The organism is Nocardia sp. CWNU-33, assembly GCF_046764895.1.
GTDB lineage: Bacteria > Actinomycetota > Actinomycetes > Mycobacteriales > Mycobacteriaceae > Nocardia.
Genome location: NZ_JBKOQN010000003.1, coordinates 345,262 through 402,932 on the forward strand (window position 1 = coordinate 345,262; position 57,671 = coordinate 402,932).

General features: G+C 65.5%; 47 protein-coding genes (1 of these 47 running past the window's edge). 19 read left to right on the forward strand and 28 right to left on the reverse strand.

The genetic code is table 11. The features are described 5' to 3' along the window. From ACLMAL_RS05630 to ACLMAL_RS05690, 13 genes are all read right to left on the reverse strand, one after another. Positions 1-6,306, reverse strand: partial view of a hypothetical protein gene (locus ACLMAL_RS05630; protein WP_411998089.1) — the 5' portion only. The gene continues 7,359 nt to the left of window position 1, outside the view; the window shows 6,306 of its 13,665 coding nt (coding positions 1-6,306); the start codon lies at positions 6,304-6,306; its stop codon lies beyond the left edge, outside the window. A 368-nt stretch (positions 6,307-6,674) separates the two neighbouring features. Next, positions 6,675-7,913 carry a cytochrome P450 family protein gene (locus ACLMAL_RS05635; protein WP_411998090.1) on the reverse strand — a complete coding sequence of 413 codons (1,239 nt, stop codon included), beginning with the start codon at positions 7,911-7,913 and terminating at the stop codon, positions 6,675-6,677. Next, positions 7,910-9,184: a cytochrome P450 gene (locus ACLMAL_RS05640; RefSeq protein ID WP_411998091.1), complete on the reverse strand. Its 1,275-nt coding sequence runs from the start codon at positions 9,182-9,184 to the stop codon at positions 7,910-7,912. Before ACLMAL_RS05640 ends, ACLMAL_RS05635 begins: the two co-directional genes overlap by 4 nt. Next, a complete protein-coding gene (locus tag ACLMAL_RS05645; protein ID WP_411998092.1) occupies positions 9,181-9,825 on the reverse strand; it encodes a GTP-binding protein in 645 nt (214 codons plus the stop codon). Before ACLMAL_RS05645 ends, ACLMAL_RS05640 begins: the two co-directional genes overlap by 4 nt. Further along, on the reverse strand, positions 9,806-10,177 hold the full coding sequence (locus tag ACLMAL_RS05650; protein ID WP_328407956.1) for a DUF742 domain-containing protein: 372 nt from the start codon (positions 10,175-10,177) through the stop codon (positions 9,806-9,808). Before ACLMAL_RS05650 ends, ACLMAL_RS05645 begins: the two co-directional genes overlap by 20 nt. Continuing rightward, a complete protein-coding gene (locus ACLMAL_RS05655) occupies positions 10,174-10,590 on the reverse strand; it encodes a roadblock/LC7 domain-containing protein (protein ID WP_411998093.1) in 417 nt (138 codons plus the stop codon). The genes ACLMAL_RS05650 and ACLMAL_RS05655 overlap by 4 nt, the downstream gene beginning before the upstream one ends. Further along, positions 10,587-11,906, reverse strand: coding sequence for an ATP-binding protein (locus ACLMAL_RS05660; RefSeq protein ID WP_411998094.1), 1,320 nt, complete (start codon positions 11,904-11,906; stop codon positions 10,587-10,589). The genes ACLMAL_RS05655 and ACLMAL_RS05660 overlap by 4 nt, the downstream gene beginning before the upstream one ends. A gap of 968 nt (positions 11,907-12,874) precedes the next feature. After that, positions 12,875-15,202 carry a heavy metal translocating P-type ATPase gene (locus tag ACLMAL_RS05665; RefSeq protein ID WP_411998095.1) on the reverse strand — a complete coding sequence of 776 codons (2,328 nt, stop codon included), beginning with the start codon at positions 15,200-15,202 and terminating at the stop codon, positions 12,875-12,877. 115 nt (positions 15,203-15,317) lie between these two features. Beyond that, positions 15,318-15,461, reverse strand: coding sequence for a hypothetical protein (locus ACLMAL_RS05670; protein ID WP_411998096.1), 144 nt, complete (start codon positions 15,459-15,461; stop codon positions 15,318-15,320). 25 nt (positions 15,462-15,486) lie between these two features. Next, positions 15,487-16,422: a hypothetical protein gene (locus tag ACLMAL_RS05675; RefSeq protein ID WP_411998097.1), complete on the reverse strand. Its 936-nt coding sequence runs from the start codon at positions 16,420-16,422 to the stop codon at positions 15,487-15,489. A gap of 29 nt (positions 16,423-16,451) precedes the next feature. After that, on the reverse strand, positions 16,452-16,670 hold the full coding sequence (locus ACLMAL_RS05680; protein WP_411998098.1) for a heavy-metal-associated domain-containing protein: 219 nt from the start codon (positions 16,668-16,670) through the stop codon (positions 16,452-16,454). A gap of 74 nt (positions 16,671-16,744) precedes the next feature. After that, positions 16,745-18,163, reverse strand: coding sequence for an MFS transporter (locus ACLMAL_RS05685; protein ID WP_411998099.1), 1,419 nt, complete (start codon positions 18,161-18,163; stop codon positions 16,745-16,747). 526 nt (positions 18,164-18,689) lie between these two features. After that, complete coding sequence (locus ACLMAL_RS05690) at positions 18,690-19,451, reverse strand: carboxymuconolactone decarboxylase family protein (protein WP_411998100.1); 762 nt, start codon at positions 19,449-19,451, stop codon at positions 18,690-18,692. 119 nt (positions 19,452-19,570) lie between these two features. Between ACLMAL_RS05690 and ACLMAL_RS05695 the strand changes: the two genes are divergently transcribed. Continuing rightward, positions 19,571-20,128: a TetR/AcrR family transcriptional regulator gene (locus ACLMAL_RS05695; RefSeq protein WP_411998101.1), complete on the forward strand. Its 558-nt coding sequence runs from the start codon at positions 19,571-19,573 to the stop codon at positions 20,126-20,128. A gap of 289 nt (positions 20,129-20,417) precedes the next feature. On the opposite strand, the gene ACLMAL_RS05700 is transcribed toward ACLMAL_RS05695, so the two are convergent. Beyond that, positions 20,418-21,125: a sterol desaturase family protein gene (locus tag ACLMAL_RS05700; protein ID WP_411998102.1), complete on the reverse strand. Its 708-nt coding sequence runs from the start codon at positions 21,123-21,125 to the stop codon at positions 20,418-20,420. A 24-nt stretch (positions 21,126-21,149) separates the two neighbouring features. Continuing rightward, positions 21,150-21,872 (reverse strand): FadR/GntR family transcriptional regulator, encoded by a 723-nt coding sequence (locus tag ACLMAL_RS05705; RefSeq protein WP_411998103.1) that lies wholly within the window; start codon positions 21,870-21,872, stop codon positions 21,150-21,152. Positions 21,873-22,060: 188 nt separating this feature from the next. Here ACLMAL_RS05705 and ACLMAL_RS05710 point away from each other — a divergent pair, with 188 nt between their 5' ends. Together ACLMAL_RS05710 and cutA are read left to right on the forward strand one after the other, a co-directional pair. Continuing rightward, entirely contained in the window at positions 22,061-22,405 is a 345-nt protein-coding gene (locus ACLMAL_RS05710; protein WP_411998104.1) for a YrdB family protein, read from the forward strand. Between the two features lie 347 nt (positions 22,406-22,752). Continuing rightward, complete coding sequence (gene cutA, locus ACLMAL_RS05715) at positions 22,753-23,085, forward strand: divalent-cation tolerance protein CutA (RefSeq protein ID WP_411998105.1); 333 nt, start codon at positions 22,753-22,755, stop codon at positions 23,083-23,085. A 60-nt stretch (positions 23,086-23,145) separates the two neighbouring features. Here cutA and ACLMAL_RS05720 read toward each other — a convergent pair whose 3' ends face one another. Together ACLMAL_RS05720 and ACLMAL_RS05725 are read right to left on the reverse strand one after the other, a co-directional pair. Then, on the reverse strand, positions 23,146-23,490 hold the full coding sequence (locus ACLMAL_RS05720; RefSeq protein WP_411998106.1) for a PCC domain-containing protein: 345 nt from the start codon (positions 23,488-23,490) through the stop codon (positions 23,146-23,148). Between the two features lie 224 nt (positions 23,491-23,714). Further along, entirely contained in the window at positions 23,715-24,146 is a 432-nt protein-coding gene (locus ACLMAL_RS05725; RefSeq protein ID WP_411998107.1) for a hypothetical protein, read from the reverse strand. An 85-nt stretch (positions 24,147-24,231) separates the two neighbouring features. Between ACLMAL_RS05725 and ACLMAL_RS05730 the strand changes: the two genes are divergently transcribed. Together ACLMAL_RS05730 and ACLMAL_RS05735 are read left to right on the forward strand one after the other, a co-directional pair. Next, positions 24,232-25,458: a helix-turn-helix domain-containing protein gene (locus ACLMAL_RS05730; protein WP_411998108.1), complete on the forward strand. Its 1,227-nt coding sequence runs from the start codon at positions 24,232-24,234 to the stop codon at positions 25,456-25,458. A 236-nt stretch (positions 25,459-25,694) separates the two neighbouring features. Beyond that, on the forward strand, positions 25,695-25,958 hold the full coding sequence (locus ACLMAL_RS05735; protein ID WP_411998109.1) for a helix-turn-helix domain-containing protein: 264 nt from the start codon (positions 25,695-25,697) through the stop codon (positions 25,956-25,958). Between the two features lie 159 nt (positions 25,959-26,117). Here ACLMAL_RS05735 and ACLMAL_RS05740 read toward each other — a convergent pair whose 3' ends face one another. From ACLMAL_RS05740 to ACLMAL_RS05770, 7 genes are read right to left on the reverse strand one after another with little or no spacing between them, the layout of a single operon-like run. Then, on the reverse strand, positions 26,118-26,780 hold the full coding sequence (locus tag ACLMAL_RS05740; RefSeq protein ID WP_411998110.1) for a hypothetical protein: 663 nt from the start codon (positions 26,778-26,780) through the stop codon (positions 26,118-26,120). After that, entirely contained in the window at positions 26,777-28,444 is a 1,668-nt protein-coding gene (locus tag ACLMAL_RS05745; protein WP_411998111.1) for an ABC transporter family substrate-binding protein, read from the reverse strand. Before ACLMAL_RS05745 ends, ACLMAL_RS05740 begins: the two co-directional genes overlap by 4 nt. Before the next feature lie 11 nt (positions 28,445-28,455). Continuing rightward, entirely contained in the window at positions 28,456-30,135 is a 1,680-nt protein-coding gene (locus ACLMAL_RS05750; RefSeq protein ID WP_411998112.1) for an ABC transporter family substrate-binding protein, read from the reverse strand. Positions 30,136-30,167: 32 nt separating this feature from the next. Then, a complete protein-coding gene (locus ACLMAL_RS05755) occupies positions 30,168-31,877 on the reverse strand; it encodes an ABC transporter family substrate-binding protein (protein ID WP_411998113.1) in 1,710 nt (569 codons plus the stop codon). A gap of 24 nt (positions 31,878-31,901) precedes the next feature. Continuing rightward, positions 31,902-33,752: an ABC transporter ATP-binding protein gene (locus ACLMAL_RS05760; RefSeq protein ID WP_411998114.1), complete on the reverse strand. Its 1,851-nt coding sequence runs from the start codon at positions 33,750-33,752 to the stop codon at positions 31,902-31,904. After that, a complete protein-coding gene (locus ACLMAL_RS05765; protein ID WP_411998115.1) occupies positions 33,749-34,669 on the reverse strand; it encodes an ABC transporter permease in 921 nt (306 codons plus the stop codon). Before ACLMAL_RS05765 ends, ACLMAL_RS05760 begins: the two co-directional genes overlap by 4 nt. After that, the gene (locus ACLMAL_RS05770; RefSeq protein ID WP_411998116.1) at positions 34,666-35,643 is read right to left on the reverse strand and encodes an ABC transporter permease; all 978 of its coding nucleotides are present in this window, start codon (positions 35,641-35,643) and stop codon (positions 34,666-34,668) included. The genes ACLMAL_RS05765 and ACLMAL_RS05770 overlap by 4 nt, the downstream gene beginning before the upstream one ends. 257 nt (positions 35,644-35,900) lie before the next feature. On the opposite strand from ACLMAL_RS05770, the gene ACLMAL_RS05775 reads away from it, so the two are divergent. Next, on the forward strand, positions 35,901-36,701 hold the full coding sequence (locus ACLMAL_RS05775) for an HAD family hydrolase (protein ID WP_411998148.1): 801 nt from the start codon (positions 35,901-35,903) through the stop codon (positions 36,699-36,701). A gap of 87 nt (positions 36,702-36,788) precedes the next feature. On the opposite strand, the gene ACLMAL_RS05780 is transcribed toward ACLMAL_RS05775, so the two are convergent. After that, entirely contained in the window at positions 36,789-39,131 is a 2,343-nt protein-coding gene (locus ACLMAL_RS05780) for an N-acetylmuramoyl-L-alanine amidase (RefSeq protein WP_411998149.1), read from the reverse strand. 317 nt (positions 39,132-39,448) lie between these two features. Between ACLMAL_RS05780 and ACLMAL_RS05785 the strand changes: the two genes are divergently transcribed. Beyond that, complete coding sequence (locus ACLMAL_RS05785; protein ID WP_411998117.1) at positions 39,449-40,837, forward strand: SpoIID/LytB domain-containing protein; 1,389 nt, start codon at positions 39,449-39,451, stop codon at positions 40,835-40,837. 103 nt (positions 40,838-40,940) lie between these two features. Here the strand turns inward: ACLMAL_RS05785 and ACLMAL_RS05790 are convergent, their stop codons facing one another. Then, complete coding sequence (locus ACLMAL_RS05790; RefSeq protein WP_411998118.1) at positions 40,941-41,441, reverse strand: MarR family winged helix-turn-helix transcriptional regulator; 501 nt, start codon at positions 41,439-41,441, stop codon at positions 40,941-40,943. A gap of 107 nt (positions 41,442-41,548) precedes the next feature. Here ACLMAL_RS05790 and ACLMAL_RS05795 point away from each other — a divergent pair, with 107 nt between their 5' ends. The 4 genes from ACLMAL_RS05795 (at position 41,549) to ACLMAL_RS05810 (ending at position 44,845) form a co-directional block, all read left to right on the forward strand. After that, positions 41,549-42,487, forward strand: a complete 939-nt coding sequence (locus tag ACLMAL_RS05795; protein WP_411998119.1) for an EamA family transporter — start codon at positions 41,549-41,551, stop codon at positions 42,485-42,487. 83 nt (positions 42,488-42,570) lie between these two features. After that, positions 42,571-43,344 carry a MerR family transcriptional regulator gene (locus ACLMAL_RS05800; RefSeq protein WP_411998120.1) on the forward strand — a complete coding sequence of 258 codons (774 nt, stop codon included), beginning with the start codon at positions 42,571-42,573 and terminating at the stop codon, positions 43,342-43,344. 222 nt (positions 43,345-43,566) lie between these two features. Beyond that, complete coding sequence (locus ACLMAL_RS05805) at positions 43,567-44,142, forward strand: hypothetical protein (RefSeq protein ID WP_411998121.1); 576 nt, start codon at positions 43,567-43,569, stop codon at positions 44,140-44,142. Between the two features lie 151 nt (positions 44,143-44,293). Next, entirely contained in the window at positions 44,294-44,845 is a 552-nt protein-coding gene (locus tag ACLMAL_RS05810; RefSeq protein WP_411998122.1) for a hypothetical protein, read from the forward strand. 203 nt (positions 44,846-45,048) lie between these two features. On the opposite strand, the gene ACLMAL_RS05815 is transcribed toward ACLMAL_RS05810, so the two are convergent. After that, on the reverse strand, positions 45,049-45,675 hold the full coding sequence (locus ACLMAL_RS05815; RefSeq protein WP_406235217.1) for a TetR/AcrR family transcriptional regulator: 627 nt from the start codon (positions 45,673-45,675) through the stop codon (positions 45,049-45,051). Between the two features lie 107 nt (positions 45,676-45,782). Here ACLMAL_RS05815 and ACLMAL_RS05820 point away from each other — a divergent pair, with 107 nt between their 5' ends. Further along, positions 45,783-46,505 (forward strand): SDR family oxidoreductase, encoded by a 723-nt coding sequence (locus ACLMAL_RS05820; RefSeq protein WP_328408011.1) that lies wholly within the window; start codon positions 45,783-45,785, stop codon positions 46,503-46,505. Positions 46,506-46,527: 22 nt separating this feature from the next. On the opposite strand, the gene ACLMAL_RS05825 is transcribed toward ACLMAL_RS05820, so the two are convergent. Further along, the gene (locus ACLMAL_RS05825; protein WP_411998123.1) at positions 46,528-47,751 is read right to left on the reverse strand and encodes a hypothetical protein; all 1,224 of its coding nucleotides are present in this window, start codon (positions 47,749-47,751) and stop codon (positions 46,528-46,530) included. A gap of 246 nt (positions 47,752-47,997) precedes the next feature. On the opposite strand from ACLMAL_RS05825, the gene glf reads away from it, so the two are divergent. The 7 genes from glf to ACLMAL_RS05860 all read left to right on the forward strand — a co-directional run bounded on the left by glf (position 47,998) and on the right by ACLMAL_RS05860 (position 57,469). Continuing rightward, the gene (gene glf, locus ACLMAL_RS05830; protein WP_411998124.1) at positions 47,998-49,224 is read left to right on the forward strand and encodes a UDP-galactopyranose mutase; all 1,227 of its coding nucleotides are present in this window, start codon (positions 47,998-48,000) and stop codon (positions 49,222-49,224) included. A gap of 77 nt (positions 49,225-49,301) precedes the next feature. Continuing rightward, positions 49,302-51,239, forward strand: coding sequence for a glycosyltransferase (locus ACLMAL_RS05835; RefSeq protein ID WP_411998125.1), 1,938 nt, complete (start codon positions 49,302-49,304; stop codon positions 51,237-51,239). 89 nt (positions 51,240-51,328) lie between these two features. Continuing rightward, positions 51,329-51,868: a phosphatase PAP2 family protein gene (locus ACLMAL_RS05840; protein ID WP_411998150.1), complete on the forward strand. Its 540-nt coding sequence runs from the start codon at positions 51,329-51,331 to the stop codon at positions 51,866-51,868. A 1-nt stretch (position 51,869) separates the two neighbouring features. After that, a complete protein-coding gene (locus tag ACLMAL_RS05845) occupies positions 51,870-52,796 on the forward strand; it encodes a decaprenyl-phosphate phosphoribosyltransferase (protein ID WP_328408017.1) in 927 nt (308 codons plus the stop codon). Positions 52,797-52,800: 4 nt separating this feature from the next. After that, on the forward strand, positions 52,801-54,756 hold the full coding sequence (gene zomB, locus ACLMAL_RS05850) for a flagellar motor control protein ZomB (RefSeq protein ID WP_411998151.1): 1,956 nt from the start codon (positions 52,801-52,803) through the stop codon (positions 54,754-54,756). A gap of 235 nt (positions 54,757-54,991) precedes the next feature. Further along, complete coding sequence (locus ACLMAL_RS05855) at positions 54,992-56,083, forward strand: alpha/beta hydrolase (RefSeq protein ID WP_411998126.1); 1,092 nt, start codon at positions 54,992-54,994, stop codon at positions 56,081-56,083. Positions 56,084-56,407: 324 nt separating this feature from the next. Beyond that, positions 56,408-57,469 (forward strand): alpha/beta hydrolase, encoded by a 1,062-nt coding sequence (locus ACLMAL_RS05860; RefSeq protein ID WP_411998127.1) that lies wholly within the window; start codon positions 56,408-56,410, stop codon positions 57,467-57,469. Positions 57,470-57,671 lie beyond the last annotated feature (202 nt).

The window sequence follows — 57,671 nt, forward strand, 5'->3', positions numbered from 1 at the left end:
CTCGTTGGCAAGGAGCTGGTGATCAGGAACGTCGCGGACCTGCCAAAATTTCTCTTTGGTGAGGTTTTCCTCGTCCATCACCCTGGTGAGGTTTCTTCTGTAGATCGATGCTGCCTCCCACTCCAGGGCCGCGTCGAAGTGATCTACCAGCAATCCGAGCTGCTCGGATGTGACCCCCGGCTGTTGTCCATCCATCAACTCCGACAGCCTGTTGAGAAATCCGAGCATGCCGCTCAGGCGTTCGTAGCCCGGTGTTCCTCTTGGCATAGAACGGCGTTCCGTTGCGACACTAGCGAGTACGGACTCCACTTGCGCCGCTTCGATATTCGCAAGTAGCCGTAGGTCTTCGGAGCTCGCCGGATTGCCCGTTTGCGCCGAGGCCAATCTCGCTAGGATGTCAGCAACCTGGCGCTCGGCTACTAGATGGCGGTAAACTGCGTCGGCCTGCATCCGTTTCTGATAAGAGACGTACTTCGCTCGGCGGTGTAAATAATCTAACTGAGGAGTCTCTTCGGGCCCGGCCATTTTGCTCGGATTACGCAGCGGAGTTTCGTTGGATGCGTCGATATGTTCGGTGAGATTGTTCGCATTTATCAAAGCCGCCAACCACTGCGTTACCGCATCGAAGTGAGCTGTCAGCAACTCGCGTCGTTCTGTTGTGATCGCTGTCGGCGGTTCTTCTCTGAGGGCTAACAAATCGCCCAACCCGCCGAGCATGCTATTCAGTCTTTGCGCCCGCTCCTTGTCTGGTGCCGCGTGATCCGAATGTTCTTTCGTGGAACCGGGTTCCGCCTCTACAGTGGAATCACGTTCCTCCCTGACCATCTCGTGCACCAACCACAGTCTCTCGAAATCGATCTCCTGCGATCCCGCCACGCCGGGAGCCTCGGGTTTCGGAGGTTGGCCGTAGTCCTGGCCGTCGCCGTTGGGGTCCCAGCGGTACACAGTGAAGGGGTCTCTCTTTGAGAGTCCCGCTACTGGGCCGCCGATGCGTCGGCGGGCGGGGCGGCCGAAAACGTCCTGGAACTGATTGAGGTCGTGGTAGGAGACCACGCCGGGGTCACCGGTTCCGGGGTTGCCTCCGCTGCGCCGACGGAATGGCCGCAACCGCCCTTCTTTCGCGGGAAGAGATAGTTCCGTGCTATTCCAGGCGATCATCTGGTTGATGTTGCGAGCCTGGTCCAGCAGTTCACGGACCTGATCAAGCGATTCGTTCTGTCCTCTGATCAGTTGATCGAGTCGAACTTCTGTGTCGTTCAGCGCTTGTTTCAGCACCACAGCACGGTCTTTGGCGATCTCGGCACGTTCGGCAGGGGTCACCTGGGTCAGCACCGGATCCTGATCCGGTCGGAATTGCACCAGTGGCACACCGTTTGCCCCGTGCTGGCTCATCAGTCCGATGTACATGTCCCAGTCGGCTTGTGATGTCGGGTTCCAGTACGCCAGTGGTGGATGCTGGACACCCATATCCGCGAGGTGTGCTTGATCGAAGTGCTGGAAGTTCTCCAACGGCGACAGTCGGCTCCCGCCGGCATGGCGGATGTCGAAAAGGTCGTGATCGCCGGTGAGCGGTAGGAATTCGTCGGCATCATTGCGTCCGTGCACGATGCCCTCGCGGACAACGAATCGGCCTTTGTGAATGTGTTTGTCCATACTCGCCCTGAGCGCCGCGTACTCTGCCCGGCGCTCATCCAGCCGTTTGACGAGCTGATTCCAGTGTTCCTCCGAGACGCCGTCGCGCGGTGGCAGACGAAGCTCGCCGGGCTCGGATGCGGATTCGGGGAACACGAAGTACCCGACCAAACCTTGGCTGCCCGGCTTCGCACCGAGTTCGACGTCCAAGTCGTTGATCGACTTGGATTTCACGAGCTCCGGCTTGCCGGGGAGGCCGGCATTGATCCGGGCCACGGCATCCGGATTGGTGGGGCGGACGGTGATGATCAGATTGTGCTTGTTGGCGTATTCCTGGATGGCCTGCTGGCGGTGTACAGGGATCCCGTGCAGCCGTTCGATTTTTGCTTCCATTGGCTCGGAGACGGCAGGTACCAACGCTGGTGCGTGAGGGTTTACCGGATCCTGTGGCGGCGGGGCCGATTCATTGGCGGGGCGGCGTTTCTTACGGCGATCCGGCTCGTCGCCCATTGTCGCCGTGGCCCATGGGGTAGGTCGGCGTTGCTCTACCGGCTTGCCCGGTTTCGCGAGTTGTCGGGGTGGCAGACCGCCGATCTGCGGGATTCCGCTGATATCGCGGTTGTAGCCGAGGTCGTCGGGGTGGAAACCGGGTCGGGTTTTCGGGTCCTGGGGGCCGCCTGGGATCAGGGTATTCGGGCGGGGGGAGTAGTGGGGTGGGGAGGATTCGTGGGTTCGGGTTGCGGGGTCGGCGGATAGATGGTCCGAGATCCGATCAGTGAAGGGCGTTGAATGGGTGATCTCGGGAGGCGGTTCCGGGTCGCTCGAGGGTGAGACTCCGCTGTCTCGGTCATCGGACTCCTCGGGGTCTATGAATGGAGACGTGTTGCGCCGAGATGTGATGGCGGGCAGATGTCCTGGCGGATCGGCGACCGGTTTCGGTATCAGGGGCTCGATATCCCGAGGTTGTTCCTGCTCCGGCGCGCCCGAGACGCCGGGGAGCGTTATGTAGCCGGGCTCTGGGCGCTCATGGTCTATGGGCAGTTCCTCCGGAACGTCCCCCACGTTGCGTTTATGCGGATCTTGGAAGTGGTCGGGGCGAGGATCCGGGATATAGGAGGGCTTTATTCGGGGGGATTCCTCGGGATCGCCCGGGCGTTCGTCGACATCTGGTCGGCCGGTCATCGTGCCGAGGGGGTGCGTCGGACCCGTCGACGTGCGAGTGGCACCCGGGTGCGCAAGTCGATCTGATGCCGGAAGTCCGTCGTGGGGAACCGCATTCGGCGAGATCAGCAGTGGCGCAGCGCTATCGGTGGTTCGGGCGTGCTGGAATGTGGATGGTACGGGATCGGAAGGTGGCTTCGGTTGGTTCGCCTGTACGGCGGGGTTGTTTACCTCGGCGAGAGGGTGCTGTGGCGACGTGGGCAGAGCTGATTTCGGCGAAACTGCGGGGGCGATGGGGCTGTTCGGATCCGAGATAGCGCCGATCGGTGTGAGGTCCGGAGCTGTTCTCGGCGAGACTGCCGCGGCCGCAGCGCTGTTCGCTTCGAGGACCGGGGCCGCGGGCGCAGTGTGATCCGTCTTCGATGCGGCCGCTTGCACAGCAATGCTGTTCGAGTCGTGTGGCGGGGTGGCTGGGGCGGCGTTCGAAACCTTAGGTGTGGCTGCCTGTGGTGCAGCGTTGAGCGCGTCGGGGGTGGCGTGTGGCGGGGTGGCTGGGGCGGCGTTCGAAACCTTAGGTGTGGCTGCCTGTGGTGCAGCGTTGATCGCGTCGGGGGTGGCGTGTGGCGGGGTGGCTGGGGCGGCGTTCGAAACCTTCGGTGTCGCCGCCGGTGGGGCAACACCGATCGCATCGGTGGTGACGCGTGGCGATCTGGCAGACGCGGCTTCGGGAACCGGCGGCGCGGCTGTCCGTGTGCTGTGGTTTTTTGCTTCTGTGGCGGGACGTGGCGACGCTACTTCCGGAACGGGTCGCGGTGTGTCGGCTTGTGGCGCAGGGTTGTTCGTGTCTGCGGCAAGGCTGGGCGGCGTGGCATCCGGAATTGTTTTCGGTGTTGCCGGAGGGGTGAGATTGCTCGGGTCGGGGGTGGGGTGCGGCGGAGCGGATGGTGTGGCCTCGGGTGGTCCCTCGCCCCGGATCTCCGCCAGCGCCACCTCGAAAGCGTCCTTGGATCGACGGAACTCGAGCTCTACGAGAACGTGCTCGCTGTGGTCCAGCTTGGACGCCGGCCGCTCGAGAACGTCGGCACCACCGCCCGTTTGGTACCCCTTCATCGGGTCCCGTGGACCGTGCCCTCTCGGCGCTTCCCCGGGTTTGAGCGGCAACGCTGCGGTGCCGTCGGCGTTGAAGCCGATGCCGTGCGTGCTCTCGACGTGTGGCGCAAGATCTTGAAGCCATTGCTCGACAGCGTTTTCCACGCGTTTCGTGGTTTTCTCGCCGACCTGTCGACCTTGTGTGTCAACCCTCCAGTGTTCGACCGTGTCGCCGGATATTTTGCGGACCATGTTGCCGACCTGCTCGTGCACCTCGATGTGCCCCTGCGCGTTCTTGATGACCGCGAACGCGTGTGCTCCGGCATTCTTGAACTGCACACCACCGAAAATCGACCCGTCGGTGCGTTGAGCGTGCTCGATCAATGCCTGCGGCGAGCGGTAGGTCAGCCAATCCCCGCGAAGTGCTCTTGCGACGCGGTCACCGCTCACACCCTGCGATCCGGCCGTTCGATCACCGATCTCGGACAGATCGAAGGCGTCTTTCCCGGTTTGTTCCTTGATGTGCTCATTGATGCGCGAGGACGCCTCCGGAACACAGTTGCGCAGGCCTGGGGCTACTTCCTGCGCGGGCACGAACTCGCCGCTGCCATCGCCGGCGGGTGGCGAGTCCCCGTGCGCGCGATCAGCTGTGTTCCCCGGAGCATCCTGCCCGGTCTGGGAGACCGAATTGTCGTGCGTGCTGGTTGATTCGGCTGGCAGGGCCAGTTCGATATCCGCGGCAGCGACCTCCTCTGTGGTGGATACGTGACCGCTTTCCTCGGGCTTCCCGGCAATCTTGCCTTCGTTCTCGACCCGGGCCCCGGACTCCTGCGGCGTCGCTTCCGCGACTGGGCGTTGATGCGTCGGGGCATCCGCGACGGCACCGGGGCCCGGTCCGTCCTGGCTAGTGCGTACCGCGCCCTCGGGTGCGATGACCTGCCCGGTCGAGGCGGTCGGCCTGCCCAAACTGCCTTCGGCTGGTGCGAATACCGTGCCTGTCGCGTTCCGTGCTCCCGGCGAAAGCTGGCCACCGCCTGGCGGTGGCGAAGGATGGGGGCTGACTATTTGCGGAGGGTGGACGTTGCCGTGGCCGAGCGTGGCGGGCGGGGTGCCTGGGCTTGGTGGCCTGCCCGGGGCGTCGAGGGGCAGCCTTATTTCGCCGAGGTTGCGTTTGTCGAGCTCGGCCCGGGCTCCGGCTTGGGCCATTTGCTCGAATTGGTCGAGTTTGGCCTCGTTTATCGGCTCGAACCGACGTGCCCCACCGGGCGGCTCGGTGCGATTCTTCACGAGCTCGTTGGCAGCGCGGGCTTCTCGTGGTTTCATGTTCGCGATGTTCTCGGGGGTGAGGTCGCGGACAACAACTGCTTCGGCCTCTTTACCTGCGGCCATCATTTCCGGGGTTATCCCGTCGGGGCGAGCTGCTTGTCCCTCACCGGCCCCGGTGACGGGTTCGCTTGCGCTCGAAGGGGTGTGCTCGATACCTCCGAGGTCCGACGCCGCTCGGTTGCGACTATCTCCAGTTACCGACACACCCGAGTAACCCGCAGTCCTCACACTCCGGTATCCGGCACCGAGACCACCGACCAGCCCGCCACCGATCCCCATCAACACCATGTCGGCCAGATTCCCGTAATTGCCCGTCAGATACCCCGCGGTCAAACCACCCGTCAACCCACCCACCGCACCACCGGAGACCCCCGCCGCCACCACCGCAGCCACCCGCCAACCATTTTGTGCAGTCTTCGACACCGCGTTCGCCCCCAAGCGAGTCACCGCGGGCGCGACGACGCTACCGACCGCCCCACCGAACCCCCCACCGACCGCGCCGGCGGTGGCCGCGATCCTCACCGCTTTCCAATCCACCGCCTCGCGGTCCCCATGCGCGACCTGAATACCCTCGGCGATCCCACGAACCCCACCCATCATCAACCCGCCGATCACCGCACCCCGCACGGCCATCGCCACCATCAGACGGCGCCACGCCAAGCTCATTGCCGCACCCGCAGCGGCCCGATGCGCGGCGGCCGGCGCAACCCCGGCGAACCCCATCGCCAAGTCCCACGACAATTGCGCCGCCAACACCGACGCGATCCCGATCACCATGTACTTCTCGAGCTCGAACTCGGTAGCAGCCTCATACAACTGCTCGGCCATGCTGTCGCTGTATTTCATCAGCCGACGCGTGCCCTCGGCGAGCTCCCCATATTGCTTGCGTATCGCCTCAGCGGTGAAACCGTTCGCTGCCGCCGCCACCGCACGCGCCTGCGAAGCCTCGATGCCGTGCAGGACCCCGGCAAGCCTGTTTGCCGAGTCCGACCACGCGTCCGCCGCGCGCCGCATTCCTTCGATCTTCGCGTCGGGCATGTACCCGAACATCATGTTCTGCACGCCCGGAGGGACTCCGGGCAGCAGTTGCTCAGCCACCAGGTGACCTAGCGTCTTCGCGTATTCCCTACGATCAGCCGCTCTAGGTTCTTCGCTGGTTCAGATCTCCCCATCGCGGCGACGTATCCGCTGATGATGAGGGCGCAGTGCTGTGCCATGAATGCCTCCACCGCATCGAGTGACTGCACCCACAACACCAGTAATAGCCGGTGTGAGCATGTACCAAATGGGTCATGATCGAGGGTCACAACGCGCCGGAGTGCCGGGATGCCGGTTCGGCTTCGCACTGTCGGTTGGGCGCGGTCAGCTCTCGATGACGAGCGGAGGGAATCGCACGTCGGGCCGGCGGATCCGACCGCCTCGGGACCGCGTGGACCTCTGTCAGAGGTCTGATCAGCCCGGAAAGCTCAAAGAACCTTCAGGAGCACCGGGAAGGCCGCCAGATCGTTTTGGGTGAGTACCGGAAGGTTACGAATGTCCTCGTCCGGCACCGCGAGCCGCAGATCGGGGAACCGCTCGAACAATGCGGGTAGCGCGATGCCCGCCTCCAGCCTGGCGAGCGCGGCACCGGGGCAGATATGCGGGCCGTAGCCGAAGGCCATGTGCCGGTTGGCTGTCGGGCGCGAGAGGTCGAACTCGTCGGCGTCCTGGCCGTGCAGCGTGGTGTCCCTGCCGATCGCCCGATAGGACATGACCACACCGTCGCCCTTCGCGATCACCGTCTCGCCGACAGTGATGTCCTCGGTGGCGAACCGCATCAGCAGATGGGTGACCGGAGTGTCCCAGCGCAGTGTTTCCTCGACGGCGTTCTTCCACTCGAACTCGCCGCGGCGAATGCTGCTCAACTGGTCCGGCCGACGCAATAGTGCGCGCACGGCGTTCAGGATGAGGCCGACCGTCGTTTCGTGCCCGGCCGCCACCAGCGCCTGCAGATTGCCGACGACCTCTTCCTCGGTCAACGGCCGTCCGTCATCGTCGGCGCGGATGAGGGCGGTGGTCAGGTCGTCGGTCGGATCGGCGGTCTTCTTCCGCACCATGCCGGTGAAGTAGTCGGTCAGGTCGCTGATCACCTGTAACCGCTCATCCTGCGGGGTCAGCAGCGAGAAAAACGCCTTGTACCAGGTGAGCAGCATCGGGTGGTCACTGCGATCGACGCCCATGAGTTCGCTGATGACGCGCATGGGTAGGGGATAGGCGAACTCCGACTTGAGATCGATGACGGAGCCTTCGCGCGATGCCTCGGCAAGGTCGTCCAAGAGCTCGACGGTAAGTCGTTCGACCACCGGGCGCAGCGCGTCCAACCGCCGTGGCGTCAGCGCCTGGGTGGTTTTGATCCGCAGCCGTCGATGCTCGGCACCGTCCACGGTGAACATCGAACGGCCGACGTCGATCATGCCGATCAGTGGCCACTGTCTGGTCACGACACCGGATGTCCACAGCGACCAGGCGTTGATGTCTTTGATCAGTCGGGGGTCGGTGAGGAGTTGTTTGGCGAGTGCGTGTTCGGTGATGGTCCAGGCGGGCACGCCGAGCAGTTCGACGCGGGTGACCGGTCCCGCGGCGCGTAGTCGGGTGGTTTCCGCCGCGAGGTCGGTGACCAGGGGGTCGATGGCGATGGGTCCGGCATGCGGACATTCTTGGCTCACTGATGACCTCCGACAGCGCGAACGGGTGTGAAACGGACGGGCAGGGACACCATGCCGCGCATGAACACCGACGGGCGTCGGACCAGGCTTTCCGCGGGCACCGCGAGATCGATATCGGGCAGCCGGTCGAGGAAAACCTCGATGCCGGTCCGCGCGATGATTTCGGCGATCTGCTGCGCTGGGAACGGGCAGCGGTACTCGCCGTAGCTGAAAGCGAAGTGCGCGCTGTTGCCGGTATGGGCCGGTTCGCCGCTCGCGCTGAGATGTTGGCGGACATGGGGATCAGCATTGGCGGCGGCGAGTCCGAGCAGCAGCATGTCGCCCGCCCTGATGAGTTTGTCGCCGAGTCTGGTGTCACGAGCCGCCCAGCGACCTGCGAGGATCTGAGTCGGCGTTTCTTCCCACAGCACTTCGTTCATCGCCTGGCCCGCGCTGTGCCGCCCGCCGCCGAGTGCCGCGGCGAACCGGTCGTCGGTGAGCATCAGTCGCACCGAGCTCGCGAGCCAGTCCGCGGTTGTCAGGTGTCCCGCCGCCGTGATGGCCATCAGGTCCATCGCGTATTCCTGATCGGTGAACGGGGTCGGGTGCGCAAGCATCCGCGACACCAGATCGTCGCCAGGTCGCGCTTTCTTCACGGCGACCAGGTGTTGTATGCGTTCGAGGAGATGCAGGTAGGCCGTCTGCGCGTCCGCGCCGCCGTCGGCCATCGTCTTCATCAGCCAGGCCAGCTGCGGCCCGTCCGCATCGGGGAAGCCGACGATTCGTGCGATCGCCAGCACCGGAAGCGGCTCGGCGAAGTCGGCGACCAGATCGGCCGCGCCTCGTCCGCAGAATACGTCGATCAGCTGATCGGCCAAATCCTCACAGGTGCGCCGCAATTCGAAGGGGTCGACCGCTTCCAGTGCGGGTTCCACCATCGCGACGTGCCGCAGGTGCTCCGCGCCCGCGGTGAAGTAGATCGACGGCATCGGCCGCCCGACCATCGGGAGCAGTGGCCAATCCTCCGGGATGTTCGGCCACTGATTCCACAGACCGACGTCGCGGGGGAACAACTCCGGATCACTGGTGACCTGATGCAACTCGCGATAGCCGATGACAAGCCAGGCCGGAAATCCGCCGGGCAGTTCGACGGCGACCACCGGCCCGTGCTCGCGGCGCATCTCGCGATAGAGATGGTTCGGGTCGATCTGGAAACCGGGGCCGCTCAAGGGAACTGCGTGGGCGACCGGGCACTGCTGGGTATTGCCCGACGTGGCACTTGGCGTGGTCATGATGCGGGCTCCGAGGCGGTGAGGAGAGTGGGCCGGTCGGGTTCGGGTGTAACGGTGTACAGGTACTCGACCAGGGTGATCAGCACCTGCTTGCTGGATTCGCGTGACCTGGCGTCGCATTCGATGAGCGGTACCTGTGGGTCGAGATCGAGGGCTTCGCGCACGGCTGCGCCCCGATCCGACGGACCGCCGAAGTTGTTGCATGCCACGATGAATGGTGTCCGCTGGTGTTCGAGCCGGTCGATGGCGTACCACGAATCGGCGATCCTGCGCTGATCGACGAGCACGATAGCGCCGAGCGCACCGGTGAACAATCGGTCCCACAGGAACCAGAACCGTTCCTGGCCAGGGGCTCCGAAGAGGTAGAGGACGTTCTCGTCGTCGATGGTGATTCGCCCGAAGTCGAAGGCGACCGTCGTCGTCGATTTGCCCGGCGCGCCAGCCGGGTCGTCGATTCCCACGCCCGCGTTGGTCATTGTCGCCTCGGTGTCGAGCGGCCGAATCTCGCTGACCGAGCGGACCAGGGTGGTCTTGCCGACGCCGAAGCCGCCGACGATGACGATCTTGAGTCCATGGCGGGTGCTGCTGTTCAGCGGTGCGTCGGCCCGTGCGGGCCGGAGATCAAAGTTTACGGAGTCCAACGAGCACCTTCTCGAGGGTGGTGGCGTCGGGCAGCGAATTCCACGGCGCACCAGGAACTGTGGGGCCCGGCTGGGGATGACGCACGGTGATCTTGCCTGCGTGTAGCAGGTCCGAGAGCAGGACCGTTGTGATGCCGACCGGCAGCCGTAGCTCCGCCGCGATTTCGACGACGGCGGTGGGAGCCTGGCACATGCCGAGGATCGCCACGTGTTCGGACTGCATGCCAGGGGACGGATCGCACTCGCTGACCACGAGGGCGACCAGATCGAAGCTGTCGGAATCCGGTGTGCTCCGTCCGCCGGTCAGTGTGTAGAGCCGATCCGGGTCGTCGTCGCGGCCGCTCCAGCTCAAGACACGCTCTCTCCCCCGACGCGCGGTGCGGCGGCGAGGTAGTGCCCGAGTTGTTCCACGAGCTCCCGCATGTTGTGGCCGACCAGGCCCGCGTCCGCGTCTTCGGCGGCGACGACGGCGATATGCGCGCCCATACCGGCCTCTACGACGAACAGGATCCCGCCGTAGAACTCGGTCATCGACTGGCGCACACCGCCACGGCCGTCACCGAATTCGACGGAAGCCCCGTGCGAAAGGCTCTGGATACCCGCGGCGATGGCGGCGAACTGATCGGCGCTGTCGACGCCGAGTTCCGGTGTGTGGCAGATCTTCAGGCCGTCGCCGGACAGCAGCAGGGCATGTCGGGTGCGCGGGGTCTTGGACAGCAGTTGTTCCAACAGCCAGCCAAGCTGTGTCGGCAAAGACGTTGTCATCGATCGTTCTCCACAGCAACGGAAGGGGACGGTGATGCGGCGGTATCGGTCTCACGACCGGCCAGCGCACGCTGGAAAGCGCCCAACGCCGAAGGCGTCGATGCGGGCGGGGTCGCCGCGGTGTAGGTGGCGGCGTCGGGTGTGGACAGGCCATTGGGATGAGCCGCGGCCAGTGCGCTGCCTCTTTGCCGCTTCGGCAGCGCCGCTTCGGTCGGGGCCGGCTCGGGTTCGATAACGGGAGTCGGCACTGCGGCCGGCGCGGGGGTGGGCAGTGTGATCGTGGTGATCGATTCCGGTGTTCGTTCGACACGCGCGATGAGATCGCGCGGCACCACCATGACCACCGCGGTGCCACCGATGGCCGAGGGCCGGTAGGACACGGTCAGTCCGTGCTTGCGCGCGAGGTGACCGACCACGGCGAGGCCGAGCCGAGTACCGGAGAGGGAAGACAGGTCCGAGCCCGCTCGACTACCGCGCGCGTTGGGGCCCGAAACCGAGACGGCCTGCTGGGCACGGCGCAGCGCCGATTCGCTCATGACCAGTCCGCTGTCCTCGATGGTCAGCACGACACCGGCGGGGACCTCGGCGGCGTAGACATGGACTTCGGTGGTCGGCGGGGAGAAATTGCAAGCGTTGTCGAGCAGTTCCGCCAAGGTGTGCATCACGCCTTCGGCCGCGTGGCCCACGATGGCGATGTCGGTGATGGCGCGCAGTCGGACGCGCTGATATCCGGCGACTCGGCCCATCGCGCCACGCAGGATCGATTCCATGGCAATCGGTTTGGCCCATCGACGCCCGGACCTGGCACCGCTGAGTACGGCGATGCTGTCGGCGAGCCTGCCTGCCTGTGCGGTGCGATGATCGAGGTGCAGCAGGTCGGCAAGCACTCGCGGATCAGCGTGGCGATGTTCCATCTCCCGCAGCTCGGCGAGCATGCTGGTGGTCATTGCCTGCATGCGGCCCGCGGCGCCCGCGAAGGCGGACATGGCGGCGGCGCGGCGATTCTCGCTGGTCTTCGATGCTTGTTCACAGCCCGCTGCACGTTCGTTCGCGGCAGCGATTTCGGCCGCCGCTGTGGCTGCTGCCTCGGCGACGGTCGACGCAGTAGCTCGGCGGGCTCGTTCGGCCGCACCGCGGGCACGCGCGGCCTCACCGCGGTAGTGCGCGGCCCCGGTGATACTGGCGCACAAAATAATCGAGACCACGATCGCGCCCGCGGCTAGCGTAATACGGAATTCGGCCGGTGCGCTGACCACCGCTATCACGACAACAACCGCGCTCGTGACACCGGAGGTCAGCAGCGCTAGATAGGGCATGTGAAGACCAGGCGCGGCATGTTCCTGCAGCTCGCCATCCGGCGGATTCAATAACTCTGACAAGTTCCGTACTTCCGCACTCGCGTTCATCAGGGGGAGGTGCCGTAATTCCCCCGATCCCTCCTGCCCTGCGGGGGCCTTCGGCGAATATGCAGGCCACCAGGCAGTTTCGAATCTCGCGGACGAGCATAGCCGCCGAGGTCTGCGAACGAAAGAGTGATCTTCCATCAATGGGAACTGGTGGTGGGGCGCCAATGTGTGCGTAACCTGTTGTCTTACTTGAATTTTCAATCAGTACGGCATGCGGGCCGAGCCGGCACCGCGCAGGCCGGGTGCTGCGTGTTTGCGGTGCCCTGCCGTTATCTTTCGCACAACCGACGGCTGGGTCGTCACCGTTTGGTCGGGCCCTTTCGCGAGGCAGATGAATTCGGTTGCCGCAATGCCGGAATCGGCAATGCCGTCCACGTCCGGATTGCGGAAGGTCGGGCGGAGTGAATATCTCAGGTGCCGGGTGTTCGAGGCAGTAAGTAACGGGTAGTTGCCATTCTGTAGCTGATCGGCTCGCATTTCCAATAGGAAACGGGAACATTCACTACAAGGGCAGAAGCATGTCGATGCTTGATATTGCCTACCGAAGAATCAGCTCGACCAGGACACCCATCGGCTGGATATCGGTCGATATCGGGGCCGGTCCGGACACGATGGTGCAGTTCGGCGGATGCATCGCACGTCTCGGATCACCGACGATGAGGTCACACCGGCCGAGAACGACCGAATCACATTCCCGAGTACACGGCGGGCAGGTCATCCACTACGGAGTCGATCCGCGCCACGCGGGGTGGGACGGCTATGACGTGGGCGGCCGACGAGCTCGGGCCTGCGCCGAAGGGATAGTGGCGCAGCGGTTGCCGGACCGATGCGGGGCGGCACATGAGATGGGCCGCCCCGCCCGATCCGGTCCGAGTGGGCTACCGCGCGGTCGAGCGGAAGCCGCGCAGCCGCAGGCTGTTGCTCACCACGAAGACCGAGGAGAACGCCATGGCCGCGCCCGCGAGCATCGGGTTGAGCAGGCCCGCCATCGCCAGCGGGATCGCCGCGACGTTGTAGGCGAAGGCCCAGAACAGGTTGCCCTTGATGGTGCCCAAGGTCTTGCGGGACAAGCGGATGGCATCGACCGCGGCGCGCAGATCGCCACGCACCAGCGTCAGATCGCTTGCCTCGATGGCGACGTCGGTGCCGGTGCCCATGGCCAGTCCGAGATCGGCCTGCGCCAGTGCCGCGGCATCGTTGACGCCGTCGCCGACCATGGCGACGACCTTACCCTCGGCTTGCAGCCGTGCGACGGTGTCCACTTTGTCCATCGGCAATACCTCCGCGATCACCTCATCGATGCCGACCTGATCGGCGATCGCGCGGGCCGCGGCGGTATTGTCGCCGGTCAGCATGATCGGGGTGAGCCCGAGTGCCTGCAACTGCGAGATCGCTTCGGCGGAAGTGGGTTTCACCGCATCGGCGACGACGAGCACGCCACGTGCCTTGCCGTCCCAGCCCACCGCGACCGCGGTCTTGCCCTGTGACTCGGCTTCGTGCATCGCGCGCTCGAGGTCGGCGTCCAGCTGCTGTGACCAGTCGGCGAGTAGCCGGGCGCGCCCGACGATCACCGCGTGGCCGTCGACAACACCCTGCACGCCGAGGCCCTCGATATTCGCGAAGCCCTCGACCGGCTGCAGTTCACCGACCTTGTCGCGCGCGCTCTTGGCGATGGCCTGTGCGATGGGGTGTTCCGACGAATCCTCCAGCGCTCCGGCCAGTGTCAGGATCTCACCGGTGTCCTCGCCGACCGCGGCAACGACATCCAGCAGCGCCATCTTGCCGGTGGTGACGGTGCCCGTCTTGTCCAGCACCACGGTGTCCACCCGCCGGGTCGATTCGAGCACCTCGGGACCTTTGATCAGGATGCCCAGCTGCGCGCCTCGGCCGGTGCCGACCATCAACGCGGTCGGCGTGGCCAACCCGAGGGCGCACGGGCAGGCGATGATCAGCACCGCGACCGCGGCGGTGAAGGCCGCCGCGATGGAACCGCCGGTGCCGAGCCAGAATCCGAGCGTCGCAACCGACAGCGCGATCACGATGGGCACGAAGATCCCGGAGATCTTGTCCGCCAGCCGCTGGGCCTGCGCCTTGCCGGTCTGTGCGTCCTCGACCAGCTTCGCCATCTGCGCCAGCTGCGTATCGGAACCAACTCGACCGGCGCGCACCACGATTCGTCCACCGACATTCACCGTCGCGCCGACCACCGTATCGTCGGGCCCGACCTCGACCGGCACCGATTCACCGGTCAGCATCGAGGCGTCGACGGCGGAGGAACCCTCCACCACCACGCCATCGGTGGCGATCTTCTCACCCGGCCGCACGACGAACCGATCGCCGACAACCAACTGGTCGACGGGGATGCGCTGCTCGACCCAGCTGTATCCATCGCCTTGCTCCCGGGGCCCTGCGTGGTCACGCACGCTGCCTGCTCCGGGTCCGTCGCTCGCACGGCGCAGTACCGAAACCTCCTTGGCGCCGAGCTCCAGCAAAGCGCGCAGCGCAGCGCCTGCCCGGCGCTTGGAACGGGCCTCGAAGAAGCGTCCGGCGAGGATGAAGGTGGTGACGCCCGCCGCGGCCTCCAGGTAGATGCTGCCGCTGCCGTCCATCCGCGAGATGGTGAACTCGAAAGGATGCTTCATGCCCGGCATTCCTGCAGTGCCCCAGAACAGCGCATACAGCGACCAGCCGAGTGCGGCGATGGTTCCCATCGACACCAAGGTGTCCATGGTCGCCGTCCCATGGCGGAGATTGGTCCAGGCCGCTTTGTGGAACGGCAGCGCGCCCCAAGCGACGACCGGCGCAGCCAGCGTCAGCGACAGCCACTGCCAGTTGGTGAATTGCAGTGCGGGCACCATCGCCATGGCGATCACCGGCACGGTCAGCATCAGCGAGACCAGCAGGCGTGTGCGTAATGACGCGGTCGGATCCTGTTCGGCCGCAGCGGTTTCCGTCGGCACCTCGGTTTTCGGCGCGGGCAGCGCCGCGGTGTAGCCTGCCTGCTCGACCGTGGCGATCAACTCCGCAGGCGAGACATCACCGCTGAAGTCGACCCGAGCCTTCTCAGTCGCGTAGTTCACGGTCGCGGTGACGCCGTCGAGCTTGTTCAGCTTCTTCTCGATGCGATTGGCGCAGGACGCGCAGGTCATGCCACCGATTACCAATTCGACCTGACCGCTGGCCGGTGGTTGCGTCGTGGTGGTCATCGTCTGCTCCGTTCTGTGCGGCAAAGGGGCTTGTTGGGGAGCGGGCGTGCCCGCTGTGGGTCGGTTACGGGTTATTCGAGTGGATTCGGTGCGGGTGGCTGCTTGCGGTCCGGCGTCAGCGGGATCGGCAGCAACCACGCTGGGGTTCGTCGACGCGGACCAGTGACAGGGAACTCGGATCGGTGTGCGGGCCTAGTGCCGGAGTTGGTTCGGCGGTGGTGGTCTGCTCGTTGCCGGTCGGCCGAGTTTCGGGGGTCATTGTTGCTCCGTTCGGGGTGGCACGGTCAGTGGCCGTGTGCGGGTTCCGGCGCGGTGGCACTGCTGGTGGGCGCTGGACCAGGGGCGACGCTGAGAGTGAATTCGGCTGTGCGGACGACTCCTTCGTGCCGGAAGTCGAGGAACAGTCGGTAGTCGCCCGCGCTGGGTGCGGTGACGGCGAAGGTTATGCCGGGGCCTGCCGGGGTGATGCCGTCACCGGGATGGCCTTCGGGGTGGACGTGCAGGTAGCCGAGGTCGGCGGCCCGCAATGCGACGAGGTGACCGTAGGCGCCCAGGTAGGGCTGTAGGTCGGTGACCGGCTTGCCGTCGCGGCGCACCGAGAGGGTGACGCTGGAGGCTTGTCCTGGCGTAACCGCGCCGCTCGAGGTGACCGTGTAATCGCCGACCGTGCTGGTGGTCGCCGATGCGGGCAGTGGCTGTGCGTCGTAGTTACCTGCCACCCGCAGGTCAGCGCCGAGGGTGAGGTTGTCGCTGCCTTCCGCGGTGAAATCGGCGAATACCCGGTAGTCACCGGCGCGAGTGAGATCCAGTGGGACACTCCATGTTCCAGCCTGGTCGAGGGTGGGGTGCACGTGCTGGAAACCGACCATGTCGCGGCGAACCACGATCAGATGCAGATCCTTGTCGTGACTGCGCACGTAGCGGGTCACCGGCGCGCCTGCCGGATTCAGGATGCGGAAACGCAGGGGAACATTCGCTGCCGTGCTGGTCTGAGTGGTGTCCAGCCGCAGGGTGTAGCCGTTTTGCGTGGCCATAAGTCCGGCAGGGTATTCCTCGGAGTTCGGCCCGCCAGTGGTGGCGGGCCCTTCCGCGTGGGTATTCGAATCGTGCGCGGCCGGTTCGGTGGGGTCTGGTCCGATCGCGGCACCGATGGCCAGAGCGATCCCGAAGACCGCTGCGAGACCGAGGGCGAAGCCGGCGAAGTTGCTGGATGCGTTCATCGGGATGCTCCGTTCTGAAAGATGTCGAGTTAGTCGGTGACCTGGTAGCCGGCCTTGTCGACGGCCGCGGCGATCGCGCCGGGCTCGACCGGGGTCGCGCTGTCGACGGTGACCCTGCCGGTGGCGAGGTCGACGTCGACAGCGGTGACGCCGGCGATCTTGCCGACCTCCTTGCTGACCGAGTTGACGCAGCAGCCACAGGTCATTCCGGTGACGGTGACAGTGGCGGTGGTGGCTGCGGTGCTCATGAGGTCTCTCCTTCTGGCGATGGCGGCGCCTGCCGCCTCATTCGATTTTTACCATACCCCCCTAGGGTATTTTGTCAATTGGTTTCGGGCGTGGATTCCCGCTCGGGGGTGCGCATGGTCACCGCCGCGATGCCCGCCCCGGCAATCGCGATGCCGCCCGCGCCGAGGAATGCTGCCGAGAAACCACTGGTCAGGGCGGGAAGATCGCCGATCTTGTCGGCGCCGAACGCGGTGGCGACCGCGGTCATCGCGGCCAGCCCGATGGCCGAGCCGACCTGGTAGCTGACGTTGACGATGCCGGAGGCCAGGCCGCCCTCTTCGGGACGCGCCGCAGAGATAGCCGTACCCAGTGAGGGTATGAAGGCCAGCGACATGCCACCCGCGGCGACCAGCGAGGCGGGCAATACATCGATCCAGAAGTTGCTGGTCGGCCGGACCAGTGACATGAGCCCCAGCCCGACGCCGAGCACCAGCAGGCCGGTGACGATCATCGGCTTCGCGCCGAAACGCTGCATCGCCCGCGGTGCGATCACCACCATGCCGAGCATGATCAGCGTCGTCATCGGCAGCAGCGCCGCGCCCGACGGGAATGCGCGGTAGCCGAGCACCTGCTGTAGGTAGAGGTTGAGGAAGAACCACATCGGGACCCAGGCCGCGCCGAGCAGCAGCTGGGCGATATTGGCTGCGGCGAGGTTCGGTGCGCGGAAGATGCTCAGCCGCATCAGCGGCTCGCTGCGGCGAGATTGCAGGTAGACGAATCCGGCGAGCAATGCGGCCGCGGCGGCGAGGACCGCCCAGGTCTGTCCGGACGCCCAGCCGACCTCGGGTGCGCGGACGATGCCGTAGACGGCGGCGGCGAGTCCCGCGGTGACGGTGGCGGAACCGAGCAGATCGACCGATCCGGAGCGGGCCGGTGTGCTCGGCATCAGTGCGGGAACGGCGATGAGTGCGAGCGCGGCGATCGGGATGTTGATGTAGAAAACCCAAGGCCAGCTGATGTATTCGGTGATCACACCGCCGAGGAACACGCCTGCGGTGCCGCCGGCGGGTGCGGCGGCGCCGTATACGGCGAGTGCCTTCGTCAGCTCCTGTGGCGAGGAACCGAACAGCATCATCAGCAGTGTCAGTGCCGACGGTGCGATGAGGGCGGCCCCGCCACCCTGGAAGGCGCGACCGGCGAGCTCGATGCCGACGGTGCCTGCCGCGCCTGCGATAGCGGATCCGGCCAGCAACACCACCCAGCCCGCGGCGAATACTCGTCGCGCGCCGAGGAGGTCGGACAGTCGGCCGCCGAGTAGCAGCAGTCCACCGAAGGCGACCACGTAGGCGTTGAACACCCAGGTCAGGTTCTCCTGGGAGAAGCCGAGTTCCGCCTGCATCTTCGGCAATGCGATGCCGATGATCGAGGTGTCCATGATGACCATGAATTGCGCGGCGGCAATCACCGCTAATGCCAACCACTTTCGCGTGGTCGGTCGTACTTGCGTAGTCATGTCGATTCCGTCCTTTCCGAACAGCTGAACGATGGTCGGTACCATACCCCCCTAGGGTATTGATCTGTTAAGATCGATACCGCCCGGATTCGCTCGGAAGGGCGTCGTGGCAGCTGGTCTGTGGTCGATGAGGTGAACGGTGCGGCGGCATTGCAGAGGATGTTGCGGAGGGTGCGGCGCTATCGGAGCGTGGATCTCGACGGTGTTGTGGAACCACATGCCAACACTCGAACGCCCCGTGTGGATCTATGTCCTGCCTGGGGTGGTGTGCGGAACGCGTTCTCGTCCGGGTAGATCCGATGTTCCGAGTGGGACTGCACCGGGCTGGGCCTGTGCGCGCGGAAATGCCGCGAGCCCGGAAATGCCGCGAGCCCGGAAATGCCGCGAGCCCGGTCCTGACGATCGATGATCGTCAGGACCGGGCTCTACGGTGATCGGCCGATCGACGGCGCGGATTCGGTCGCTCGTCGCCTAGCGCGGGCGTAGCCGGAATCGAGTCGGGCGGAGCGCGAATCGAGGGTGGCGTTCAGGATTCGGGACGGTAGCTGACAACAGCGACCGCCGGTGCCGACACGACCTGCACCTCGGCGGTTTCCGAGACTTTGACGTGCAGGAAGCCGCCTTCGATCAGCACCTGGACGTTATCTATAGTGCGGACGGGCCGCCCCTCGTTGTCGAGTATCGAGTAGCCCTCGACCAGTGCGACTGTGCGTGCCGAACGCCATTTCGTAGTCATTGCAGTGTCTTTCGGGGTGAGGGCCGCGGCCGGCGGGAAGTCCAGCTCCGGCTGTGCGACGTGATTGAAGTAGTTGGACAGGATGTTCAGCGATACGTGGCCGACGATCTCGCTCAGCTCGGCGTCGCTCACCCCGCGCTGCCGGGCCGAGGCGATCAAGCCGTCGTCGACGCGGCCGCGGGATCGCAGCACTTCCTTGGCGAAGTGCAGTACCGCATCCACGTGCGGGTCTTCGGCGGTGGCTGCGCGGGTGGCCGCGATCGCCTCATCGGTGAACCCCATCCGTCCGGCCCGCATGGTGTGCGCGGCCACGCAGTAGTCGCAACCGTTTTCGCCGGCCACCAGCAGCGCAAGCTGCTCGCGGACGCGGGCGGAGAGCTTTCCGTGCGTCAGCGCGTCACGCAGGGTGAGGTAGCCGCGCAGCGTCGCCGGGCTGTTCGCCATGGCGGCATAGAGATTCGGGACCCGGCCCAGCTGTCGTTGAACTTCGGTCAGCAGATCCGCCTGCTCCGCGTCGGCGGTTTCGGTGGAGACGAGAGGTAGCCGCGACATGTGCACTCCATGCTCGAACGTGATGGTACCGATCGGTACCGAAATGAAACGGTACCGATCGGTGCCGAACTAGTCAAGTCAGATGGTACTGACTGGTTCCGTCCTGGTATGGTGGCGTCATGGCAACACAGGCCAAGCAGCGTTTGCTCGCCACCGCGGAGGAGCTGTTCTACGCCGAGGGCATCCGCGCGGTCGGCGTCGACCGCCTGCTTCAGGAGTCCGGCGTCGGCCGTGCCTCCTTCTATCGCCACTTCACCAGCAAGGACGACCTGGTCGTCGCGGTGCTCGAGGGCCGCGACCGCCGCTGGCTGGACTGGTTGCGGGAATCGGTCGATTCGAAAGCGCCCGACCCGGCCGACCGCCCGCTGGCCGTATTCGATGCCCTCTCGGAACGCTTTGCCCGCAAAGACTTTCGTGGCTGTGCCTTCATCAACACCATGGTCGAAGTAGCCGACCCCACTGCCGCCGCACACCAGGCAGCAGATCGACACAAGCGCCGAGTAATCGACTACCTCACCGAACTCCTCACCGCGGCAGGCAGATCCGACGCCCCCGAACTCGCCGCCGAATTCGCCCTCCTGGTCGACGGTGCCATCGTCACCTCCGTCCGTGAAGCGAGTCCCGCCGCCGCCCACCGTGCTCGTGCGATCGCCACGCGCCTGCTCGCTTCGAACTGACCGACGGAGCGGCCAGTCCGGTGGACGACGACGTGTGGCACGCCGGCGAGAGCGCTTCCCGGCGTGGCCGCAGCCATGTGCCACTCACGCGAACCCGGCATCGTTGGTCCCCGCGCGAAATCCGCCAACCCGGCCGCATCATGCCTGCTGGTGGTCATCGCCCGTCTCCCGACTCGGCCGCTCGCTGCTGCTGACAGGGGAGTCGGAGGGCCGAGCGGTCGGGGGTGATGGGCCGAAGCCGACAGCCGACGCGTGGACCGGTGTCCTGCGGAGCGTCGGCTGTCGGCGGTCAGGCGGAGTGGAGGTTGCGGGCGGTGGGGGAGGCGGTGACTTCGGCAGGGTCCGGGTGGGTGCCGAACAGGCGGTCGGCGGTGCCGGAGGTGGTGACGGTGAACCAGTAGTGCTCGTTCTTGTAATGGTGGTGGCGGTGGTTGCGCCAGACCGCGCGGTAGAGCGAGCCTTGCGGCTTGTAGTCGGTGTGGATCAGGTAGTGGGTCCACTCGTAGCCGAGGCCGAGCAGGGTGATGGTGAGCAGGAAGGTCAGGCCGAGGCCAAGGCGTGGGAATGCCAGGGCGGCGAGGGCGATGAAGACGACGACCAGTACCGACAGAGTCTTGGTCGGGATGAAGATCAACGGGATATTGCGCGGATCAACATGGTGCTCACGGTGTTTGCGGGCCAGCTCGCTGTCGATGGCGACCGGGCCGAGCTTGCGTGGCCGCCAGTGCAGCACGGTGACGTGCACGATCCATTCGAAGATCGGGAACACCGCGAGCATCACGGCAGGCACCAGCGCGTCGGTCAACTGCCAGTCGTCCACGATGATTCGGCCGGCGAGGGCCGCGAGCAGGGTGACGCCGATGAGCCACGGCGAAGGGTGCCGGACGAACTCGCGGAAGGCCTCGCCGAGGGTGAGGCCGCGCCGCAGCGCCCGCTCGTCTCGCTGGACGCGTGCCCGGGCGCTCGAATCCTGTTCGGGGGAATGCGGTTTCGTCATGGTTCTTCCTCAGGTGAAGCGTGATCAGTGCCCGCCGAGGGCATCGATCAGGATGGTGGTCGCCGGCTCGAGCAGTGCCCGGGCGATCTCGGCGGCCTGTTGCGGCCGGCCCGCCACGATGGCGGCGGCCAGTTCGCGGTACGCCTCGACATTGCCCACCTCGGCGGACATGATCGGAGCCAGCGCGGTGAGCGCGGGTTCGTAAGCGGCGCTGAGCATGTTGAACATCAGCCGGAACACGATGGAATCGGCCGCGTCGATGATGTGATCCCAGAACTCCATCGCATGCCGCTGCTGGGCGACCGGATCCTGTTCTGCGGCAAGTGCTGTCACGGTGCGCTCGAGCGCCGCACCGACGGTGGCGGAGTCGGTCTTACCCAGCCGCGTAGCCGCCAACTCGGCAACCTTCGGCCCGTTGTGCAGCCGAGCCTCGAGAATGCTGCGCGCAACCCCCGGATCCAACTCCCCGCCCTGCACCAGCAGCCGAGGCAAAACCTCCAGCCCGGCCCCCCGCCGATAATCCAGCACAGTCGTCGCATCCCCCTGCCGCACCGCAACCAACCCAGCCGCCGCCAGCCGCTGCAAGGCCTCTCGAACCGCAGGCCGAGAAACCCCCAACGCCTCCGCCAACTGCCGCTCACTAGGCAAAGTCGCCCCCGGCGCCAACTCGCCACTCAACACATCCGCCGCGATCTGCTCGAACACATCGCCGGACACCGACCGCTTGACCACCGGTTGCAACGCCATGTCTTTACTGTGCGCCACGTCGGCCAGATGGTCAAGTGGTCAGACCAATTCCGTGATCGCATCGCGGCACCGTTCTCCCGTTCGACGTCCGCTGTCGGTACCGGGCAGCAACTTGACGAAGGCGAGCCCATCCTGCACACTGCTCTCAATGGAGAGCAGTGCTCTCGTAGATTCGAGGGAGAACGGACATGCAGGAAGTCTGGAAATGGGCCAACCTCACGCTGGCATTCGTGATGGAGTTGGCCGCGCTCGCGGCGCTAGCGCTGTGGGGCTGGAAGACCGCCACCGCGATTCCGGTCAAGCTCGTATTGGCTGTGGGAGCGCCTCTCCTCGCGGCGGTGGCGTGGGGCCTTTTCGCGGCGCCGAATGCGACATTCGACAACTCACTGCTCGCGGTCGCCACCAAGGTCGTGGTTTTCGGCAGCGCTGCGGTCGGATTGTGGGCCGTGAGCTACCGAGCGGCCGCGGTCGTCTTCGTCGCCGTCCTGGTCGCGAACCTGTTGGCGATCAGGCTCGGGCACATCACCCCGTGAGCACGCCGCGTGTTGTACGGGTTCAGGAGATCTTGCGGGAAGGGTGCGGTGACCTGCGTGAAACCCCAAGCCCCGTCTGCTCCGCCAGCGCGAGCCTCGTCGACGACGCCCGAATCCGCAAGGTAGATCCGAACACTCATGCGGCCGACCATATTCGGCCAACCCTTTCGCGCCGCCGGTCGGCCGGAGCACAATCCGAAAGGTCCAGGCGGAGCGAACAACTGGGCTCAATCGCTGCCTACGATGCGATAGATCCGCATCTATTGCCTGGCCTTCAACGACCCTGACACGGACGATCACTGCTGGATATGTCTGCCGATTTCGCTGAAACGCCTAGTCTGATCGGCATGCCTGCCGCGCGAATTTGGGCCGTAACCTCGACCACTGCAACGGAAGCCGACGCGCGGTCGCTCGCGCGCGTGATCGTCACGGAGAAGCTGGCCGCAGGCGCAGAGATCACAGGTCCGGCGATCTCGGTCTTCTGGCATCTCGGCGAGCTCGGCGAAGGCACCGAATGGCGCGTCACGCTCCGCACGTCAGCGGGTGTCCGCGATCGGCTCGCGGCTCGAATCGCCGAGATCCACCCTTGGGACAGCCCAGAGGTGTCCGCCGCTCCCGTCGAATGGTGCTCGGACAGCTACGCAGAATGGATCGAGCGAACGACAGTTGCATCGGAATAGGTACGCGAGCCAAATATGGGTACTACGCCCAGTCTTCAGATGTCCCGATGCCGACGACCGCTACTGATCACGCACTGGACGCGGAATTACGTACGCCCGCGCGAACCAAGTGCCGATGTGCGCCTCGTCTACATGGCCGGCAATAGCCCTGTCGCCTTGGACCGCCATGGTCGCGTGGACGTGGACTTTGCCGTCACGGATCTCGCCGGATCCGTGCATCTCGGCCGGTAGCGCATAGGTGCTGACGATGTCCTTCGTTGCGTCATCGGCAGGCATGGTCGAGATGGTGAAACGGTCGACTCCTCCGATCAGGCTCACGATCGCGGCATCAGTGATTTCGGCTGCTTCCGCTTGTGCAGTAAGGGATTTCATCATTTCACCATCGTTGACCTCGAACACCAGCATGGCCTCACCTTCCCTGACAATGGGCTCAGACGAGCTAGCACCGTAGCCGAGCACCACCGAGCACCGACAGCTACGCGGAATGGGTCGAGCGAACCATAGCTGCACTGGAATAGGTACGCGGCCACGTCGCTCGTTTCGCCAGATCGCGCGCCTCGCCGGTGCCCGACACGCGTCTGAATCCGCACCGCGCCGTCGGCCGCTGCGGACGATGCGCGGATCCGCGATCACACCGCCAGGATTGTCGTAACCAGAGCCGACAGTGGCGGCAGGTCAGTACCAGGGCTTGGTGGCTTGACCCAATAGCAGCCCTCGCGAGTGTGACGGCCGAGGCTCGTGGGCAGCATCAACGCACTTCCCGGCACCGGAATACACACGTCCATGCGGATGAGTCCTTCGTAGATTTGCAGGCCGGGAGCGCAGTCTGCGCGGACCACAAAGGTCCATCGAATCTGACGGGCCAGCAGCGGACCAGGAAGGTGCTGCCTGACAAGTGAATCGAGAACGCGCCGGGCGCGGTCGTTGGGCACGTGCACAACACCCACGGCGGAGGTGACCGGGAGCATCACATAGCCTCCGCGCTCCTGTACCGGTAGCGCAAATTCCTGTCGATAGAACGCCACCCACTCGTCGACCGCTCGCATCGCGTCCACGTTCATTGCTTAAACGTAAGAGCGCGAAGGCCCGTTGTAGGGGATAGTTTGTACCTGATACCCAGCATTTATCCTGGTGAGGTGGTCGGTGATGGCTTCCTTCGATGACAACAACCTGCCCGTCGGTGCGCGGATCCGATTGCACCGCGATCGGATCGGCATGTCACGCCCGGTACTGGCGGGGCTGGTCGGGCGCAGCCCGGAATGGCTGAAGGCCGTCGAGAACGGTCGGCTGCATCCACCGCGTTTGCCGATGTTGCTCCGGCTGGCTCGAGCGCTCGGCCTAGCGGATCTCGCCGATCTGACCGGCAACGGTTACGCCGTACCGGTTTCGGTCTATGCGGGTCCCCAGCATCCCGCGCTCACGGCCGTGCAAACGGCGCTCACCGAATATCGAACCGGCACGGCATCTGCTGAACCCGATCTCGCCCACCTCGTCCTTCGCCTCGATCAAGCATGGCGTATCCGCCATGCGTCCCCTGATCACCGAACCCAACTGGGTGCACTACTGCCCGGCCTGATCCGGGACGCGCAGTCGTTGGCGCGCAATGCGACTGGGGACGATCGTCGCTCAGCGCGCAAACTGCTGTCCGGCGTTTATCAGCTCACCGATTTCTATGTCGCCTATCAACCCGCGCCTGAGCTGGTCTGGTTGGTCGCCGACCGTGCACTTGCCGAGGCATATGAAGCCGACGACCCGTTCACAATCGGCGGAGCCACCTGGGCGATGGTGCAAGCTCTGCGTGACGCGGGCCGCTGGGAAGAGGCATTGGCCTTGGCCGACAGCGCAATCCGCGCACTGACTACGCACCTCGACAGTGCTCCCCCCGACTGGCACGGCATGGTCGGCGCGTTGGAGGCCGAAGTCGCCTACGTGTACGCCAGGCGTGGGCGATATGGCGACGCCTGGCGACATTGGGAGCGAGCCGATCGCATCGCGACCACCCTCGGCCCCGACTACCGCCACACTCAATCGTCGTTTTCCCAGCCGGTCATGGCGGCCCATGCCACGACTCTCGGCGTCGAACTGCATCGTCCAGGCGAAGCGCTGCGTGCGGCCGCCGCCATCGATCCGGCCACGATCGCATCAGTGCCCCGCCGGAGTCGGCACTTGATCGAAACAGCCCGTGCCGAATCGCAGCGCGAGGACCACCACGCCGCACTCGCCTTGCTGGAGCAGGCGGCGCAGGTTGCGCCGGAAACCATTCGCTATAACGGCTTTGCCCGCGACATCGTGCACAGCCTTGTGGCCCGACCGCCCGCAGGCACGCGAGACCGCCTCCGGGACCTCGAGCGGCGGATCGGCCTCGCTGCGTGAAGTAGGGGCAGCGTCCGCCATCGGACGGAGTTCGCGTGCTGCTGGCAGCCGGGGTGCGGAAAAGTGCCCTGTTCGCGGGGGAACAGCTGGGGTCGGAGCCTCGGATGGCGCCGAGGAAGGCAGTGAAGCCGCGACTAGCGACGTAGACCCACATCAGGGCGATAAATGACCTGTGAAGCCGAGCATGGCCCCGCCCATGACGAGTTCGATCGCGGAACCGGCAAAGGAGAGCTGTAATGACCCACAGTCGCTGGAGCGCACGGAAGGAAGAGGGCCATTCTGAAGCCGAAGCCGTGGTTGAAGTACGTCAGGAGATCCGCCTGGCGATGGCATTGGCCGAAGCGGTTTACATTCGCCGCACAGAACTCGGGCTCACCCAGGCCGAACTCGCCGCCCGCGCGGGGCTGACCCAGGCGAAAATCTCCCGTATCGAGGGCTCCGACGCTGTCCCAACCCTTCCGCTTCTAGCGAACTCGCACATGCGCTGGATGCTTCACTGAACATCGCCATTGACGAGGAAGACGCACGAGTTAGTTTCACGGCACACACGAGCGCCACATAACCGGAACTGCATCCGCGAACTCAGCCGCCGGATCGGACTCGCCCCGTGAGGTAGCGGCTGATTGCTGCCGTCGGCTGGCGGAATGTGTCACGGGGAGTCAGCTGGGGTCGGAGCCCCGGATGGCGGAGAGCCAGATCGTGCAGGCAGCGGCGACGATGGTGGCGGCGAGGAAGGCCGTGAAGCCGCCATTGGCGACGTAGACCCACATCAGGGCGATGAAGGGGGCTGCGACTGTTGATTGGGCGTCCAGCAGGAGTCGGCGGGTCGGGCGGGTGGAACTGGTGGCGAGAGTGGGGGCTTCGGGGTCAGGGCGAGAGGGATTGTCGATGAGGCGGCCGGGGGGTTCGGTATCGCGGATGCGGCCGGAGGGGTACAGGCGGAGGGTGCCGGTGTGGATGGACCGGTCGGTGATCTCGCCGGTGGTTTCGGTGAGGGCCAGTAGGGCTGGGTCGAAATAGACGGGGAGCCAGCGGGGCCGATCGGTGCCGGTGATTTCGAGCCAGGTTCGGCTGAGGAGGCGGTGGTCTTGGCGGATGCGTTTGATGCCGATGGTGCGGGTGGCGCTGGGGGATCCGTTGGGTAGCAGGCCGAGGGCTCTGCTCAGCTGGTAGGCCGTGTAGCCGAGAACGCCGAGCGCCACTGTCGCCAGGGCGGCGAGTTGGTCCGGGTCGGCGAACGGCGCCCAGGCGAGGCAGATCGCCAGGGCGCCGATCGTCACGGTGACCGGGTAGGCCAGGGGGTGGCCCGGTCCGGAACTCACTTCAGGAAGCCGACTTTGGTGTAGTCGGGGGAGGCGAGACCGAAGGCTCCGTAGTTGGCCAGGTTTTCGCGGACCGCGTAGGTGCCCGATGCCTGCTGGAGCGGGATCGAATAGCCCTCGGCGAAGATCATCTGATCGCACTGGTTGGCCAGTGTGATCGCCTTGTCGGGGTCGAGCTCGGAGATCGTTTTATCGATGAGTTCGTTGAGTTCCGACGAACCGATCCTGGCCTTGTTGCCCTGTAGGTTCGCCGGGTTGTAGGCATAGATCTGGGGCAACGCGCTGAGCGGGAGAACGCTACCGCCCCAACTGAACTGGGCAATATCGAAGTTGCCCGGATCGATCACGTCCTTGAAAAGGCCACTGCCGGGCACGGTCTGGATGGTCAGCTTCACGCCGACCGCGGCCAGATTCTGCTGCACGATCTGCGCGGTCTGCACCCACTGATCCTGCTGGTACATCACATCGCGGATTTCCAGTTTGCGGCCGTCCTTCTCACGGACATCGCCGTTGAGCTTCCAGCCGAGCGCATCCAGCATCCGCGCGGCCTCGGCGGGATCGAACGCAATGGGACCCGCGTTGTCCTGGTAGCCCTTCTGACCTGCCATGAAGACGTGATTGTTCAGCGGCTTCGGGTCGGTGACGATGCCGTTCTGGGCTGCGGTCACCAGACCTTGCCGATCGATCGCCTTCGAAATGGCAATGCGCAGTTGCGGATCCGAGAGCAGCGCGCCTGACGCACCGTTGAAGGTCAGATGCGACCAGCTCGGCTCCGGTGTCCGGCGGATGACGACATTCTTCGAGTTCTTGGCCGCGGTCACCAGCTCGATACCGGACATGTACCCGTAGTCGAGCTCGTTGTTCTGGATCGCGGGCAGCATGGCACTGTGGTCGAGCACGCTGAGGGTGATGGTGTCGAGCTTGGGGGTGTCGCCCCACCAGGTCGGGTTGCGGTTCAGCGTGATCCGGTTCTGGGCGCGATCGATAGTGGTGATGACGAACGGTCCCGAGCTGACCGACAGCGAGTTGAGGTCGAGATTGGTGAACGCATCGGGATTCGCGGTCACGGCCTTCGGATACAGGGGGCTGAACTGGCCCTGCCATTCGGCGTAGGGCTTGTCGAAGGTGACGATCGCCTGCCGATCGTCGACGCCGCGCTCCACCTTGGCGACCCGTTCGAAACCGCTGGTCGAGGAAACCAGGAACGCAGTGTCCTTGCCGCTCAGCGCCGCCGCCTGCGAGCGCATGTCCTCCCAGGTGAGGGGGCTGCCGTCGGACCAGACGGCCTTCGGGTTGATCGTGTAGGTGACCTGCTGTGGGGAGGTGCTCGTCAGGGTGATGTCGGTGAAGTAGTTGTGGTCGACCGTGAGCTGTCCGGCGGCGTCGCTGACGAACGCGGCAGGCATCGTCGGGCCGATCACGGTGGCACCGTCATCGGTGCCGCCGTCCACATGCAGGTAGTTGAAGTTCGACGGGAAGGCACCCAGCGCCAACCGCAGATTGCCGCCGTCGCGCAGTTCGCTCGGGTCCTTCGGGTTGATGTCGTTCGTACTGCCGATGGTGCTGGTGCCCGCGGTCACGTCGCTGTTGGAGCAACCGGCCACGATCAACCCGAGGGCGACGACCGGGATGGCGCACCGGGTGCCGAGGGTACGAAGCCGCATAGCTGGTCCTCTCACTTCAGGAATCCGATCTTGGTGTAGTCGTAGGATGCCAGCCCGGCCGCGCCGTAGTTCGCGAGGTTCGCACGGACCGCGACATTGCCCGGTGATTGCATCAGCGGCAGCGAATGCCCCTCCTCGAACACCTTGCGATCGATCTGATTTGCCAGCTCGATGGCCTTCTTCGGGTCGAGTTCCGAGATGGTCCGCTCGATCAGGTCGTTGAGTTCCGGCGAACCGATGCGCCCGTAGTTGCCCTGCAGATCGTTCGGGTTGTAGCCGTAGATCTGGATGAGGCTACCGAGCGGGAAGGGATCACCCACCCAGGTCCACTGCCCGACATCGAAATTGCCCGGCGCGATGACATCAGTGAAAAAGCCCGTGCCCGACTTGGTTTCGATGGTCAGTTTGACGCCGATCTGGGCGAGGTTCTGCTGGATGATCTGCGCCATCTGCACCCAGACGTCCTGGTTGTACATGATGTCGCGGATCTCCAGCTTGCGGCCGTCCTTTTCCCGAACCTCGCCGTTGAGCTTCCAGCCGAGTGCGTCCAGTTCCTTGGCGGCCGCGGCTGGATCGAAACCGAGGCTATTGTCCTGGTAGCCGTCTTGGCCCTGCAGGAAGATGTGATTGTTCAGCGGCTTCGGGTTCTCGACGAGGCCGTTCTGGATGGCGCTGGCAATGCCCTGCCGGTCGATGGCCTTCGAGATCGCGACGCGCACGCCCTGATCGGCCAGGATCGATCCGGGCGCCCCATTGAACGTCAGGTGCGACCAGCTATTTCCCGGTGCGCGGCGGATCGCGATGCCGTTAGTATTGCGCGCCGTCTTCAACTCGTCCCTGCTGGCGAGGCCGACCGCGTCGATTTCGTTGTTCTGTAGCGCGGGCAGCAGTGCCGCACTGTCGAGCACGCTGAAGGTGAAGGTGTCGAGTTTCGGTGTGTCGCCCCACCACTTGGGGTTACGACCGAGTACGACCCGGCCCTGCGCCCGGTCCACCGACTGGATGATGAACGGACCCGATGACAGCGTGAGGCTGTCGAGCTGGCTCTTGTTGAAAGCCTCCGGGGTGGCCGTGACGGACTTGGGGTACAGGAACGTATTGCCCGCGAATTGTCCGCGCCAGTCGGCGTAGTGCTTCTTGAAGGTGATGACGGCCTGCCGGTCGTCGACACCGCGCTCGACCTTCTCGACCCGGTCGAAGCCGGTGTTGTTCGCGATCAGGAACGATTTGTCGGCCCCGCTGAGCGCGTTGGCCTGGGATTTGATGTCTTCCCACGTGATCGGGGTGCCGTCGGACCAGATGGCCTTCGGGTTGATCGTGTAGGTGACCTGCTGTGGCTCGGTGCCGCTCAGCGCGACATCGGTGAAGTAGTTGGTGTTGACCGAGAGTTCGGCTGCCGCATTGGTTTTGAACGCCCGCGGCATCACCGGGCGCAGCAGCGCGCCGGTGTCGGCGTCGTTTCCGTCGTTGTGCAGCGCATTCCAGTTCTGCGGCAGTGCGCCGATGGCGAGGCGCAGATTGCCGCCGTCGCGCAGTTCGCTGACATCTTTCGGGTTGATGTCGTTGGTGGTGCCGAGCGCGGCGACGGCGCCTTCGGGCGCGGCCTCCTCATCCGAACTACACCCGGCCGCGATCAAGCCGACCGTGACAAGGGGGATCGCCAGTCGTGTCGTCCATGAACGAATCCGCATGGTCCGCTCCTTTCCGCAGCGATGCTGCTGGGTTACTTCAGGAAGCCGATGGTGGTGTAGTCGTAGGACGCGAGCCCGGGGGAGCCGATATTGGCCAGCTCGGCACGGACACCGAAGCTGCCGTCGGATTGGGTGAGCGGCAGGGAATGGCCCTCCTCGAACACCTTTCGATCCACCTCGTTGGCCAACTCGATCGCCTGCTTCGGATCGAGTTCCGCGAGGGTGCGATCGATGAGGTCGTTGAGCTCCGGTGAGCCGATGCGGCCGTAGTTGCCCTGGAGGTCGTTCGGGTCGTAGCGGTAGATCTGCCGAATGCTGCCGAGCGGGAACGCGTCACCCTGGAAGATGAACTGGGCAGCGTCGAAGTCACCGGGCTGGATGACATCGGTGAAATATCCCGCGCCCGCCTTGGTATCGATGGTCAGCTTGACGCCGATCTGCGCCAGGTTCTGCTGGATGATCTGGGCGATCTGCACCCACAGCGGGTCGTTGTACATGACGTCGCGGATGATCAGCTTGCGTCCGTCTTTCTCGCGGACATCACCATTGAGCTTCCAGCCCAGTGCGTCCAGTTCCTTGGCGGCTGCGCCCGGATCGAAGCCGAGGCTGTTGTCCCGGTAGCCTTCCTGGCCCTGCAGGAAGATGTGGTTGTTCAGCGGTTTCGGATTCTCGACGAGGCCGTTCTGGGTTGCGGTCGCGATGCCTTGCCGGTCGATGGCCTTGGAGATGGCGACCCGCACCTGCGGATCGGCGAGGATGGAGCCCGGTGCTCCGTTGAACGTGATGTGCCGCCACCGGTTGCCCGGTGCGCGGCGCAGGGCCAGCCCCTGGGTGTTGCGCACCGTTTTGACCTCGTCGATGCTGTTGAGCCGGACCAGGTCGATTTCGTTGTTCTGTAGCGCCCCCACCCACGCCGGGTGGTCGAGCACGCTGTAGGTGATGGTGTCGAGCTTCGGTGTCGCGCCCCACCATTTCGGGTTGCGGCCCAGCACGATTCGGCCCTGCGAGCGATCGGTGGACTGCACCATGAACGGGCCCGCACTCGGTCCTATGGCGTCGACCAGACTGTTGTTGAACGAATCCGGGTCTGCTGTCACCGATTTCGGGAACAGTGACGCATTGCCCGCGAACTGGCCGCGCCATTCCGCGTACGGGTGCTTGAAGGTGAGCACCGCCTGCCGGTCGTCGACCCCGCGTTCCACCTTGTCCACGAACTCGAAACCGTTGGTGATCGCGATCAGAAAGCGTTTGTCGGCCCCACTGAGCGCGTTGGCCTGGGAGCGGATGTCCTCCCAGGTGATGGGGTTGCCGTCGGACCAGACGGCCTTCGGGTTGATCGTGTAGGTGACCTGCTGCGGGTTGGTGCCGGTCAGCGCGATATCGGTGAAGTAGTCCTTGTTCACCGAAAGCTCGCCCGCCGCATCGGTGGTGAAGGAGCGCGGCATCATCGGTCGTTCGATATCGGCGATCTCGCCGTCGTTTCCATCGTTGGACAGCGTGTTCCAGTTCGCCGGAAACGTGGTCGTCACCAGGCGCAGGTTGCCGCCCTCGCGGATGTCATCGCGGCTCTTCGGGTTGATATCGCTGGTGGTGCCGAGCGCGTCCGACAACCCCTTGCCCGCGTCGGAGTCCTCGGCGCCACAGCCGGTCGCGATCAGGCCGATCGCGACCGCCACCGCGGCACATCGCAGTGCGGTCATTCGGGTTGAGCCCATCCCGGCTCGGCTCGATCGGATCCGCATTGCGCTCTCCTTTGCTCCCGGCCGCTACCGGCTCACGGCCGGAACCGGAATCGCGTCGATCAGCGCCCTGGTGTACTCATTGCGCGGATCGGCGAAAATCTGTTCCGCCGGACCGGATTCGACGATCTTGCCGCGGTACATCACCGCGATGTCGTGGGCCAGGTTGCGGACCACCGACAGGTCGTGCGAGACGAACAGATAGGACAGTCCGCGTTCGATCTGCAGGTCGCGCAGTAGGTTCAGCACGCCTGCCTGGATCGACACGTCCAGTGAGGACACCGGCTCGTCGAGCACGAGTAGCTCCGGATCCAAGGCCAGCGCGCGGGCGATGCTGATGCGTTGCTTCTGGCCGCCGGAGAAATCGGCCGGATAGCGATCGGAGTGTTCCGGGCGCAGGCCGACCTGTTCGAGCAGTGCCGGTACCCGTCGGGCGATGTCGGCACGTGAACGGCCATCGATGCGCAGCGGCTCGGCGAGTGCGTCGAAAATCGGCAGCCTCGGGTCCAATGACGCGGTCGGATCCTGGAAGACGATCTGCATCTTCCTGCGGATCTCCCGCTTGTGCGCCTTGGTCAGGGTCGCGACATCGCTGCCCATGATCTCGATGCTGCCGGATTCGGGCCGGACCAGGTCCAGAATCTGGGTGAGCGTGGTGGATTTTCCGGAACCGGACTCGCCTACCAGCGCCAGTGTGCGGCCGGCGCGGACTTCGAAGCTGATGCCGTCGACCGCGCGCACCTCGCCCTTGTGGCGCCGGAACACCACACCCGAGGTGATCGGGAAGGTCTTCACCAGCTCCGAAACCTTCAGCACCACACGGTCTTCGGTAGCGGCCTCGGTCTGCGGTTCGGAGATTTCCTGACGGTAGGCCTCGAACAGTTCCTTCGAACCGACCTCCGCGGTGCGGATGCAGGCGGCGGAGTGCCCCGGGTTGGTCTTCTCCAGCGGTGGTTCGGCCGCCCGGCAATCGTCGATGGCGATCGGGCAGCGCGGCGCGAAGGAGCAGCCGGGCGGCAGCGAGTGCATCGCGGGCGGTGCGCCGACGATCGGGATCAGCGGACTGCGCGCGGGGCCGTCGATGCGCGGAATGGAGCCGAGCAGCCCCACCGTGTACGGCATCCGCGGTGCATTGAAAAGCTCTGTGGTGGTGGCAGTTTCGACGATCTTGCCTGCGTACATGACCGCGACCCGGTCGGCGAGAGTGGCGGCGATGCCCATGTCGTGGGTGATCATGATGACGCCGGCGCCGGTGATGTCGCGCGCCTTGCGCAGCAGGTTCAGGATCTGCTTCTGCACGGTCACATCGAGTGCGGTGGTCGGCTCGTCGCAGATGATCAGCGCGGGATCGTTGGCGATCGCCATCGCGATGACAACGCGCTGGCGCATGCCGCCGGAGAACTCGTGCGGAAACATGGTGGCGCGCACCGCGGGCTCGGGGATGCCGACCAGGTCGAGCAGCTCCACTGCCTTCTCGGCGGCTTCCTTCTTGCTCATCGTGCCGTGCGCGAGCAGCGCCTCGGCGACCTGGTCGCCCACCCGGTACACCGGGGTCAGCGCCGAAAGCGGGTCCTGGAACACCATGCTGATGGACCTGCCGCGCAGCTTGGACAATTGGCGGTCACCGAGCCCGAGCAGCTCACGCCCGCGCAACCGGATGGACCCGTTGATGCGCGCCTGCTCGGGCAGCAGCCCCATCACCGCGAGCGACGATACCGACTTGCCGGAACCGGATTCGCCGACGATGGCGAGTACTTCACCGTCGGACACCGTGTAGTTCACCCCGCGCACCGCGTCGATCCGGCCCTCCTCGCTGGGGAACGAGACTCGCAGATCGGTGACCTCGAGCAGGGGTGCGGTCGAACTTGCTCCCGTCATGCTTTCGCTTTCTTCCGCGAGCGGGCCCGCTTGGCGCCCGGATCGAACGCGTCGCGCAGGCCGTCGCCGACCAGATTCGCGCTCAGCACGGTGATGATCAACAGGCCACCGGCGAACAGGAACAGCCAGGGGTAGGTCAGCGCCGATTTGGTGCCCGCTGCGATGAGCGAGCCGAGCGACACATCGGGCGGCTGCACACCGAAACCGAGGAAGCTCAAACCGGTTTCGGCCATGATCGCCGCACCGACGCTGAGCGTGGTGTCGATGATCAGGATCGACGCGATATTCGGAATGATGTGGCTGACGATCACCGTCCGGGTCGGCGCACCCATGTACCGGGCGGCCTTGACGAATTCGCGATCACGCAGGCTCAGGGTCAGGCCGCGCACGATGCGCGCGCTGATCATCCAGCCGAATGCGGCGAGCAGCACGATCAGCAAGACGATGGATCCGCTGCCCTTCGTGCGCGGTGCGAACAGCGCGATGATGATGAAGCTGGGCACCACCAGCAGCAGGTCGACCACCCACATGATCGCCCGGTCGGTCCAGCCGCCGAGCAAGCCGGCCAGCGAGCCCGCCGTCGCGGCGATGGCGGTGGAGAACAGTGCGACACACAGGCCGATGACCAGCGATTTCTGCAGGCCGCGCAGCGTCTGCGCCAGCACGTCCTGGCCGATCTGCGTGGTGCCGAAGGGATGCTTGGCGCTCGGTGGCTTCAGCAGCGCGGTGTAGTCCAGCTGCTGATAGTCGTAGGCCAGCAGCGGCGGCAGCGCGAAGCTGGCGACGAACAGAGCGATCAGCACCACCGCGCCCGCAATGGCAGGCTTATTGCGCAGGAACCGGCGCCAGACGAGCTTGCGTCTGCCGGAGGCGGTGATCTCGGGCGCGCCCTGAACAATAATTTCGGCTTCGGTCATCCCACACGCACCCTGGGGTCGAGAATCGCGTACACGATGTCGGAGAGCAGACCCGACACCAGCACCACCAGCCCGGCGAAGGCCGTCACCGTCACCACCACGTAGAGATCCTGGGCGTTGATCGAGTCGACGAGCCACTCGCCGACGCCGTGCCAGCCGAAGATCTTCTCGGTGAACGTCGCGCCCGTGATCAGGCCGCCGAGGCTGTAGGCGAACAGCGTCGCCATCGGAATCAGCGCGGTGCGCAGGCCGTGCTTGTACAGCGCCTTGCTGCGGGTCAGCCCCTTGGCGCGGGCGGTGCGAATGAAGTCGCTCTGCAGCACGTCGAGCATGGCGTTGCGCTGGTAACGGCTGTAGCCCGCCATACCGCCGAGCGCGAGGCCCGCCGTCGGCAGCACCAGGTGCTGGAGGCGGTCGAGCAGCTGCGGCCAGAAGCCGGTGACCGTATTTGCCGAGGTTTCACCGGTATAGAGGAAGATCTGCGAACCGGTGAGCGAGTTGACTTCCAGCGCACCATATTTCAACAAGGTGGCGAGCAGGAATACCGGAGTGCTCAGGATCAGCAGCGAGACGACCGTGGTGAAATAGTCGCTGAATTTGTATTGCCGGATCGCCCCCGCCGCGCCGATCAGCACGCCGAGCACGGTGCCGACCAGCGAACCGATTATCAGCAGTCGCAGACTGACCGCAACGCGGCGCGGCAACTCCTCGCTGACCGGCTGTCCCGCAAGCGTGGTGCCGAAGTCACCGTGCGAGACACCCTTCAGCCAGGTCACGTAGCGCTGCGGAATCGGATCGTTGAGATGCAGCTGCTCGGCCTTGGCGTCGATCACCGCCTGCGGTGGCCGCGGGTTGCGCTGTTCGAGACTGTCCAACGGCCGAAACGTCAGCGAAGCAAGGCTGAACGTCAGGAACGAGGCCAGCAGCAACAGCACGACATAATTGAGCGCGCGTCGTAGCAGGAAGCCGGTCATCAGTCCTCTGGTCTTACGGCTGGGCGGGCCAGCGTGAGTATTAGCCCCTGATCATAAGGACGTGCGTGGCCGCGCGCGTGCCACGCGGTGGTTCGGCATGTCCTTTATTCTGTCGGATCTCCGAAGTCCCAGCCGGGGACCGGGACCGACGACGCGATATGGCCTCGACCGCCCTCCTGATGCGCATCGCGATCGTCTCGAGACTGTTTTCCGGCAGGATGGCGTAGGTGACTCGCCTGGACCTGCCCAAACCGAAGATGGTTGCCACCGATGTCGACGGCACCCTCATTGATCACGACGAGCGGGTCACCGCGCGGACCAAGGCGGCGATCGACGCCCTGGTCGCCGATGGCGTGCCGTTCGTCCTCGCGACCGGTCGGCCGCCGCGCTGGATCGATCCGGTGGTCGACGGTCTCGGTTACGCGCCGCTGTGTGTCTGCGGCAACGGTGCGGTGATCTACGACAGTGCCACCGATCGGGTGCTGGCGAGCAAGACATTGGACGTGGAGACCCTGGTGTGGATCGCGGATCTGGCCGAACGTGCGCTGCCCGGCTGCGGTCTCGCCGCCGAACGAGTCGGCGCCCGCGCGCACGACGCGGTGACACCGCAGTTCGTGAGCTCGCCCGAATACGAACACGCCTGGCTGAATCCGGACGACACCGCCGTGGCCCGCAGTGAGGTCATCGACGCGCCCGCGATCAAAATGCTGGTCCGACTACGCGGAACCAGCAGCGCCGATATGCGCGCGGTGCTCGCGCCACTGATCGGGGACCGCGCCGACATCACCTATTCGACCGATCACGGCCTGATCGAGCTGTCTGCACCGGGCGTCACCAAGGCCTCCGGGCTGGCCTCGGTGGCACAGCGGCTAGGGGTGGAGCACTCGACGATCATCGCGTTCGGCGATATGCCCAACGATGTTCCGATGCTCACCATGGTCGGGCACGGGGTGGCGATGGCCAACGCACACCCGGAGGCGCTGGCCGCTGCCAACGAGGTCACCGCGGCGAATTCGGAGGACGGGGTTGCGCGGGTGCTGGAACGCTGGTGGGTCTGAGTCAGCTCGGTTGGTCTCGGGTGGACCAACCGATGGGGGCGCAATATGTGGTGCTGCAACAACTTTCGAAACATCGCAGCTGTGGGTCTACTCCGGGGCCGGACCGGCTTCTGGTGCGGGCACAGTCTCTGGTGCCGAAGCGACCCCCGGGGCCGGTGCCGGATCAGTGCCATGTGCGGGAGCATCGCCCGGCGCTGCGGTAGGTGCGACGCCCGGCGCCGGTGCGGGCGCCGGTCCGGGTGCGGCGATCTGGTCGTTCGGTTTGCGCCGCATTTCCTGCTGGTAGGTGTCGTTGAAGGTCTTCCACACTGTGGTGACGATGCCGGTCAGCTGGTTGAGAACCAGTGAGCCGTACTGGAAGTCCGAACGCAGGCCATTGGGCACCGGGTAGGAATTGCTCAGCGGCAGGCCGAGCACGCCCGCGTCGGCGCCGAGTGCGAGGAAGCGGTCGAGGAGCGCACCCATCACCGCGTACACCTGGCCGTCGGGTGCGGAATAGACATACCCGTTGGTGAACTTGGCGTACTGCTGGCCCTGGGCCGCGGGAAGCAGCAGCGACTTCGCGGCGCCGAGCATGCCGGTCGGGCCCCCGTGGTCGAACCAGTACCTGGCGATTCCGCTCTCGTTCACTATGGCGAGCAGCTCGTTGGTCAGCGCGGCAAGTGTGGCGAGGTCGGACTGCGTATGCGGTGCGGTCTGCTGCTGAGTGCCGTTCTGCGTCTGCGTATTACCGGTCTGCGGTTGGGTGGTCTGCGCCGACGCGCTGGAATGTCCCGTGCCGCTCGCGGCGATGTCGCGAATGCGATCCATCATCGCGTAGGCGGCGTCACCGGGGCAGCTGGTGTTGCCGACGTCGCGGTGCGCGAACACTATCGGCAGTCGGACGCTCTCACCTTGTGCGTAGGAGGTGAATTCGGTGCCTTCGGAGTACATGGTGGTGTACCCCTTCGGGTCGAGGCCCGCGACCTTCGTCTTCCAGCCGACGAACTTGCCGATGGCGTTGATCGCCTCGTCCGAGGGCTCCTCCGACTCGTAGTTTCCCATCAGCGACACACCCGAGGTGTTCTCGTTGAATCCGCCCGCATGCGCGCCCTGCACCGGGCGATCGAGTCCGCCGAAGCGACCCTCGAAGATCTGTCCGTACTTGTCGACGAGGGCGTTGTAGCCGATGTCGCACCAACCCAACGTTGTTGCGTGATAGGCGTAGATCGCGCGGACGATGCCCGCGGACTCGGCCTTGCTGTAGTCGTTGCGCCCCGCGGTGTGGTGCACGGTCACCGCGCCGACGCCGTCCGCGTCGTAGGTCGGTTCCTCGCAGCGGATCGATTCGTCGGCGCCCCACTGGGCGCGGGTGATCACGTTCGGGCCGCCGCCGGGCAGTGCCGCGGCGACGTTGGACAGTTCGCCGTCGATGGCGCCGCGGCCGGGATCGATGAGGACCGCGTTCATGGCCGCGGCATTGATCTGGGCCGGGTCGTCGGAGCGCGCGGCGGCCGGTGTCGGCGGCGTAGGGGTCGCGGGCTCCTGCGGCATTGTCGACGCAACGGGCTTGCGGGTCACCAGGATCTGCACGGCCTTCGTGTCGCCGACATAGATCGGTTCCGTACCGGTGGTGCCGCCTGCCGGGGCATGGTCGGTGCGCCGGGTGTCGACGGCCTCGGTGTCGTACCAGGGTCCCCATGCGCCGTCGGGTTGGCGGGCCCGGACCATCGCGTTGGTGTTCACCAGATCTTTTGCCGTGAGTGCGACCACGCTGAACGGTGTTTCGCGGCTGAGTTCTTTGACCTGCGCGCCGACCTGGTCGACCAGGTCGGGCGGGACGGCGCCGGGCGCCAATGCCGGTGTGTCGGGGGTGGTTCCCGGTTCCAGCAGGCTGGTGTCGGCGATGAAGCTCGCGATCGGGGCGCGGCCCGGGAGCGGCGGCGTGGGAGCCGTTCGGCTCGGGGCGGTGTACTGGCCGGAGTTGGGGTGCTGTCCGGGAGCTGTTGGAAACTGCCCGGGAGCGAATTCGCTCTGACCAGGGACATTTCGGCTCGGCCCGGAATTCGGGCTGGGGCCCGGCGCTGTCGGGCTTTGGCCGGAATTGAGCTTGGGTAATGGAATTTCCCGGGGTAGCTGAATGCCTGGTGGCAGCGGCAGGCCATCGGGAATCCGTACCGACGATGGCAATGGCAGCATGCGCAGGTCGGACAGATGCAGGTCCGGCAGGTCGAGGCCGGTTAGATCCCTCAGCGGGAGCGTGATGTCGGGGGCGGAGGCCAGCGCCATTTCGGCGAGTTGTGCGGGTACAGCAGCCAGCTCGCTATCGGTGGTCGAGCGGTAGTCGCTGGAATCGCTCATGCTCAATGCTGCGAGCGGGGCCGCTACCGCGAGCGTGGTGACAACCGGGATTACGTAGGAACGTTTCGGTTTGCGGTACGGCACCAGCATCTCCATTCAGGTCGAACCGACAATCTGTACAAAAGTCAGGCTTGCTTCCTGATGCATCAACAATCACACTAGTTTACAACTGTCACATATCTAAACCTCTTGTTGAGGATTAATATGATTGCTCGAATGTAGCTCTCGGATTGCGACCGGATGGCGCGACATGCCGACAGGCAGGCAACCGATCCGGTCCTGGAAACCGTGGGAGTGAACGGATGCGACGCAGACAGCACCGAAATGAAAGCGCACGGGCGGAGCGACAATTGCCGGCGAAATGGGGTGCGCGCATACCGCGCTCGGTCCGCGGATATCGCGGCCCGATGGCACGGTCCGCGATATCCGTGCGTCCGGCGCTGATCACCGGTGGTGTGCTGCTCGCTGTGGGTGTACTTCTCGCATTCTGGGGTTGGCCAGGGCAAACGGGATATCGACCGCTGGCCGGGCCCGGGCACGGACGTGGCATGAGTCAGGTCGGGGCGTTCGACAGCGCGCTCGAGGGGTTGTCGGCCGAGCGGATTCTGGAGCACTACTACCCGGGCGCAGACCTTGGCCGGATCCCGCACACCACGGTCGCGGTGCGCCTCGTCGAACAGGATGACTCCACCCTGGACGCCTACGCCGATGCGGGCGGTCGGGTCGCGGGACGGGAGCTCGCCGCAGGCCAGGCCGCTCATCTCACACCGGTGGCCGACGGCGGCGCGAATGTGGTCGTCACCACCGGCTGTGATGGCGAGGTGGTGTGGCAGTCCGCGACCGACGACCCGTGGATCTATCCGCTCGACCGAGCGCCCGGCAGGCCCGCCGCTGAACATCTGACCCTGTGCGGCGGCTTTGCCTACCGGGGCGCGCTCGGTGTGGCGACGGAGAACGGCGAGGCGCGCACGGTCAACCGGGTCGACGTGGAGGACTACCTGCTCGGTGTGGTGCCCGCCGAGGTGCAGGCCAATTGGGCGGACAAAGGTGCGGCGGAAGCCCTTCGCGCTCAAGCGATCGCAGCTCGTTCGTATGCCCTTGCCGAACACCGCTACCCCTACGCGCAGACCTGCGACACCACCGACTGCCAGGCATATCCCGGCACCGACAAGGAAGATCCGCGTGCGGCGGCCGCGGTAGTCGCCACCGCGGGCATGGTTCTGCTACGCGACGGACGGATCCTGCGTGCGGAATACTCCGCCGCGCCCGACGGCGGCGAGCCGGCCGATATCTATACCTTCGCCGTCGGCCCGACGCCGGGCGAATTGGGGCCGCTGCCAGTCGAACCCGGCCCCGCCGACCAGACGGTCGTTGCTCCATCGGATCCGCGCACCCGGACGGTCGTCGGTGAGTCGCCGATCGATATCGAGTACCGGCGGATCGGCGGCGCGAACAGTTCGGTCGGACAGCCGTCGGGGCCCGAGATGGCGCTGCCACAGCAGGCGGGCACTTATCGGATGTTCGCCAACGGCATCATCATTTCGACGCCGACGCTCGGTGCTCGGGTCGTCGACTTCACCAGGCTGATGGAGCTGGTGCCCGAGGGGCCGGCCGATCAGGCGACGCCTTCGGGCGCCGCCGTGCCGTTTGCCGATGCGATGCCGCCCGCGAGCACCGTTGCGCCGGGGCGCATCGTCGCACCGAAAACCGCGTCGACCCCGACGCCACGTCCGACGCCGAACACTGCCATCCCGTCCGGCGGTCCGATCGGAGACGAACGCCGATCGGTTCGCTGACATTGCCCGAGGAGTGCTCTCGGGGCCGAGGTTTTCCGAATCCGCCGGCGTGTCGAGCGGTTCGTCTTTCGCGCGAAAGCTGACCCCGAAGCGTCGGTGCAGGTCAATCCAGCGAGGTGTCGCCCAGGGACTCGGACAGGTTGCGCAACAGGCCCGCCAGCTGTTCGCGCGCCTCGGGATCCAGCGTCTTCAGCATGCGCTGCTCATTTGCCATGTGGAGGGGGAGTAGGTCGTCGATCAGGGTGCGGCCGGCCGGGGTGAGCTGAACCCGGACCGATCGGCGGTCTTCGGGATCGGGCGTGCGTTCCACCAGACCTTTGGCTGCGAGTCGGTCGATGCGATTGGTGATCGCGCCGGAGGTCACCATGGCCGCTCGGTTCAAAGCGCCTGCGGTGAGCCCGGTTTCGCCGCCGGAGCGCCGCAGTGTGGCCAGCACGTCGAACTCCCAGAACTCCATGCCGTGGCCCGCGAAGAACTTCTTCAGATCCTGTTCGACCACGCGCGACAGGCGGCTGATCCGCCCGATCACCTGCATCGGTGAGACATCCACATCGGGGCGTTCGCGGCTCCAGTGTTCGGTGATCAGGTCCACAGCGTCTCCCATGAGAGCTCCTCTCGATCCTAAGAATCTTAACATTAATCTACTTGACGATGAGATGCCTCGTGCGGTAGATATTTCAACGTTGAGATTATCAATGAGGAGCGACCGACATGACCACAACCACCGCCCCGCGCGCCGCAGGTTCCTACGCGGGCACCCTGGCGCTCACCGCCCTGACCCCGATCGTCTGGGGCTCGACCTATGCCGTCACCACCGAGTTCCTGCCCCCGGATCGGCCGCTGTTCACCGCGCTCATGCGTGCGCTGCCCGCCGGGCTCGTGCTGCTTGCTCTCACGCGGGTGCTGCCCCGCGGCATCTGGGTCGGGCGGGCTGCGGTGCTCGGCATCCTCAATATCGGGGCGTTCTTCCCGCTGCTGTTCCTGGCCGCCTACCGGCTGCCGGGCGGTGTCGCGGGCGTGCTCGGTGCGGTGGCACCGATGATCGCACTCGGCTTCGCGGCGATGGTGCTCGCGGAGAAGCCGACCGGGCGCAAGATCATCGCCGGTCTGGTCGGTGTTTTCGGCGTCGCGCTCGTGGTGCTGCGGGGCAATGCCCAACTCGACACGCTCGGGGTGATCGCCGGACTCGCCGGCGCCGCATCGATGTCGTTGGGCACGGTGCTCACCAAGCGCTGGGGACGGCCCGAGGGTGTCGGTCCACTCGCGCTCACCGGCTGGCAGCTCACCGCGGGTGGATTGTTCATCGCGCCGCTGGCCGTCCTGATCGAGGGCGCGCCGCCCGCGCTCGACGGTCGCGCTGTCGGTGGCTACCTGTACCTCGGCATCATCGGCACCGCGGTGGCGTACTGGCTGTGGTTCCGTGGCATCTCCCGGGTGCCCGCCACCTCGATCGCCTTCCTCGGACTGCTCAGCCCGGTGTCGGCGGCCGTGATCGGCTGGGTCGCGCTCGGTCAGGCGCTTACTCCCCTACAGGTCACCGGCATGGTGATCGCCTTGGTCGGCACCCTGCTCGGTCAGCTGGCAGGCAAGCCCGCACCGGCGGCGCTGCCCGAGGAGCCGGGCACGCAGGTGCCCGTCCCGGCTCGCTAGGAGCTCGCCGAGAAAGATATTGACCTTGACGTAACGTCAACTTGCAAGCTGGTAACTATCGACGAGAACGAAGGGAAAGGGTTATGACATCGGCCACCCGCAGCGACGAATGGTCCATCCAGGACCTGGCCAAGGCGGCAGGCACCACCAGCCGGACGCTGCGCCACTACGGGCAGCTCGGGCTACTGCTACCGAGCCGAATCGGCGCCAACGGGTACCGCTACTACGACCAGAACTCCCTGGTGCGGCTGCAACGCATCCTGCTGCTGCGAGAACTCGGCCTCGGCTTGCCTGCCATCGCCGAAGTTCTCAACGGACACCAGGACACCACCGCCGCACTGCGCGCGCACCTGGAACTGCTACGGCAGGAACAGGATCGGATCCGGCGCCAGATCGAATCGGTGACCACCACGCTGCACAAGACGGAACGAGGTGAACAACTCATGGCAGCAGAAGTTTTCGACGGCTTCGACCACACCAAGTACAAGGATGAGGTGATCGAACGCTGGGGCAAGGACGCCTATGAGAGCGGTGACCGTTGGTGGCGATCGCTGAGTGAGGCCGACAAGATGGCATACCAGCAAACGCACATCGACATCGCGGCCGACTACGGCCGGGCGCGCGCCGCAGGGCGCACCCCCGACAGTGACGAGGTCCAGGCCATCGCGCAACGGCACCGTGACTGGCTCGGCGACGGCTGGCATGGCCGTCAGCTCACTGCCGAAGCCTTCATCGGTCTCGGCGAAATGTATGTCGCCGATATGCGGTTCCGGAAGAACTACGACGTACACGGCGAGGGCATAGCCGAATTCGTGCGTGACGCGATGAAGGTCTACGCCGAGCACCGGCTGCGGTAACCGGAAACTATTCGGTCGCAACAAGGTAGAGCGCCCGCATGAACCCAAGCCCAAGCACAGGACATGCGGGCGCTTTCGGCTTGGATGCGGCAGTAGACGCGCGCGGGCGGGTTGGTTCGGTAGACGCTGGATCGCTGCGGGCCGCTTGCCGTGATACCCGTAGCTGTTTCCGGGCTACCTGGATGTCCAGTGGGGACACCGATCACCGACTACGGTCGAGCTGTGGATGCCACTGTGAATGCGGGCGCAGCCCCGTACTCGGAACCGAGCGGAGTGTCGGCGACGGCGGCGGGGGCCCTCGGCCTTGTCCTCGGTGCGAGCAACCTGATCGGCGCGGGCATGCTGCTGATCGCATTCCGCAGCGACCCGGACGAATTCGACAACTCCCTCACCATCTTCGCGACCCTCGGCGCCCTGCTGCTGGCCTTCGCGCTGATCTACGGCGCAATCCTGCTGTTCCGCCGTGACGAGACCGGCCGCTATACCTTCACCGTCGCTTCGGGCCTGATGATCGCCATCGCCCTTGCCGCGCTTGCCTGTTCGCTCACCCACCACGAATTCAGCTACGGCATCCACTGGTTCGACGAAGGGACCCGCGCCGCCGACGCCCTCCAGTCGACATTCGGCCTGGTCGGCACCCTCACGGCCCTCGTTCACACGGACTGGCTCGCCGGCCTGACCGCAATGGTCGTCCCCCTCGTCACCTTCCGCACTGCGGCATCGAGCTACACCGCTCGTTGGGTAGCGGCACCCCCTCGCCGCCGAGCTGTTCCACATCCGGACGAGCCGGTCTACTGACGGCCTCGCGGCCCGCATCGCGCGACCTAACCGATCTGCTCAGAGTCGTGGACGGCTCGGTCTACTGACCGCGGAGCACACCTCGACTCTCGTTGAGTGAAACGGCTGTGGCGCGGTAGAGTTCGCGGTCGAAGTGGGAGGGAGATTCGGCATGGGGTATCCGTATGGCCAGCCGGGTTATGGCTATCCGCCACCTGTCTATGGCTATCCGCAACAGCAGCCTGGTGGTGGTTCCGCGATCACCGCTGCGGTATTCGCGTTGATCGTCGGATTGATCGGCGCTGTCGGCGTGATTATCGGACTGGTCGGCGTGGTGAGCGCGAAGAATGAGGTGAACAATCACCACAGCTTCGGGCCGTCGGCCCCGGAGGTGCCCGATTTCCTCTTCGGGTTGGTCGCGCTCGGCGGCGTGGCCGCGTTCCTCTGGCTACTCGGCGCGATCCTGCTGTTCCGTCGCAGCTCGGCCGGGCGAGTGATCCTGATCATCATGTCCTCGCTGAGCCTGGTCGGCCTCGCCATCAGCGCGGCCACATCGAATCCCGCCGCCTTCGTCGTCGGGATCGTGCCACTCACGATTCTCATCCTCGCCTCCCTCAGCTCGACCGGCCGATGGATCGCCGCAGGCCGCGCTGCCCACCCGCCGCAGTACCCATACCCACCCGCCCCGGTGTACGGCCAACCGCCACAGTATCCCCACTACTGACGGTCGGCATCGAATCGTCATTAGTTGCGGCGCAACAGTATTCCGCGAACCGCGAACAGGTCCGATCATGTTGCTCGTCCTGTCGTGCATCGGAATCGTCGGCGGCTCGATCGGAATCATCGCCGGCCTCGGTTCCGGCGCCCCGGTCGGCATTGTCGGTGGCCCCAGCAGTAGCTCGCATACCTGAGCGCCTATCGATTCGCTCAGCCGCGCATGGCCTGCATCAGTTGGTCCTCGGTGATCGGGGGGACCGGGAGTGGGTGGGCGGCGGAGGCGCGGAGGCCGTCGAGGATCAGGGCCAGGTGGCGGCGCCAGAGGTCGGGGGCCACGGTGGCGGTGGCTTCGACTATGCGGGTGTGGGACCAGGTGATGAAGGCGATGTCCTCCAGGACCCAGTCGGGGCGCAGGACACCGGCTTCCTGTGCGCGGATGATGATTCGGCGCATCAGGCCGTGGCCGTGTTCCTGGGCGTGCGCGATGGCGGCGCTGGGTGCTGCGCGCAGTGACAGGTCGCTGAGTAGGCGGTCACTCGCTTGGAGTTCGCAGACCTTCTCGACGAGGTAGGTGAAGGCGTCCCAGGGGTCGTCGATGGCGATGGCCTGTTCGGCGATGCGTCCGCCTGCTTCGATGCGGTCTTCGACGGCGGCGGCGATGAGGTCGTCGCGGGTGGGGAAGCGGTTGTAGAGAGTGCCGATGGCGACGCCGGCGCGGGCGGCGACCTCCTTCAGGGGTGCGTCGAGACCGCGTTCTTCGAACACTTCCCTGGCAGCGGTCACGAGCGCGTCCCTATTGCGGCGGGCGTCACTGCGTAACGGCTTGTCCTCGGGCATTCGCCGATCCTACAAATCTGCTGCTCGATTTATCTTGAGCATAGGTTCAAGTTAATGCTACGGTCGCATTGAACTTGAACCATGGCTCAACTTAGTGAGGTAATGGCATGACGAAGACGATCGCGATATTCGGGTTCGGGCCGGGGCTCGGCATGGGGACCGGGCGGCGGTTCGGCCGCGAGGGCTTCCGGGTCGCGGTGATCGGCCGGAATCCGGACAAGGCCGCGCAGTATGTCGAGGAGCTGGCCGCGGAAGGCATCGAGGCTGCCGCCTTTCCCGCGGATCTCACCGACGAAGCGCAGCTGCGCGGTGTGGTCGAGGACATCACCGGCACGTTCGGGCAGATCGACGTCGCGCTGCACGGCGCGGCAGCCGACATGGCGGACCGGACCCCGACCACGCTGGACGTGGACGCGGCAGCCTTGCGCGTCCCGCTCGAACTGAAGCTCTACTCGCCGATCTGGATGACTCGCGCGCTCGCGCCCGCGATGGTCGAGCGCGGTGCGGGCACCTTGCTCTTCTCCTCCGGGTCGTCGGATCGGTTTGTGCTGCCCTATCTGTCCAACTTCGGCGTCATCCTCGGCGCACAGCGCACCTATATCCGCCAACTCGAAGTCGAACTCGCGGGCACCGGCGTCTATGTCGGACTGCTCAACATCGGCGTGCTGATCGGCAACAGCAAGGCCGAACGCATCGTCGACGAGCATCCCGAGTTGGTGCCGCCCGGTGTCGAGATCGCCAGAATGGGCAATGACGAACTGGGCGAACATTATTGGCGCATGTACACCGAGCGCACCGAGGTCGAGGTGGAGGTCGGCTTCCCCGAGTGACGTGGGTTCATCCGAGCAGTGATTACACCGCGCACATCGACTGGATGACGCCCTTCATGACCGGCGCGCCGTAGGTCGTCGGGGCGAAGGCAAGGGTCTGCACGATCGACAGCGGGGTCGTGACCGACGCCGCGACGCCGGTGAACCCGAGCACCGTGGTGCCCGCGGTCAGCAGCAAGCTGGTTACATCCAAGGCCAACGTCGCGAGGTCGAAGGCATGCTCGACGCGAACCTCGGACAGCGGCACAGTGTCGAGCGCCTTGCCCTCGTAGATGCCGAAGCCGAGGTTGGTGAGGAAGGTCAGCGGGCCGTAATCCATCGCGCTGACCAACGGGCCGAGCTCTTCGGTGCGGCGCAGCAGTGCGATCTCGGCGACGCGGTCTTCGCGCAGGAAGTTTTGCACGGAGTCGGCGGCGGCGTTCATGGCCGGACGGTCCAGCGGCAGGTCGGCGTGCTCGAGGAAGTTTCGGGTGCGTTCGACCAAGGTGTGGGTGGTCAGCTCGGCCAGCGGCGTGCAGGAGCCGTCGGCGCGGATCAGGGTATTGGCGAGATCCACAATGGGCGCGGGCACTTCGACGCGCTCGGTGCCGATCTCGGATTCGTCGAGCACCAGCTTCGGGTAGGCGTTCGGTGCGGCGCAGTTGGCAGCGATGAAGTCCTGCACCTTGCGTGCCAGCAGCTTCACGCCGTTGAACGCCGCGCCGACCACCGGCTTGAGGAAGAAACCGACGGTGGGCACCAAGCTCGCTGCCAGCTGAGTCGGGATCTTCACGATTCGGGTAGCGAGGACGAACACCTCGATCGCGTCGTTCACGGTGAGCCGCGACACCGACATGGTGGTGTCGAGCCGCCCGGTGCGCACCGCGTCGAGGCCGTTGACCAGGTAGGTGACGATCGGATCGTCCAGGAACTCCAGCCGTCCACCCGCCGTGGCCGGATCGATCGGCAGCCCATCTCGATGGACTCGAACCGCGGCGATGGTGGCGCGGAAGTCGGTGACGGTGCGGTCGAAGTCGCCGAGCCGCTCGATCGGAACCATGGTGCGCACGGCGGTCGCGGCGGCGGTCACCACATCGTCGAAGGTCGGCGCGCCTGTCACGCACAGCCCCGCGCCGTCGGCGATCGGTGTGCCTGCCAGCGAGTCGGCCTCGGCGGCCTGTGCGGTGGGGACGAGGACCGCGCCGCCGAGGACGACGAACAGGGCGAGAAGCCCGATGAGTGGGGCGAGGGGGCGTGGCATCCGCATGTGCGAGGTCTTCCGGTCGATCGGGCGGTGGTGCGGCTCGAACCGGCATCCATCAACAAACTGGACGCCCGCTCAATTCGAGTGCCTATGTAATAGCGGCCTTATTGCGGTCACATGGCGGTTTCGGCAAACTTTCGGCGAAATTCGGATGTTCTCGAGACGAAACCACCGGCTGGAGCAGGGCCGCTCAGCCCGCCCGGTGACTCCGCCAGGACAGCGCGGAGACTTCCGATACGCTGGGCTCCCGTGACCGCCGCATCGTCCTCGGGTAACTCCGTCCCCACCGCCTCACAGTTCGATCTGATCGTCGTCGGCTCCGGATTCTTCGGGCTGACCGTCGCCGAACGCACCGCCAACTTGCTCGGCAAGCGAGTGCTGGTGATCGACCGCCGCTACCACCTCGGTGGCAACGCCTATTCGGAGCCGGAGCCGGAAACCGGTATCGAGGTGCACAAGTACGGTGCGCACCTGTTCCACACCTCGAACAAGCGAGTGTGGGATTACGTCACCCAGTTCACCGAGTTCACCGGCTACCAGCACCGTGTCTTCGCGATGCACAAGGGGCAGGCCTACCAGTTCCCGATGGGCCTCGGCCTGATCTCCCAGTTCTTCGGTCGCTACTTCACCCCCGACGAGGCGCGCACGCTGATCGCCGAACAGGCCGCTGAGGTCGAGACCAAGGACGCGCAGAACCTGGAGGAAAAGGCGATCTCGCTGATCGGCCGCCCGCTCTACGAGGCGTTCGTCCGCGACTACACCGCCAAGCAGTGGCAGACCGATCCGAAGGAACTGCCCGCGGGCAATATCACCCGCCTGCCGGTGCGCTACACCTTCGACAACCGCTACTTCAACGACACCTACGAGGGCCTGCCCGCGCAGGGCTACACGAAGTGGCTGGCGAACATGGCCGCCTCCGACCTGATCGAGGTCAGGCTCGACACCGACTGGTTCGACGTGCGCGAGCAGATCCGCGCCGAGAACCCGGACGCACCGGTGGTCTACACCGGCCCGGTGGATCGCTACTTCGACTACAGCGAGGGCGAACTCGGCTGGCGCACTATCGATTTCGAGACCGAAGTGCTGACGACCGGCGACTACCAGGGCACCTCGGTGGTGAACTACAACGATGCGGACGTGCCCTACACCCGCATCATCGAGCCGCGCCACTTCCACCCCGAGCGCGACAGCTACCCGAACGACAAGACCGTGATCATGCGCGAGTACTCCCGCTTCGCGCAGACCGGCGACGAGCCGTACTACCCGATCAACACGCCGGAGGACCGCGCCAAGCTCGCCGCTTACCGTGCCCTCGCCAAGAAGGAAACCGCAACGGAGAAGGTCCTTTTCGGCGGCCGCCTCGGCACCTATCAGTACCTTGACATGCACATGGCCATCGGCAGCGCGCTGAGCATGTTCGACAATGTGCTGCGGCCGCACCTGGAATCGGGCGAGCTGCTCGCGGATGAGGCGTAGATGAGTCACACTCGCGAAGCCCGGCTCGTCGAAGCCGACCGGGTGCGGGTGACCCGCACTGAGACCGAAAGTAACGGATGACCTCCCAGTCGATCTTGGAAGATATGACCACCGAAACCCGCGCGAAGTCGCTGCTGCAGCGCATCATCCTGCCCAGGCCGGGTGAGCCGCTGGACGTGCGCACGCTCTACGTCGAGGAGTCGGCGACCAACGCACGGCGCGCGCACGCCGCCACTCGCACCTCGCTGTCGGTCGGCGCGGAATCGGAGGTGTCGTTCTGCACCTACTTCAACGCACTGCCTGCGAGCTACTGGCGGCGCTGGAGCATCCTGGAATCGGTGGTGCTGCGGCTGGAGCTGGCCGGACACGGCCGCGTCGACGTCTACCGCTCGAAGGCGGACGGCTCGCGAATCCACGTGCAGGGCAAGGAGTTCGCCGTCGCGCCCGGCACCGAATCGGTGCACGTCGAGTTCGAGACCGATCTCGGCCCGTTCGAGGACGGCGGCTGGATCTGGTTCGACATCACCACCGACACGGCGGTCACGCTGCTGGCGGGCGGCTGGTACGCCCCGATCGAAGCGCCGGGCGACGGCAGCATCGCGGTCGGCATGCCCACCTTCAACCGGCCGACCGATGCGGTGAAAACCCTCGGCGCCCTCGGGTCCGATCCACTGGTGCTCGAGAAGATCAAGGCCGTCATCATCCCTGATCAGGGCACCCGCAAGGTGGTCGACGAGCCCGGCTTCACCGAGGCCGCCGCGGTGCTCGGCGACCGGCTCGCCATCTACAACCAGCCCAACCTCGGCGGCTCGGGCGGCTACAGCCGGGTGATGTACGAGGCGCTGAAGACCACCGACGCCCAGTACATCGTCTACATGGACGACGACATCGAGATCGAGCCCGACTCGATCCTGCGCGCACTGGCCTTCGCCCGTTTCGCCAAGTCACCGGTCCTGGTCGGCGGGCAGATGCTCAACCTGCAGGAGCGCTCGCACCTGCATGTCATGGGCGAGGTCGTCGACCGCGGCATCTTCATGTGGACTGCGGCGCCGAATGTCGAGTACGACCACGACTTCTCGAAGTACCCGCTGAAGGACCGCGACAACTCCAAGCTGCTGCACCGACGCATCGACGTCGACTTCAACGGCTGGTGGACCTGTGTTATCCCGCGGCAGGTCGCCGAGGAGCTCGGTCAGCCGCTGCCGCTGTTCCTCAAGTGGGACGACGCCGAATACGGTCTGCGTGCTCGTGCCGCCGGGTACCCGACGGTCACCCTGCCCGGCGCCGCCGTCTGGCATATGGCCTGGAGCGACAAGGACGACGCCATCGATTGGCAGGCGTACTTCCACCTGCGCAACCGCCTGGTCGTTGCCTCGCTGCACCTGCCGGGCAATGGGCGCGCCATGGTGGTGAACACGGTCAAGGCGACCATGAAACACCTGCTGTGCCTGGAGTATTCGACGGTCGCGATCCAGAACCTGGCGATTCGCGACTTCCTCGCGGGCCCGGAGCGGCTGTTCCAGCTGCTGCCGAGCGCCCTCGGCGCGGTGCACGAGCTGCGCAGGCAATACCCCGACGCGGTGATCCTGCCCTCGTCCACCGAACTGCCGCTGGCCAGCCACATCGGTGTCGGCGCGGTCGGCGAACCTGCCAACCCGATCGCCAAGGTGGTCCGGCTCGCCAAGGGACTCGTGCACAGCGTGCGGCCCGCCCAGCCCGAGCACCACGAGCGTCCGCAGCTGAATGTGCCGACCCTGGACGCGCGGTGGTTCCTGCTCTCGCAGGTCGACGGCGTCACGGTCACCACCGCCGACGGCCGCGGCGTCGTCTACCGCAAGCGCGATCCACGGCAGGCCCTCGGCCTGTTCAAGGAGGCCATGCGGCTGCGCAAGGAGCTGGCCGCGCGCTTCCCGGAGATGCAGGAGCGCTACCGCGCTGCCCATCCGCAGTTGACCAGCACCGCCGCGTGGGAGAACGCCTTCGGTATCGGCGACACGAAAGGCACGCAGCAGTGAGCATCGGAGCAAGTGACAGCGCGGCGGTGAACGAGGCGTTGCGCAGCACGAACGGGCACGCGGCCCATGGCGTCGCGCCCGAAACCGCGATCGCGCCGGCACCGCCCGAGGTCGCCATCCTCAATGCGGTGCAGTTGGCGATCGGCGGCAACCCCGCGGTCGTCAAGGCGGCCCGCGGCATGTCGCACTTCGGTGAGCACGCGCTCGGCTGGGTCGGCATCGCCGCCGTCGGCTGGCTCGCGGACAAACCACGGCGTCGGCAGTGGGCGGGGGTCGCGGTCGGTGCGGTCGGTGCGCACGCCGCGTCCATCGTGATCAAGCGGATCGTCAGGCGTCCTCGTCCGAACGACCCATCGGTGCAGGTCAACGTCTCCACGCCGAGCAAATTGAGCTTCCCGTCCTCGCACGCGACCTCAACCACGGCGGCGGCGGTGTTGCTCGGGAAACTGACCGGGCTACCCTTGCCTGCGGTGCTCGTTCCACCGATGTTGCTCTCCCGGGTCGTGCTCGGGGTGCACTATCCCTCCGACGTGCTCGCCGGATCCGCGCTCGGTGCCGCGTCCGCCGCTGTAGTGCTTGCCGCCGAAAAGAGACTCGATAGTGACCGGACAAGAAAGAGCCTTGGTTGACATGAGTGAAGAGCCGACCAGCGCCGACCTAGCCGAGGCTGTTGTCAAAGGCCCGCCCAAGACGCTGGCCGGCGGGTTGATCAAGGCCGTTCGCCCGCGACAGTGGGTGAAGAACGTTCTCGTGCTCGCCGCGCCGCTGGCCGCGGGCTCGGCTACCGAGGTGGACGTGCTCGCCCCCGTCGGAATCGCCTTCGTGGTGTTCTGCATGGCGGCGTCGGGCATCTACCTCGTCAACGACGCGCTCGATGTGGAAGCCGACCGGGCCCACCCGACCAAGCGGTTCCGGCCGATCGCCGCGGGTGTGGTTCCGGTGAACCTGGCCTACATGCTGGCCGCAGTGCTGCTCGTCGCGTCGATCGCGGGATCGTTCCTCGCGTCGTGGCATCTCGCCGTCGTGATGGCGGTCTACATCGGTATCCAGCTGGCTTACTGCCTCGGCCTCAAGCATCAGGCCGTGCTGGACATCTGCATCGTGTCCTCGGGCTTCCTGCTGCGCGCCGTCGCCGGTGGCGCGGCCGCGGATATTGATCTGTCGCAATGGTTCCTGCTGATCATGGCGTTCGGTTCGCTGTTCATGGCGGCGGGCAAGCGCTACGCCGAACTGCAGATCGCACTGGGCACGGGCGCCAAGATCCGCAAGTCGCTCGAGTACTACACGCCGACCTATCTGCGCTTCATCTGGACTCTCGCTGCGACAGCGGTGGTGGTGTTCTACGGCCTCTGGGCGTTCCAACAGGACAGCCTCAAGCACACCAACTGGTTCGCCATCTCGATGGTTCCGTTTACCATCGCAATCCTGCGTTATGCGGTCGACGTCGATGGCGGCGAGGCCGGTGAACCCGAAGAGATCGCGCTGGGGGACCGCATCCTCCAGTTCCTCGCAATCGCCTGGATCGGAGCGGTAGGTGTCGCTGTCTATCTCACCTGACGAGATGTTGGTCGAGGGAGCGGAGCGAACGGAATACGCAAGCGAGGAGCCGGCCGAAGGGCCGGCTCGCTCGGCCTTGCGGCACGCGCAGCTATCCCGAGCCATCTTCGTCGGTGGGATGGCGCTCACTGTTGTCCTGTTCGCGACCGGCGCCTGGCAACGGCGCTGGATCGCCGACGACGGCCTGATCGTGCTGCGCACGGTGCGAAACCTGTTGGCAGGCAACGGACCGGTCTTCAACGAGGGCGAACGCGTCGAAACCAACACCAGCACGGCGTGGACCTATCTGGTCTGGTTCTTCAGCTGGCTCACCCAGGCCAGGCTCGAGTACGTGGTGCTCGGTGTAGCGCTGACGGTGTCGATGGCCGCGATCGTGTTCGCCATGCTCGGTACGGCACGGTTGTGGGGCGGCACCAAATCCGCGCTGCTGCTGCCCGCGGGCGTGCTTGTCTACATCGCGCTGCCGCCTGCCCGCGACTACGCCTCCTCCGGACTGGAGAGCGGTCTGGTCATCTGCTGGCTCGGCCTGCTGTGGTGGCTGATGATCCGGTGGAGCCAGGCCGAGCGGGTTCGGCTGCCCGGCTTGTTCGGACTGGTGTTCCTCGCCGGACTCGCGCCGCTGATTCGTCCCGAGATGACCCTGGTCGGCGGACTGGCGCTGGCAATGATCTTCTGTGCGCCGGTGCCACAGACTCGGCTGCGTCCGATTGTGCTGCGGGCGTTGATCGTTGCGGCCGCCGGGATCGTCCCGCTCGGCTACCAGGTCTGGCGGATGGGCTACTACGGCCTGCCCTACCCGAACACCGCCGTCGCCAAGGACGCGGGCGGCGCGAAGTGGGGACAGGGCTTCAAATACTTGTGGGACCTGGTCGGTCCTTATTACCTGTGGGTTCCGCTGTTGGTGCTGCTCGCCGCGGGCGTCGTCGCGGCGCGCACCGCGACTGCCGTCGCGCCGGCACCGGCCGGTCGGCCCACCACTGCCGACGAGCAGCGCGGCTGGACCGTCGACCGCGTGCGTGCATGGCTGCGCTCGCCGAGCGCGGTGGTCACGCTCATGCTCGGCAGCGGATTCATCCTGACCGTGTACGCGCTGCGCGTCGGTGGTGACTTCATGCACGGCCGGATGCTGTTGCCGCAGCTGTTCTGCCTGTTGCTGCCGGTCGCGGTGGTGCCGATCCGGCTGCCGGAGGGCGGTCTGCGGTCGATGTCGGCCACCGACTGGTCGTTCGCGGTGATCGGGTTCGCATTGATCGGCACCGCGGGCTGGGCGCTGTTCGCCGCCAACACCACGGCCATCAAGACCGGCACCAAGATCAGCTCCTCGGGCATCGTCGACGAGCGCGTCTACTACGTGCTCAACACCGGCCACGATCATCCGATCCTGGCCGAGGACTACCTCGACTACCCGCGCATTCGGCCGATGGTCAACGACATCGCGGCCACCCCTGACGGCGGCCTGCTGCTGAACTCGCCGTCGTTCATGTTCTGGTACGTCGCACCACCGCCGCAGCCGATCCCCGAGGGCGGTGCCGGACACACGGTCTACTTCCTGAACCTGGGCATGACCAGCATGAACGTCCCGCTGAACGTGCGCGTGATCGACCAGATGGGCCTCGCCTATCCGCTGGCCGCGCACACCGACCGGTTGACCGACGGCCGCATCGGGCACGACAAGGCGCTGTATCCGGACTGGGTCATCGTGGACACCGGCGTGGTGGACAGGAAGCCGTGGATGCCGTGGTTCCTCGACGAGAAATGGGTCACCCAGGCTCGCACGGCGATGAAGTGCCCGGACACCGAGGCGCTGGCGATCTCCTACCATGATCCGCTCACGTGGGACCGCTTCAAGCACAACCTGCTGCATGCGCTGAAGTTCGCGAAGTACCGGATAGATCGGGTGCCGAAGTACGAGATCCAACGCTGCGATCTGGTCGATCCCTTCCCACAACCGCCGCGGTGATCATATTCTCGTAGTCACACTGAGCCCACGGATCACCGTGGGCTCAGTAGTTTCATGGGAGGATGCCGATAGAGTGGCGTACGCCGCTTTATCACTTTTTGATAACGCTCATGCATCGATGACGCGTTAGGCTGCGACGGCACGCCCGCCGGTGGCGTTCCCTCGCGATGGGTGAAAACCGGCGGTCACCGTAAATCGATCGGAATTCGGTCGGACGAAGAAAGGGTCCAAACAGATGCGAGGCGTTATCGGGCGTAAGGCCGAAAGTGGACGTCTGAGGTCCCGGATAGCCGGTTCGTGGTTCAAGCGGTCGGTGCTGATGTCGCTGGCCGTTTTGCTACCGCTCGGGGTGTCGGTGGCAGGACCTGGCGCCACCGCGTCGGCAGCGTTCAATCCCGACGCGTTCGACTTCTGGGTCGACTCGTCGATGGGGCCGATCAAGTCGCGGATCTTCCGCGCGGCGGACGGCAACACCGGACGCGTGGTGTACGCGCTGGACGGCATGCGGGCCCGCGGCGACATCAACGGCTGGGAGGCCGAGACCGAGATCGCCCGCGAGCTCACCAAGTGGAACATCAACGTCGTCATGCCGGTCGGCGGACCGTCCAGCTTCTACGCGGACTGGAACGCGCCGGGCAACTTCCTCGGCCTCAACACCGGTTCGTCGGGGTCGGCCAACGGCTCCTCGTCGGGTTCCGCGATGACGGGTTCCTCGGGCTGGAACGAGACGCTGGGCAAGGACAACACCTACAAGTGGGAATCGTTCCTCACCAACAACCTGCGTTGGGCGCTGCGGGACCGGCTCGGATTCAACCCGAACGGCAACGGCATCTTCGGCTTGTCCATGGGCGGCAGTGCCGCGCTGACACTGGCCGCCTACCACCCGGACCAGTTCCGGTACGCGGGTTCGTACTCGGGCTACCTGAACATCTCCGCGCCGGGTATGCGTGAAGCGCTGCGTGTGGCCATGATCAGTGCCGGTGGCTACAACATCGACGCGATGGCGCCGCCGTGGGGCCCGCAGTGGCTGCGGATGGACCCGTTCGTCTTCGCGCCGCGACTGATCGCGAACGGCACCAGGGTGTGGGTCGCCGCCGGTAGCGCGCTGCCGGGTCCCGCCGACGCGACATCGCCGCTGGATATCCTGCAGGGCACTCCGCTCGAGGCGCTCGCGTTGGTCAACACCAGGGCCTTCCAGGTCCGCATGATGAGCCTCGGTGCGCAGAATGTCACCTACAGCTTCCCTTCGGTCGGTATCCATAACTGGCGCAACTGGGAGTCCGAGGTCTACCGGATGATTCCGGATCTCTCGGCCAACATCGGGTGAATCATGAGCCCGGCTTTGTAGAGCCGGGACGCGGTGAAACCGGCCGCCTGGTGCGCATGCACCAGGCGGCCTTTTTCGTTATCCGAAACAGGGCGTCCCCAGCCCCCTTGACAACGAATGTGCACCGACGAACGCTGCACTTCTTGTGGCTTGAATCACTTTCCAGCAACATAGAAGCATTCGCTTGCGATTGATACACGGAGAACATGCACGCAGGTGGAAACGTCCGTTTTATGGAGTTTCCCAGCCTGAATGCCCGATGAGGGGGCTGGTCGAGATTGCTAATCATTTGCCGACCGCCTTCTGAATGAAAGGTCGAGAGGAATGCGAAGTCCGCGCTGGAAACGTAGGCCCGATAGCTCTGCAGCCCCGGGTTCCCGGTTGCGCAAGTGGGCTGTCGGAGTAACGGTCGCCCTGCTCATGCCGCTGGGGATCACCATTGCAGGCAGCGGCGCAACAGCATCGGCAGCATTCAATCCCGCCGCGTTCGATTTCTGGGTCGACTCCGGCATGGGTCCGATCAAGACCAGGGTCCTGCGCGCCGCGGACGGCAACACCAACCGCGTCGTCTATGTGCTCGACGGCATGCGGGCCCGCGAGGACCTGAACGGCTGGGAGATCGAAACCAACATCGCCGAGATGCTGGCGAGTAACAACATCAACGTGGTCATGCCGGTCGGTGGCCAGTCGAGCTGGTATGCCGACTGGAACGCGCCGAGCGAATTCTTCGGCGTTCCCGCGGGCGCTGGTTCGTCCTCCGGCTCGGGTGCCATGAATGTGCTCTCCGGCGGCCCCGGCAAAAGCTACCGGTACCAGTGGGAGTCCTTCCTGACCGACAACCTGCGCAGGGCGCTGCGGGACCGGCTCGGCTTCAACCCGAACCGCAACGGCGTCTTCGGCCTGTCGACCGGTGGCAGCGCGGCACTGACACTGGCCGCCTACCACCCGGATCAGTTCAGCTTCGCCGGCTCGTTCTCGGGCTACCTGAACAACTCCGCGCCCGGCATGCGTGAGGTCATCCGGGCCGGCATGATCGACGCCGGCGGCTACAACGTGGACTCGATGGCGCCGCCGTGGGGTCCGCAGTGGCTGCGGATGGACCCGTTCGTCTTCGCGCCGCGACTGATCGGCAACGGGACCCGACTGTGGATCGCCGCGGGCAGCGGCAGGCCGGGCGCAACCGACACGCCGAGCTTCAACACCCTCACCGGCATGGGGCTGGAGAGCTTGGCGTTGATCAATACGCGAGCCTTCCAAGTGCGGATGGCAGCACTCGGCGCATCCAACGCCGTCTATTCCTTCCCGGAATTCGGCATCCATGCGTGGAACAACTGGCAGGACGAGGTCTACCGGATGACTCCCGACCTGTCGGCGAACATCGGCTGACGTGCACCACAACGGACCGCCCGGCACCCCTTCGGCGCCGGGCGGTCCGTTTGTATTTGCCCGAATAATTGCCTGTGTGCATGGTGTTCGCTGATTGGTTGCTGTCGGAAGAATTTCGGTGCTGTAGTACTCCTTGCGACGCTGACCGCACGTTGGTTCGGCAAATCTCTGGTTTTTTATCACGATCCGGTATCGCAGTGCG

Bases quoted from the DNA above. Each gene is read 5' to 3' on its own strand.
- ACLMAL_RS05765 (WP_411998115.1), bottom strand. From the start codon at position 34,669: ATGACCGAAGCCGAAATTATTGTTCAGGGCGCGCCCGAGATCACCGCC.
- ACLMAL_RS05670 (WP_411998096.1), bottom strand. From the start codon at position 15,461: ATGACCCCCGAAACTCGGCCGACCGGCAACGAGCAGACCACCACCGCC.
- ACLMAL_RS05835 (WP_411998125.1), top strand. From the start codon at position 49,302: ATGACCTCCCAGTCGATCTTGGAAGATATGACCACCGAAACCCGCGCG.
- ACLMAL_RS05690 (WP_411998100.1), bottom strand. From the start codon at position 19,451: ATGTCGCGGCTACCTCTCGTCTCCACCGAAACCGCCGACGCGGAGCAG.
- ACLMAL_RS05660 (WP_411998094.1), bottom strand. From the start codon at position 11,906: ATGCCCTATCTAGCGCTGCTGACCTCCGGTGTCACGAGCGCGGTTGTT.
- ACLMAL_RS05685 (WP_411998099.1), bottom strand. From the start codon at position 18,163: ATGACTACGCAAGTACGACCGACCACGCGAAAGTGGTTGGCATTAGCG.
- ACLMAL_RS05785 (WP_411998117.1), top strand. From the start codon at position 39,449: ATGGCACGGTCCGCGATATCCGTGCGTCCGGCGCTGATCACCGGTGGT.
- ACLMAL_RS05845 (WP_328408017.1), top strand. From the start codon at position 51,870: ATGAGTGAAGAGCCGACCAGCGCCGACCTAGCCGAGGCTGTTGTCAAA.
- ACLMAL_RS05705 (WP_411998103.1), bottom strand. From the start codon at position 21,872: ATGGCGTTGCAACCGGTGGTCAAGCGGTCGGTGTCCGGCGATGTGTTC.
- ACLMAL_RS05795 (WP_411998119.1), top strand. From the start codon at position 41,549: ATGACCACAACCACCGCCCCGCGCGCCGCAGGTTCCTACGCGGGCACC.
- ACLMAL_RS05790 (WP_411998118.1), bottom strand. From the start codon at position 41,441: ATGGGAGACGCTGTGGACCTGATCACCGAACACTGGAGCCGCGAACGC.
- ACLMAL_RS05810 (WP_411998122.1), top strand. From the start codon at position 44,294: ATGGGGTATCCGTATGGCCAGCCGGGTTATGGCTATCCGCCACCTGTC.
- ACLMAL_RS05825 (WP_411998123.1), bottom strand. From the start codon at position 47,751: ATGCGGATGCCACGCCCCCTCGCCCCACTCATCGGGCTTCTCGCCCTG.
- ACLMAL_RS05815 (WP_406235217.1), bottom strand. From the start codon at position 45,675: ATGCCCGAGGACAAGCCGTTACGCAGTGACGCCCGCCGCAATAGGGAC.
- ACLMAL_RS05760 (WP_411998114.1), bottom strand. From the start codon at position 33,752: ATGACGGGAGCAAGTTCGACCGCACCCCTGCTCGAGGTCACCGATCTG.
- ACLMAL_RS05720 (WP_411998106.1), bottom strand. From the start codon at position 23,490: ATGCTGGTGTTCGAGGTCAACGATGGTGAAATGATGAAATCCCTTACT.
- ACLMAL_RS05745 (WP_411998111.1), bottom strand. From the start codon at position 28,444: ATGCGGCTTCGTACCCTCGGCACCCGGTGCGCCATCCCGGTCGTCGCC.
- ACLMAL_RS05640 (WP_411998091.1), bottom strand. From the start codon at position 9,184: ATGACCACGCCAAGTGCCACGTCGGGCAATACCCAGCAGTGCCCGGTC.
- ACLMAL_RS05855 (WP_411998126.1), top strand. From the start codon at position 54,992: ATGCGAGGCGTTATCGGGCGTAAGGCCGAAAGTGGACGTCTGAGGTCC.
- ACLMAL_RS05695 (WP_411998101.1), top strand. From the start codon at position 19,571: ATGGCAACACAGGCCAAGCAGCGTTTGCTCGCCACCGCGGAGGAGCTG.
- ACLMAL_RS05665 (WP_411998095.1), bottom strand. From the start codon at position 15,202: ATGACCACCACGACGCAACCACCGGCCAGCGGTCAGGTCGAATTGGTA.
- ACLMAL_RS05860 (WP_411998127.1), top strand. From the start codon at position 56,408: ATGCGAAGTCCGCGCTGGAAACGTAGGCCCGATAGCTCTGCAGCCCCG.
- ACLMAL_RS05780 (WP_411998149.1), bottom strand. From the start codon at position 39,131: ATGCTGGTGCCGTACCGCAAACCGAAACGTTCCTACGTAATCCCGGTT.
- ACLMAL_RS05770 (WP_411998116.1), bottom strand. From the start codon at position 35,643: ATGACCGGCTTCCTGCTACGACGCGCGCTCAATTATGTCGTGCTGTTG.
- ACLMAL_RS05700 (WP_411998102.1), bottom strand. From the start codon at position 21,125: ATGACGAAACCGCATTCCCCCGAACAGGATTCGAGCGCCCGGGCACGC.
- ACLMAL_RS05750 (WP_411998112.1), bottom strand. From the start codon at position 30,135: ATGCGGATTCGTTCATGGACGACACGACTGGCGATCCCCCTTGTCACG.
- ACLMAL_RS05775 (WP_411998148.1), top strand. From the start codon at position 35,901: ATGGTTGCCACCGATGTCGACGGCACCCTCATTGATCACGACGAGCGG.
- ACLMAL_RS05735 (WP_411998109.1), top strand. From the start codon at position 25,695: ATGACCCACAGTCGCTGGAGCGCACGGAAGGAAGAGGGCCATTCTGAA.
- ACLMAL_RS05680 (WP_411998098.1), bottom strand. From the start codon at position 16,670: ATGAGCACCGCAGCCACCACCGCCACTGTCACCGTCACCGGAATGACC.
- ACLMAL_RS05730 (WP_411998108.1), top strand. From the start codon at position 24,232: ATGGCTTCCTTCGATGACAACAACCTGCCCGTCGGTGCGCGGATCCGA.
- ACLMAL_RS05800 (WP_411998120.1), top strand. From the start codon at position 42,571: ATGACATCGGCCACCCGCAGCGACGAATGGTCCATCCAGGACCTGGCC.
- ACLMAL_RS05675 (WP_411998097.1), bottom strand. From the start codon at position 16,422: ATGAACGCATCCAGCAACTTCGCCGGCTTCGCCCTCGGTCTCGCAGCG.
- ACLMAL_RS05755 (WP_411998113.1), bottom strand. From the start codon at position 31,877: ATGCGGATCCGATCGAGCCGAGCCGGGATGGGCTCAACCCGAATGACC.
- ACLMAL_RS05820 (WP_328408011.1), top strand. From the start codon at position 45,783: ATGACGAAGACGATCGCGATATTCGGGTTCGGGCCGGGGCTCGGCATG.
- ACLMAL_RS05655 (WP_411998093.1), bottom strand. From the start codon at position 10,590: ATGACAACGTCTTTGCCGACACAGCTTGGCTGGCTGTTGGAACAACTG.
- ACLMAL_RS05710 (WP_411998104.1), top strand. From the start codon at position 22,061: ATGCAGGAAGTCTGGAAATGGGCCAACCTCACGCTGGCATTCGTGATG.
- cutA (WP_411998105.1), top strand. From the start codon at position 22,753: ATGCCTGCCGCGCGAATTTGGGCCGTAACCTCGACCACTGCAACGGAA.
- ACLMAL_RS05725 (WP_411998107.1), bottom strand. From the start codon at position 24,146: ATGAACGTGGACGCGATGCGAGCGGTCGACGAGTGGGTGGCGTTCTAT.
- zomB (WP_411998151.1), top strand. From the start codon at position 52,801: ATGTTGGTCGAGGGAGCGGAGCGAACGGAATACGCAAGCGAGGAGCCG.